General features: G+C 71.4%; 33 protein-coding genes and 4 pseudogenes. 28 read left to right on the top strand and 9 right to left on the bottom strand.

Translation table 11 applies throughout. From position 1 onward, the window contains the following. Nucleotides 1-441: 441 nt before the first annotated feature. The 7 genes and pseudogenes from AB0P35_RS29925 to AB0P35_RS29895 all read left to right on the top strand — a co-directional run. Nucleotides 442-564: pseudogene (locus tag AB0P35_RS29925) on the top strand (exodeoxyribonuclease III); the annotation flags it as partial. 141 nt (nucleotides 565-705) lie between these two features. After that, entirely contained in the window at nucleotides 706-3,123 is a 2,418-nt protein-coding gene (locus AB0P35_RS29920; RefSeq protein ID WP_363516875.1) for a SpoIIE family protein phosphatase, read from the top strand. 245 nt (nucleotides 3,124-3,368) lie between these two features. Continuing rightward, on the top strand, nucleotides 3,369-4,265 hold the full coding sequence (locus tag AB0P35_RS29915) for an expansin EXLX1 family cellulose-binding protein (protein WP_363516872.1): 897 nt from the start codon (nucleotides 3,369-3,371) through the stop codon (nucleotides 4,263-4,265). A 127-nt stretch (nucleotides 4,266-4,392) separates the two neighbouring features. Further along, nucleotides 4,393-4,922, top strand: a pseudogene (locus tag AB0P35_RS29910) (sigma-70 family RNA polymerase sigma factor). After that, complete coding sequence (locus tag AB0P35_RS29905; protein WP_363516870.1) at nucleotides 4,919-5,686, top strand: hypothetical protein; 768 nt, start codon at nucleotides 4,919-4,921, stop codon at nucleotides 5,684-5,686. Before AB0P35_RS29910 ends, AB0P35_RS29905 begins: the two are co-directional and overlap by 4 nt. 388 nt (nucleotides 5,687-6,074) lie before the next feature. Next, nucleotides 6,075-6,716 carry a non-reducing end alpha-L-arabinofuranosidase family hydrolase gene (locus AB0P35_RS29900; RefSeq protein ID WP_363516867.1) on the top strand — a complete coding sequence of 214 codons (642 nt, stop codon included), beginning with the start codon at nucleotides 6,075-6,077 and terminating at the stop codon, nucleotides 6,714-6,716. Further along, on the top strand, nucleotides 6,671-6,835 hold the full coding sequence (locus tag AB0P35_RS29895; protein ID WP_363516884.1) for a hypothetical protein: 165 nt from the start codon (nucleotides 6,671-6,673) through the stop codon (nucleotides 6,833-6,835). Before AB0P35_RS29900 ends, AB0P35_RS29895 begins: the two co-directional genes overlap by 46 nt. A 53-nt stretch (nucleotides 6,836-6,888) precedes the next feature. Here the strand turns inward: AB0P35_RS29895 and AB0P35_RS29890 are convergent, their stop codons facing one another. Next, the gene (locus AB0P35_RS29890) at nucleotides 6,889-9,312 is read right to left on the bottom strand and encodes a glycoside hydrolase family 95 protein (protein ID WP_363516864.1); all 2,424 of its coding nucleotides are present in this window, start codon (nucleotides 9,310-9,312) and stop codon (nucleotides 6,889-6,891) included. 190 nt (nucleotides 9,313-9,502) lie between these two features. On the opposite strand from AB0P35_RS29890, the gene AB0P35_RS29885 reads away from it, so the two are divergent. Both AB0P35_RS29885 and AB0P35_RS29880 read left to right on the top strand, forming a co-directional pair. Further along, nucleotides 9,503-10,261 (top strand): SDR family oxidoreductase, encoded by a 759-nt coding sequence (locus AB0P35_RS29885; protein WP_363516861.1) that lies wholly within the window; start codon nucleotides 9,503-9,505, stop codon nucleotides 10,259-10,261. 51 nt (nucleotides 10,262-10,312) lie between these two features. Further along, on the top strand, nucleotides 10,313-12,307 hold the full coding sequence (locus AB0P35_RS29880; protein ID WP_363516858.1) for an alpha-L-fucosidase: 1,995 nt from the start codon (nucleotides 10,313-10,315) through the stop codon (nucleotides 12,305-12,307). Between the two features lie 306 nt (nucleotides 12,308-12,613). Here AB0P35_RS29880 and AB0P35_RS29875 read toward each other — a convergent pair. The 5 genes and pseudogenes from AB0P35_RS29875 to AB0P35_RS29855 all read right to left on the bottom strand — a co-directional run. Further along, nucleotides 12,614-13,366, bottom strand: a pseudogene (locus AB0P35_RS29875) (aminoglycoside phosphotransferase family protein); the annotation flags it as partial. Between the two features lie 76 nt (nucleotides 13,367-13,442). Then, nucleotides 13,443-15,725: an alpha-xylosidase gene (gene yicI, locus AB0P35_RS29870; protein WP_363516855.1), complete on the bottom strand. Its 2,283-nt coding sequence runs from the start codon at nucleotides 15,723-15,725 to the stop codon at nucleotides 13,443-13,445. Continuing rightward, nucleotides 15,722-17,140: a GH1 family beta-glucosidase gene (locus AB0P35_RS29865; protein ID WP_363516852.1), complete on the bottom strand. Its 1,419-nt coding sequence runs from the start codon at nucleotides 17,138-17,140 to the stop codon at nucleotides 15,722-15,724. The genes yicI and AB0P35_RS29865 overlap by 4 nt, the downstream gene beginning before the upstream one ends. Further along, entirely contained in the window at nucleotides 17,137-18,120 is a 984-nt protein-coding gene (locus AB0P35_RS29860) for an acetylxylan esterase (protein WP_363516881.1), read from the bottom strand. The genes AB0P35_RS29865 and AB0P35_RS29860 overlap by 4 nt, the downstream gene beginning before the upstream one ends. A 198-nt stretch (nucleotides 18,121-18,318) precedes the next feature. Beyond that, the gene (locus tag AB0P35_RS29855; RefSeq protein WP_363516849.1) at nucleotides 18,319-21,171 is read right to left on the bottom strand and encodes a glycoside hydrolase family 3 C-terminal domain-containing protein; all 2,853 of its coding nucleotides are present in this window, start codon (nucleotides 21,169-21,171) and stop codon (nucleotides 18,319-18,321) included. Nucleotides 21,172-21,372: 201 nt separating this feature from the next. Between AB0P35_RS29855 and AB0P35_RS29850 the strand changes: the two genes are divergently transcribed. From AB0P35_RS29850 to AB0P35_RS29800, 11 genes are all read left to right on the top strand, one after another. Then, the gene (locus tag AB0P35_RS29850; protein WP_363516846.1) at nucleotides 21,373-23,055 is read left to right on the top strand and encodes a Tat pathway signal sequence domain protein; all 1,683 of its coding nucleotides are present in this window, start codon (nucleotides 21,373-21,375) and stop codon (nucleotides 23,053-23,055) included. After that, nucleotides 23,052-23,999 (top strand): ABC transporter permease subunit, encoded by a 948-nt coding sequence (locus tag AB0P35_RS29845; protein ID WP_363516843.1) that lies wholly within the window; start codon nucleotides 23,052-23,054, stop codon nucleotides 23,997-23,999. The genes AB0P35_RS29850 and AB0P35_RS29845 overlap by 4 nt, the downstream gene beginning before the upstream one ends. Beyond that, complete coding sequence (locus tag AB0P35_RS29840; RefSeq protein ID WP_363516840.1) at nucleotides 23,996-24,970, top strand: carbohydrate ABC transporter permease; 975 nt, start codon at nucleotides 23,996-23,998, stop codon at nucleotides 24,968-24,970. Before AB0P35_RS29845 ends, AB0P35_RS29840 begins: the two co-directional genes overlap by 4 nt. Before the next feature lie 32 nt (nucleotides 24,971-25,002). Beyond that, entirely contained in the window at nucleotides 25,003-26,031 is a 1,029-nt protein-coding gene (locus AB0P35_RS29835; protein WP_363516837.1) for a LacI family DNA-binding transcriptional regulator, read from the top strand. A 27-nt stretch (nucleotides 26,032-26,058) separates the two neighbouring features. After that, nucleotides 26,059-28,044 (top strand): beta-galactosidase, encoded by a 1,986-nt coding sequence (locus AB0P35_RS29830; RefSeq protein WP_363516834.1) that lies wholly within the window; start codon nucleotides 26,059-26,061, stop codon nucleotides 28,042-28,044. 38 nt (nucleotides 28,045-28,082) lie between these two features. Continuing rightward, nucleotides 28,083-30,224 (top strand): glycoside hydrolase family 36 protein, encoded by a 2,142-nt coding sequence (locus AB0P35_RS29825; RefSeq protein WP_363516831.1) that lies wholly within the window; start codon nucleotides 28,083-28,085, stop codon nucleotides 30,222-30,224. 168 nt (nucleotides 30,225-30,392) lie between these two features. After that, complete coding sequence (locus tag AB0P35_RS29820) at nucleotides 30,393-32,162, top strand: cellulose binding domain-containing protein (protein ID WP_363516828.1); 1,770 nt, start codon at nucleotides 30,393-30,395, stop codon at nucleotides 32,160-32,162. 72 nt (nucleotides 32,163-32,234) lie between these two features. Next, nucleotides 32,235-33,746 (top strand): glycoside hydrolase family 43 protein, encoded by a 1,512-nt coding sequence (locus AB0P35_RS29815; RefSeq protein ID WP_363516825.1) that lies wholly within the window; start codon nucleotides 32,235-32,237, stop codon nucleotides 33,744-33,746. Between the two features lie 48 nt (nucleotides 33,747-33,794). Next, a complete protein-coding gene (locus tag AB0P35_RS29810) occupies nucleotides 33,795-35,540 on the top strand; it encodes a cellulase family glycosylhydrolase (RefSeq protein WP_363516822.1) in 1,746 nt (581 codons plus the stop codon). Between the two features lie 32 nt (nucleotides 35,541-35,572). Continuing rightward, on the top strand, nucleotides 35,573-37,315 hold the full coding sequence (locus tag AB0P35_RS29805; RefSeq protein WP_363516819.1) for a cellulase family glycosylhydrolase: 1,743 nt from the start codon (nucleotides 35,573-35,575) through the stop codon (nucleotides 37,313-37,315). Between the two features lie 67 nt (nucleotides 37,316-37,382). Further along, nucleotides 37,383-39,500 (top strand): beta-galactosidase, encoded by a 2,118-nt coding sequence (locus AB0P35_RS29800; protein ID WP_363516816.1) that lies wholly within the window; start codon nucleotides 37,383-37,385, stop codon nucleotides 39,498-39,500. Nucleotides 39,501-39,592: 92 nt separating this feature from the next. On the opposite strand, the gene AB0P35_RS29795 is transcribed toward AB0P35_RS29800, so the two are convergent. Continuing rightward, nucleotides 39,593-40,639 (bottom strand): LacI family DNA-binding transcriptional regulator, encoded by a 1,047-nt coding sequence (locus AB0P35_RS29795; protein ID WP_363516878.1) that lies wholly within the window; start codon nucleotides 40,637-40,639, stop codon nucleotides 39,593-39,595. A 333-nt stretch (nucleotides 40,640-40,972) separates the two neighbouring features. Here AB0P35_RS29795 and AB0P35_RS29790 point away from each other — a divergent pair, with 333 nt between their 5' ends. The 6 genes from AB0P35_RS29790 to AB0P35_RS29765 all read left to right on the top strand — a co-directional run bounded on the left by AB0P35_RS29790 (nucleotide 40,973) and on the right by AB0P35_RS29765 (nucleotide 51,158). Next, nucleotides 40,973-42,229, top strand: a complete 1,257-nt coding sequence (locus tag AB0P35_RS29790) for an extracellular solute-binding protein (RefSeq protein ID WP_363516813.1) — start codon at nucleotides 40,973-40,975, stop codon at nucleotides 42,227-42,229. A gap of 32 nt (nucleotides 42,230-42,261) precedes the next feature. Then, nucleotides 42,262-43,254 (top strand): sugar ABC transporter permease, encoded by a 993-nt coding sequence (locus AB0P35_RS29785; protein ID WP_363516810.1) that lies wholly within the window; start codon nucleotides 42,262-42,264, stop codon nucleotides 43,252-43,254. Continuing rightward, nucleotides 43,251-44,072 carry a carbohydrate ABC transporter permease gene (locus tag AB0P35_RS29780; protein ID WP_363516807.1) on the top strand — a complete coding sequence of 274 codons (822 nt, stop codon included), beginning with the start codon at nucleotides 43,251-43,253 and terminating at the stop codon, nucleotides 44,070-44,072. The genes AB0P35_RS29785 and AB0P35_RS29780 overlap by 4 nt, the downstream gene beginning before the upstream one ends. A 110-nt stretch (nucleotides 44,073-44,182) precedes the next feature. Beyond that, nucleotides 44,183-45,934, top strand: a complete 1,752-nt coding sequence (locus AB0P35_RS29775; RefSeq protein WP_363516804.1) for a trehalase family glycosidase — start codon at nucleotides 44,183-44,185, stop codon at nucleotides 45,932-45,934. Between the two features lie 100 nt (nucleotides 45,935-46,034). Further along, nucleotides 46,035-49,229: an RICIN domain-containing protein gene (locus AB0P35_RS29770; RefSeq protein WP_363516801.1), complete on the top strand. Its 3,195-nt coding sequence runs from the start codon at nucleotides 46,035-46,037 to the stop codon at nucleotides 49,227-49,229. A 75-nt stretch (nucleotides 49,230-49,304) separates the two neighbouring features. Further along, nucleotides 49,305-51,158 carry an RICIN domain-containing protein gene (locus tag AB0P35_RS29765; RefSeq protein WP_363516798.1) on the top strand — a complete coding sequence of 618 codons (1,854 nt, stop codon included), beginning with the start codon at nucleotides 49,305-49,307 and terminating at the stop codon, nucleotides 51,156-51,158. Nucleotides 51,159-51,221: 63 nt separating this feature from the next. On the opposite strand, the gene AB0P35_RS29760 is transcribed toward AB0P35_RS29765, so the two are convergent. Then, nucleotides 51,222-51,710: a hypothetical protein gene (locus AB0P35_RS29760; protein WP_095877998.1), complete on the bottom strand. Its 489-nt coding sequence runs from the start codon at nucleotides 51,708-51,710 to the stop codon at nucleotides 51,222-51,224. A 156-nt stretch (nucleotides 51,711-51,866) separates the two neighbouring features. Beyond that, nucleotides 51,867-53,294, bottom strand: a complete 1,428-nt coding sequence (locus AB0P35_RS29755) for a non-reducing end alpha-L-arabinofuranosidase family hydrolase (RefSeq protein ID WP_363516795.1) — start codon at nucleotides 53,292-53,294, stop codon at nucleotides 51,867-51,869. 404 nt (nucleotides 53,295-53,698) lie between these two features. Here AB0P35_RS29755 and AB0P35_RS29750 point away from each other — a divergent pair, with 404 nt between their 5' ends. Together AB0P35_RS29750 and AB0P35_RS29745 are read left to right on the top strand one after the other, a co-directional pair. After that, nucleotides 53,699-55,846 (top strand): alpha-galactosidase, encoded by a 2,148-nt coding sequence (locus AB0P35_RS29750; RefSeq protein WP_363516792.1) that lies wholly within the window; start codon nucleotides 53,699-53,701, stop codon nucleotides 55,844-55,846. A 45-nt stretch (nucleotides 55,847-55,891) separates the two neighbouring features. Then, nucleotides 55,892-55,969 (top strand): annotated as a pseudogene (locus tag AB0P35_RS29745) (DNA-binding response regulator); the annotation flags it as partial. Between the last annotated feature and the right edge of the window lie 253 nt (nucleotides 55,970-56,222).

The raw sequence follows: 56,222 nt of genomic DNA, 5'->3' as shown, positions 1-56,222 counted from the left end.
TGAAGTGCACCATCAGGTAGCCGGGATCGGCGGCCGCGGCCCGCTGGGGGACGGCCGCGGCCAGGCCGGTGAAGAGCAGGCAGACGGCGAGCACTGTCGCCGACAGCCGTGCGCGAAGCGCGGACATGGACGTCTCCTGTAGTTGTGGGAATGCCACCAGGGTGAAGGGGGGGCGCAGTGCGACGGGGAAGCTCGATCTCGGTGGGGGCGGGACAGGGCGGACTACCGCACGAGGCAGAAAGGGGCGTGGCCGCAACGGTGTGCCTCCGCGCGTGGTGCATGTCGCCGTGGTGACAGCTGGGCCGTGCGCAGCCCGGTCCGGCGCGGTCGGTGGTGTCGTCGAGCGAGCCGACGTAGCCGCAGGCCAGCAGACCTACCCGACCCATCCCCGCCCGAAAGGGTGGACCTTTTGGAAGACGCGTCTGCCCGCTGGCGGATCGGTACCTGATGGCCGGTCAGGGACTCGCGGCCAGGTGCATCGAGGCCTACGCCGAGCAGCCCGCCTCGCACGCGGAACGCTGGTCCGATCACGCACCCGTCACGGCATTCTTCGACCGCGGATAACTAGGCCGGGAAAGCGAACGTCGTGCCGTGACGTCCTGTCCCCTCGCTGCCCGGAGCGCATGCACCGGGCGCCGGACCTAGGCTGGAGCCAGAGACCGGATTCCCGTTCCGGTATGCACGGCTGCCTGGACGGAGGCGCGCATGGAGACGGCCGGCGTGCGGGACGCACCCACTGCCGTTGTCGTGGTCGATCCGGACGGCTTGGTGAGCGGCTGGAGCGAGGGTGGGCTGCTGTTGCTGGGCTGGGCGGCGGAGGAGACCGTCGGCCGCCCCGTGACCGACCTGCTGGTCGATCCCCCGCCCGGCTTCCCCGACGACGCCGGCACCGACAGCACCGGCTTGATCGCCCTGCGCCACCGGAACGGTTGCACGGTGGACGCCGTGGTGACGGCTCATCCCCTGGGCGGGGGCAGCGGCCGGGCGCTGGGCCTCGTCCTGACCGTCCAGCGCTGGGGACGGCGCCCCGTGATCGCCGACCGGGCCTTCGAGCAGTGCCCCTTCGCCCTGGGGGTGTACGACCCTGACCTGCGGTTCCTGTGGGTGAACGCCGCCGCGTCCCGGGTGATGGCGCACTCGGAGGAGCAGGTGCTCGGCGAGAAGTACCGCGAGCTGTTCCCCGAACTGGACGATGCCGCGTATACCGACAAGCTCTCCGAGGTGGCCAGGACCGGCGAGCCCGCGCGTCTCATCACGATCTTCCGCCCGCTCGGCAGCGCCTACGCCAACGCCTGGGCCACCAGCATGTGGCCCGTCCGGGACGCCGAGGGCACGGTGTGCGCGGTCGCGAACTGGGGATTCGACATGAGCGCCGAGTACTGGGCCCGGCAGCGCCTGCTCATCCTCAACGAGGCCAGCAGCGGTATCGGTCGGACCCTCGACGTGATCAGCACCGCCCGGGAGCTGGCGACGACCCCGGTCCCGGGCTTCGTCGACCTCGCCACCGTCGACCTCTTCGACGAGGTGCTGCGCGGAGAGGAACCGCCCGTCCACGCTGCGGTCACCGCCGGCGGCACCATCACGCTCAGCCGCGCCGCCCAACACAGCGCGAAGGAGGATCCGGACCGGCCTCCCGGACCGGCGACGCCGGTCGGCTACGCCCCCGGCTCCATCGTCGCCCGCTGCATGGCCACCGGCAGGTCCACGGTGCAGCTCGCCGCCGAACCCAGCCAGGGCGGCGAATGGGCCTTCGGCCCAGGTCTCGCCGCCGACCCCGCCCACTGGCCGCCCGGCACCCCGCTGATCGACCCGTCCATCGCCGCGAAGGGGCTCACCGGCCGGATCACCGTGCCGCTGCTGGCGCGCGGCGCCGTGCTCGGCGTCGTCGCGTTCGCCCGCCGCGACCGACCCGAGGCCTTCACCGCCGACGACCTGATCCTGGCCGAGGAACTGGCCGCCAAGGCCGCCGTAGCCATCGACAACGCCCGCCGGTACACGCGCGAGCACACGACCGCGCTGACCCTGCAACGCAGCCTGCTGCCGCAGCGACTGCCGCGCCAGGAGGCGATCGAGGTGGCGTCCGGCTACCTGCCCGCCGGGGCCGGCGCCGGCGTGGGCGGCGACTGGTTCGACGTCATCCCGCTGTCAGGCGCCCGGGTCGCCCTCGTGGTCGGCGATGTCGTCGGTCACGGCCTGCACGCTTCGGCCAGCATGGGCCGGCTGCGCACGGCGGTCCGCACCCTGGCCGACGTGGACCTGCCGCCGGACGAGCTGCTGACCCACCTGGACGACCTGGTCCTCCACCTTCCCGACGACCTCCATCCCGAAAGCCGTTTCGAATCGACCGGCGAGTCCGGGGCCACCTGCATGTACGCCGTCTACGACCCGGTCTCCCGCCGCTGCGCCATGGCGAGCGCGGGCCATCCACTGCCGCTGATCATCGCGGCGGACGGCAGCAGGACCTCGCTGTCGGTACAGCCTGGACCGCCGCTCGGCATCGGTGGGCTGCCGTTCGAAGCGACCGAGGTCGAGGTGCCCGAGGGCAGCCTGCTCGCCCTCTACACCGACGGACTGGTGGAGAGCCGCGAACGCGACGCGGAGCAGGGGATCGCCGAACTGCTCCGGGTCCTGAGCGAGCCGGCCACCTCGCTGGAGGCCCTCTGCGACACGGCGATCACTGTCCTGCTCCCCGACCACCGCACCGACGACGCGGCCCTGCTCCTCGCCCGAACCCACGCGCTGACCGCCGACCGCGTCGCCGATTGGAACGTCGAGCCCGACGTCTCACAGGTGCCGCCCGCCCGGCAGTTCGCCGTCGAGCAACTGGCCACCTGGGGCCTGGAGGAGGAGGCGTTCGTCACCGAGTTGGTCGTCAGCGAGCTGGTAACCAACGCGATCAAGTACGGCGAGCCACCGATCAGGCTGCGGCTGATCCGTGACACCGCGCTGATCTGCGAGGTCTCCGACGCCAGCAAGACCACCCCGCACCTGCGCCGGGCCCGCGCCTTCGACGAGGGCGGCCGGGGCCTGATGCTCGTCGCCCAGCTCACCCAGGGCTGGGGCACCCGGCACACCACCAACGGCAAGACGATCTGGTGCGCGCAGACCATCGAGTCGAGGTAGCGAGCGTCGTACGGGGGCCACGGTCTCGCGCCGGCGGCGCTCGTCGCCGGCGGCTCCGACGTGCACTCCGCGGCCGTCTCAGAAAATTCTTCGAGGGGCGGCAACCTTTTCTCCACCGGCGACCACTGGGAGGTGAAACAGCGACCTGACCTACCGGACGGACGAGCATGAGCACAACGAAGCACGGCGCTCAGCGGGAGCGGCGCGCGCGAAACCGCGGACGAGCAGTCGGCATTCCGCTGGTGTTGACCGCAGTGGCAGCGGTGGCCTGCCTGGCCGTCGCGCTGTTCCCCGGGAGCGGCATCGGCCGGCCGGCCGGCGCGGCCGTGGCGGGGGCCCCGGCGGGCGACCCGACGAGTTCCGGCTCCGCTGAGCCGGCGACCGGCGCGCCGACCGACTCGGCGCAGCCGTCGGCCTCTGCTTCCGTCTCCGCCTCCGCCACCCCGTCCGCTTCGGCCTCGGCCCGGTCCTCCGCCTCGGCCTCGGCCTCGGGCAGCCCGCGGTCCGCGGCCGCGGCTCCCGCGGCGGGGCGGATCCGCCCCGGTGTCGGCTACCAGGGCGTGGCGACCGCGTACGAGGCCGCCGACGGCAACGGTGCCTGCCTGTTCGGCCCGTCCGGCGACATGATGATCGCGGCGATGAACCACACCGACTACGAGTCGTCCCGGGCGTGTGGCGCGTACGTCCTGGTCCGGGCCGCCAACGGGGCCACGATCACGGTGCGGATCGTCAACGAGTGCCCGCTGCCCTGCGCCCCTGGGCAGCTCGACCTCAGCCAGCAGGCGTTCGCCAAGCTCGCCGATCTGAAGGTCGGCCGGCTGCCGATCACCTGGAGCCTGCTGAGCCCCGCCGCCGCACCGGCCACGCTCTCCGTCCGGTACAAGACCGGGTCCAGCCGCTACTGGTGCGGCATCCAGGTGATCGGCCACCGGAATCCGGTCGCCGCCCTGGAGGTGCGGGCCGCCGGCGGCTGGCGACAGCTGCCGCGTACCGACTACAACTACTTCCTCGCCGCCGACGGCAACGGCTGTGGCTCCTCGATCAGGATCACGGACATCTACGGCGAGCACTTGACCGTGGACGGCCTCGCGGTGAGACCGGATGTCGCCCAACCCACTCGGGTCCAGTTCGCCCGGCACTGATCGTGGTGTCCATCCACCGCCACGGTCACGCCGCCGCAGGCGGCGACCGTTCGGTCGCGGTGACGGGCGCTGTCGGCCCGGGCCGATTGTCAACGCACACATCGCGGGGAGAGGGCGACCGGGGGAGGTGCGCTTCGAGGACGCGTCCGCGGAGTTCCACGACTTCTTCGAACGCCACCATGCCGAACTGGTCCGACTCGCCTATCTGCTGACCGGCGAGCCGGACGCGGCCGACGACATCGCCGCGGATGCCCTGGTGGCGCTGTGGCAGCACTGGGACCGCTTCCGGCGGCCCGCCACCCGCTCGCCGACGCCCGGGGCGTGGTGGCCGACCTGGTGCGCGAGCGCATCCGCAGCGCCGTCCGCGAGCGGCGCAGGATCGCGCTGCTCCGGTCTCGCGCTCCCCGGGGCGATCGACCTGCCGGACATGGCCGGCACCTTGGCCATCCGGGCGGCGCTCGCCCGGCTGCCGTTCCGCAAGCGGGCGTGCGTCGTGCTGCGCCATGCCTTCGACCTGCCGGAGCAGGACACCGCGATGGCACTGGGCATATCGGTCGTTACGTGAAGAGCCAGACTTCGAAGGCGGTGGCCGAGTTGGAGCGACTGCTCGGCGTACCGGCGGCCGGCGAGCCGGTGTTGGGAGGGAGGACCCGGTGAACGAAGAAATCGGTCGGCAGCTGCGCGAGGCCGCCGAGCACCACCACCCCGACCGCGCCAAGATCGTCGCGCTGGTCGAGCAGCGCGCGGCCGGCCCGACGCTCCGACACCGCGCGCCCTCGATCGCCCGGTCCGGGCGCAGGGTGGCCCTCGCCGCTCTCGCCACTGCCGGCATCCTGGCCACCGGCGGCCTCGCCGTCGCCGGTGTCGTCAGCGCCCCGCCACCGGCGCCCGCGGTGACAGCGCCCGCCGACCCGGCCCCCGTCGACAGCCCCACCCCGTCCGCGCCCTCCACGGCGACCGGTTCGGCGCCGAGCGGCACCGGCGGGTCGCGGCCGAGTCCAAGTCCGTCACTCCCGACCGGGCGGGTCCAGAACGGTCCGCTGTGGACCGAGGGTTCGGTGGACGGGCACAGCACGGTCTACTGGGGCCAGAGCAACCTCGTCCTCGGGACCTCCCAGCCGCTCACCTCGCTCACGGTGGAGCTGCGGGTCGCGCAGACCGGCGGGCTGCGCGACCCGGCTTCCTGGCGGACCCTGCCGGCCGACGACTTCACGGTCACCGTCCAGGAGTCCGGTGGCTCGCTGGTCTACCGCTGGGTCCTCAAGCCGGGCCGTACCGTGCCGGCCGGGCAGCACGAGTTCGCCGCGCAGTTCAACCACTCCACCGGCGTCCGCGCCACGGCCGGCGACAGCTACCGTGTCGACGCCAAGACCGCCGCCTCCTCCGTCACTCTCCGAGGAGGTTTCGCCCCGGCACACTGAGGGCTTCACCGCGGCGCGCCAGGCGTTTCCGTCCCTACCCGTCGGGCCGGCGGGCGACGGGATGGACGGACAGGTCCAAGGGGTCGGGGATGAGTGTGAGCTCTCACTGACCTTCCGTCAACTGACGGACGGCCTCCTTGGAATCCTCTGCTCGACTTGCGGTGGGTCCGTAAAGGCCATATTGACAGCTCCTCAGGGCCGTGCTTTTCGCCCTGGCGAACGCCGGATCTTCACCTTTCGAATTATTAACGCTAACAGTCCACTACTTGCCGGCGCCCCACCCCAGGGCCGACCCCTGCACGCCGCCCGTCCCTACCGCGCCGGATGACCCCGGATCCGCGCAGGACGGGGGCTCGGCCCTGCCCAACGGCCCGGAGGAGGGTGCAACATGGACACGCGCTGCAAGTCCCGACGGACCTTGCAGCGGCGAGGATGGCGGTCACGGCTGGCCGCTCTGCTCTCGGCGACCTTCCTGGCCGGATTCCTGGTAGCGGTGGACACCACCGGCGCCTCGGCCGCGACGGTCGACACGGCGAAGTGGTACGTGCTGGTCAACCGCAACAGTGGCAAGGCGCTGGAGGTCCAGGGCGCGTCCACCGCCGACGGCGGAAAGGCCGTCCAGTACGCGGACTGGGGCGGCGCCAACCAGCAGTGGCAGCTCGTCCCGGTCTCCGACAGCGGCAGCGGCGGCACCGGCTCGCTTCCGTCCACCTTCCGGTGGAGCTCCAGCGGCGCGCTGGCCGGCCCGAAGTCCGACTCGACGCACACCGTCGAGGGGATCAAGGACTACTCCGTCGTCCGCCACAACGACAAGTGGCTGGTCTATGCCACCACCGCCAGCAAGACCGCCGGCTGGGGCCTGGAGATGTTCTCCTTCTCGGACTGGTCCCAGGCGGCCTCGGCGACCCCGACCTACCTGGACAGAACGAGCCGTTCGCCGGCCGTAACAACGTCACCTTCCCGGGCACCGCATGGACCCAGGACATCAGCCACGGCGAGATGGTCCGGGCGGGCAACGACCAGACCCTGACCATCAACCCGTGCAAACTCCAGTACGTCTACCAGGGACTCGATCCCAACGCCGGCGGTGACTACATCGCACTCCCCTACCGGATGGGCCTGCTGACCCAGACCAACAGCGCCTGCTGAACCCCGCCGGTACGGGGCCCGGGCGTCTCCCCGCCCGGGCCCCGTCCTGCACTTCAGCGTCCGGACCGCCCGGCCGGAAAGGAGAGCCGGTAGTGCACGCCCGTCCGGAGTGCGAAACGCAGCTGTCGCCCGTCGTCGCAGACCCCGTCCGGCACGACCTCGCCCCCGGCCGGGCCCGTGACGACCGGTCGGCCGGAGCCGTCGGGAAGGCGGATGTCGACCGTGCCGTCCCGTGCGGTCCGCAGGTCCGCGCCGGTCAGCGAGCCCTGACGCCAGGTCAGGTCCACCACCGCGCCGCCCCGCGCGCGCAGTCCGCGGACCTCTCCGTCCGGCCAGGACGGCGGCAGGGCGGGCAGCAGCCGCAGGATGCCGTTGTGGCTCTGCAGCAGCATCTCGGCGATGGCGGCGGTGATGCCGAAGTTGCCGTCGATCTGGAAGAGCCGCGGCGGGTGCAGGTCGAAGAGGTTGGGCGCGACGGAGGTCGCGAGCAGGCGCTCGACGGCGTGCCCGGCGAGGGCGCCGTCGCCGAGCCGGGCGGCCAGCGCGGCGACCCACGCGAGGCTCCAGCCGGTGCCGCCGCCGCCGTGTTCCAGCCGGCGGTCCAGCGCGCGGCGGGCCGGGGCGAGCAGGGCGTCGTCGGTGAGCGGGTCGACGGCACTGCCCGGATAGAGGCCGTACAGGTGGGAGAGGTGGCGGTGGCCGGGGTCCTCCTCGGGCAGGTCCTCCGCCCACTCCAGCAGGCGCCCGTCGGCACCGAGCGCAGGAGGCCGCAGCCGGGCGCGGACACGGGCCGACTCCCGGGCGAGGTCGTGGTCGGTGTCCAGTTCCCTGGCGGCCGCGACGGTGTTGTCGAGCAGCTCGGCGGTCAGCCAGTAGTCCATCGTGCAGCCGGCGGTGACGGCGGACAGGGTGCCGTCGGCCAGCCTGAAGTGGTGCTCGGGCGAGGTGGACGGGCAGCTGACCAGGGTGCCGTCCGGGGCCTCGACCAGCAGGTGGGTGACGAAGCGGGCGGCCTCGCGCATCACTGGGTAGGCGCGCTCGGCTAGGAAGGCGCGGTCGCCGTGGAAGAGGTGGTGGTCCCACAGGTGGGCGGCCAGCCACGGCCCGGCCATCGGCCAGTTCGCCCAGACGGGGTCGCCGGAGACGGGGTTGGTGGCGCGCCACAGGTCGACGTTGTGGTGGCAGCACCAGCCGGGGGCGTCGTAATAGGTGCGCGCGGTGTTCCGCCCCGCCTCGGCGATGTCAGCGACCAGGTCGAACAGCGGCTCGTGGCACTCGGCGAGGCCGGTGGTCTCAGCCGGCCAGTAGTTCATCTGGACGTTGATGTTGGACGTCCAGTCGGAGTTCCAGGGCGGGACGACCTCGGCGTTCCAGATGCCCTGGAGGTTCGCCGGCTGGGTGCCGGGCCGCGAGGAGGCGATCAGCAGGTAGCGGCCGTAGGCGAAGAGCAGGGCGGCGAGGCCCGGGTCGGGGGCACCGGCGTTGGCGGCGGCGAGGCGTTCACCCGTCGGGCGGTCCGCTGCGGCCGCCGGGCCGTGGAGGCGGAGCGCGGCGGCGCGGAAGAGCCTGCGGTGGTCGGCCAGGTGCTCGGCGCGCAGCTTCTCGTAGTCCCGCCCCCCGGCGCCCGCCAGCCACCGGCGGGCCTCGGCCAGCGCGGCCTGCGGGCCGTCGGGCTGCTCGCGCCAACCCCGGTAGCCGGTGCCGACGGCGACCAGCAGCACCGCTTCGTCGGCGCCGCTGACGGCGAGTCCGTCCCCGTCGGCGCCGACCTGCCCGCCGACGGTGTGCACGCGCAGCGCGGCGGCGAACCCCGTACCCCGGTCGGGCCCGTAGTCCGCCGGGTGCTCCTGCCTGCGGGTGAGGTGGGACGGGGCGCGTCCGCGGACGGCGAGGACGCCGTCCGGTTCGACGGACGGCTGCGCGTCCGGGTGGGGCGTGGTGAAGCCCGCGCGGAAGGAGAGGGTTCCGGGGGCGTCGGCGGTGAGGCGGACGGCGAGCACCCCGGCCGGGGCGGAGACGAAGCTCTCCCGGCGGTACGCGACTCCGTCCGCCGTGTAGGACACCGTGTGCAGCGCCTGGTCGAGGTCGATCTCCCGCCGGTAGTCGGCGACTTGGTCCGCCTCGGTCGGCGGGAAGGCCAGCAGCAGGGTGGCCAGCGGCTGGTACGCCTCGGTGTCCGGGCCCTGTAGGTGGGCGGCGGCGAGCGCGTCGGCGCGGGCGTGGTCGCGGTCGCGCAGCACGGCCGCGCGGACGGCGGACAGGTGCTCGGCGGCGCCCGGCCGGTCGCGGGGGCCCGGGCCGCCCGACCACAGCGTGTCGGCGTTGAGGTCGATCCGCTCGGTGGCGATGCCTCCGTGGGTCATCGCGCCGAGCCGGCCGTTGCCGAGCGGGAGCGCGTCGAGGAAGTCGTCGGCGGGATGCCGGTACCAGAGCTGGTCGGCAGGGACGGGGGTGGGGACGTGGTCATGGAGAGACACATCGACAAGCCAACAGGACATCCTATGTATCGGGGAGGAATGGCGAACGACGAGCGACTGGATCCCTTGCCTGCTGCCGCCACAACTTTCCTTGAAACCTGGCACTTTGTGGCCTAGATTGCCGCACCCTCTGGACGGATCACGACCACGTCTTCTATAAATCCATCCTATGTATTGAGGAGGAGCAGCCATGGGTGAGCCCGACTTCGCGGGCCTGGCGGCCGTCGTCACCGGCGGCGCCTCGGGCATCGGGCTGGCCACGGCCCGCCTGCTGGCGGCCCGTGGCGCGCGGGTCGCCTGCCTCGACGTGCGACCGGAAGGCGTCCCGTCCACGCTGGTTCGGGCGTACGCCGATGTCGCGGACGAGCAGTCGGTCCGCGCCGGGGTGGCCTGGGCCGCCGAACTGCTGGGCGGCATCGACATCCTGGTCAACTGCGCCGGTGTCGGCGCCCGCGACGGTGTCGAGCTGGGCGGCGAGGAGGAGTGGCGCAGGATGTTCGAGGTCGGCGTCCTCGGGGTGATGCGCACGACCCGGGCCGCGCTGCCGTACCTGCGGCGCTCGCCGGCCCCGGCGATCGTCAACACCTGCTCGGTCGCTGCCGCCGAGGGGCTGCCCGCCCACGTGCTGTCCTCGGCGTCCAGGGGCGCGGTCCGCTCGATGACCCGCGCCATGGCAGCCGACCTGGCCGCCGACGGCATCCGGGTGACCTGCGTCGACCCGGGCTCCCTGACCGCGCCGGGTTCGGAGCCGCTGCCGGAGACCGGCCCCGGGCCGACCCCCGACCGGGCCTCCGCGGAGGCCCGCAGCCGCACCGGCCACCCGGTGACCGCCGAGCGGGTGGCCACCGCCATCGCCTACCTGGCCGGCCCGCACGCCGGTGCCACCACCGGCACCGATCTCGCCGTGGACGACGGCGTGCGCGGCCCGCGCCTCCTCCCCTGCGACTAGGCCGGCCGGCCCGCGGGCCCCGACTTCCGTTCCCGTACGCAAGGAGACACCGTGTCCCGCCCCACTCCGCCCGACCCGAGCCGGTTCCCGCGCCGCACGGTGCACCTGGACTTCCACACCGGGCCCGACATCCCGGACGTGGGCCGGGACTTCGACCCGGCGGCCTTCGCACAGACCTTCCAGGACGCCGCCGTCGACAGCGTCACCGTCTTTGCCAAGTGCCACCACGGCCACCTCTACCACGCCACCGACCGGCCCGAGCGGCACCCCGGCCTCGCCCCCGGCCTCGACCTGCTGGCCGAGCAGATCGACGAGCTGCACGCGGTGGGGATCCGCGCGCCGATCTACCTCTCCCTCCAGGTCGACGAGTACGCCGCCCGGGAACACCCCGAGTGGATCGGACACGGCGAGGACCTGAAACTCAACCGCTGGACCACCTCCGCCTTCGACGCCGGGTGGAACGTGCTCGACATGTCCAGCCCGTACGCCGACTACTTCGCCGACCAGTTGGACGAGGTGCTGCGGCGCTTCGCGCCGGTCGACGGGATCTTCATCGACATGTGCTGGGACCAGCCGAGCGCGAGCCGCTGGGCGGTCGACGGGATGCGCCGCGAGGGCCTGGACCCCGCGGATGCCGACCACCGGGCGCGCTACGCCACCCTGGTGGCCCACCGCTACATGGCGCGCTACTCCGCCATGGTGGAGAAGGCACTGCCGGCGGACGCCGCACAGGGCGTCTGGTTCAACAGCCGGCCCAAGTCCCGGCTGTCCGAGGAACGGCAGTTCGTGCGCCACGCCGAGATCGAGGGTCTGCCGACCGGCGGCTGGGGCTACACCTTCCTGCCGTACGTGGCCCGCTTCGTCCGGCCGATGGGGCTGCCGGCCCTCAGTCACACGGGCCGGTTCCACGAGAGCTGGGGGGACAACGCCGCCCTCAAGCCGCGGGCCGCCCTGCTCTACGAGTGCAGCCAGATGCTCAGCCACGGGCTGACCAGCGGCGTCGGCGACGTCCTGCACCCGCGCGGCACCCCGTCCGCGGCGGTGTACGAGCTGATCGGCTCGGTCTACCGGCACATCGAGCGGTGCGAGCCGTTCGTCGAGGGCGGCCGCGTGCTCAGCGAGGTCGCGCTGGTCTCCGGCCCCGCGCTCGGCGACGACCCCGGGGCGAGCATCATCGGCGCGGTGCGCGCCCTGCAGCAGCTGCGGGTGCAGTTCGACGTGGTCACCCCCGCCTCGGACCTGACCGGGTACCGGGCCGTGCTGGTACCGGAGACCACCCGGGTCGACGACGCCCTCGCCGCCCGGCTCCAGGAGTACCGCACGGGCGGCGGGGCGGTGCTGCTGATCGGGCCCGCGCTGCTGAACGGCACCGAACCGGCCCTCCCCGACCTGCCGGTCGAGGGGTTGGCACCCGCCCCGGGCGGCGAGTCCTTCCTGGCCTGCCAGGGCGTTCCCGGCGCGCCGGAGGACTTCCCGGTGATCAGCCACGGCGCCCGGCTGACCGCTCGGCCCCGGGCCGGCGCGGAGGTGCTGGCCCGCGTGGTGGAGCCGTACTTCCCCCGCAGCTGGGACCGGTTCTGCGGCCACTCGTACACGCCGCCGGCCGACCTCACGGACGAGGTCGCCGTGGCGGTGGCCGACGGGGTGGGCGCGGTGACGGTGCCACTGCTGGAGGCGTTCCACGAACACGGCCTGGAGACGTACCGGCAGCTGCTCGGCGCGGCGCTGGACCGGCTGCTGCCCGATCCGCTGGTGCGGGCCGGCGGGCCGGTCCACCTGGAGACCGGCGTGGTCCGCACGCCCACCGGCACGGTGGTGCACCTGATCAGCTTCGTGCCGGCCCGGGAGACCCCGGCGCTGGACCTGGTGCACGACCCGTTCCCGCTGGTGGACGTGCCGGTCTCGGTGCGCGTGACGGGCGAGCCGAGCGCGGTGCGGCTGCAGCCGGCCGGGCAGGAGCTCGACTGGCAGTACGACGGCGAGTACGTCCACGTGCCGGTGACCAGCCTGGACGGGCACGCGATGGTCGTGGTCGACCACGGCTGACGGTGAGCATGCCGACCACGGGGCGGGGAGCTGCGCGACCGGCCCCGTGGTCGGCGTCGCAGCTCCCCGCCCGGCGGCTACCCCAGGGCCCGGACGCGGTCGACCGCCTCGGCGAGCATTCCTCGGCAGAACGACACGTGCTCGCCCCGGTACCCGCGGGGGCCGCATTCGACGACCAGCAGCAGGGCCAGGTACAGCTGGTAGAGCGCGATGCGGTGCCGGAGGGCGGGGGGGGAAGTCGAGGCGTCCGCGCGCGCCGGTGTAGCCGGCCACCAGGTCGCTGTCAGGTCCGGTGTCGCCGCCGAAGGCCAGTGAGACCAGTTCGGCGGCCGGGTCGCCCCAGAAGGCCCTTTCGTGGTCGATCAGTCCGGTGACCCGGTGCGCCGCCGGCTCCACGAAGACGTTGCCCGGCCACAGGTCGAAGTGGACCAGCTTCGGCTCGGTGACCTCCGCGAGGGCCTGGCCGCCTTCGGCCACCAGGGTCCGCAGCTCGTCGGGCCGGACACCGAGCGGGGCCTGCCACCGGTCGGCGTCCCCGAGCAGCGCCTCCACCATCGCGGTGAACGCCGTCCGCCAGTCGCCGGCGGACAGGGCGGACTCGGCCGCGGGGTACCCGAAGCGGCCGTCCGCCGGGGCGAGGGTGTGCAGATGTGCGATGATCGCGCCGATCTCACGCCGAAGCCCCGCCTCCGCACCGGGGGTCAGCCGTTTCCCGGCCTTGTCCCACGGTGTCCCGTCCAGGACCGACAGGACCAGGAACTCCTCCCCCTCGTACAGCAGCCGGGGTGCCGGTACGGCACCGGCCGGCAGGGTGGCGAGCCGCCGGTAGACCACGGCCTCGGTGGCGAGGATGCCGCGCTCGTACCGGAGCACCGGCGCGTCGGGCGGCGGGGCGAGTTTGACCACGGCGGGCCGGCCGTCGTCCAGCCGGACGCGGTGGACGCTGTTGAACCAGCCGTCGGTCAGTTCGGCCTCCACCCGGCAGCCGAGGCCGGTGGAGGTGTGCAGCAGGGTGTCGAGTTCGTCGGCGGTCAGCCGGCGTTTGGTCAGGCTCTCCATGGCGGCTCTTCCGCATACGAGGACGGGAATGTGCAGGAGGCGGGGTTCCGCATCGGAACCCCGCCTTCGGTGCGGTTCAGGCCGGGTACGGGAGGTGGGCCTCCTGGGTGCCGGCCGGGTGGGTGTACAGGGGGCCGTACGGGCCGCCGATGCGCACGTGCCACGGGTGCGGGCTGTCGGTGGTGACGGTGAGCCGGTCGCCGGTGCGGCGCAGGTGGAAGCGGGCGGCGTCGCCGAGGCCGTCGCTGCGCGGGACGGCGACGGTGCGTTCGGTGGAGTCGGCGAAGGCGTGGACGCGCAGCTCGACGCCTTCGGCCCAGGCGGAGACCGGGCGCTGGTCGTCGGCGGCAAGCGGGATGACGGAGTCGGGGCGGGCGAGCAGCGGCAGGGTGTGGAAGCCGTGCTGCTCCTTGACCCAGCGCGGGCCCACGACCTGACGGCCGGTCAGGATGTTGGTCCAGGTGCCCTCGGGGACGTAGTACTCGACGGTGCCGTCGTCGGTGAAGACCGGGGCGACGAGCAGGTCGTCGCCGAGCAGGTACTGCCGGTCGAGGGTGGCGGCGGCGGGGTCGTCGGGGAACTCGAGCACCATGGCACGCATCACCGGGATGCCGGTGGCGTGCGCGTGCTGGGCGGCGCGCTGGAGGTAGGGCGCGAGGCGGTGCTTGAGCAGGGTGAACTCGCGGGTGACCTCCACCGCCTCCTCGCCGTAGTCCCAGGGCACCCGGTAGGACTTGCTGCCGTGCAGCCGGCTGTGCGAGGAGAGCAGGCCGAACTGCACCCAGCGCTTGAAGACGGTCGGGGTCGGGGTGCCCTCGAAGCCGCCGATGTCGTGGCTCCAGAATCCGAAGCCGGACAGGCCGAGGGAGAGCCCACCGCGCAGGGATTCGGCCATGGCGTTGAAGTGGGACTCGCAGTCGCCGCCCCAGTGCACCGGGTACTGCTGGCCGCCGGCGGTGGCGGAACGGGCGAACAGCAGCGCCTCGCCCTCGCCGCGTTCCTCGCGCAGCAGCTCGAAGACGGCCCGGTTGTAGAGGTGGGTGTAGTAGTTGTGCATCCGCTCGGGGTCGGAGCCGTCGTGCCAGACGACGTCGGTGGGGATGCGCTCGCCGAAGTCGGTCTTGATGCAGTCCACGCCTTGCGCGAGCAGGGTGCGCAGCTTGCCGGTGTACCAGTCGCGGGCGGCCGGGTCGGTGAAGTCGACCAGGGCCATGCCGGGCTGCCACAGGTCCCACTGCCACACGCTGCCGTCCGCCCGGCGCACCAGGTACCCCTCGCGCATCCCCTCCTCGAAGAGCGCGGACTTCTGCGCGATGTACGGGTTGATCCAGGCCGAGATCCGCAGGCCCTGCTGCTTGAGGCGGGCCAGCATGCCGGCCGGGTCGGGGAAGGTGTCGGCGTCCCAGTCGAAGTCGCACCACTGGTACTCGCGCATCCAGAAGCAGTCGAGGTGGAAGACGCTGAGCGGGATGCCGCGTTCGGCCATGCCGCCGACGAAGCGGTTGACGGTGGCCTCGTCGTAGTCGGTGGTGAAGGAGGTGGTCAGCCAGAGTCCGAGCGCCCAGGCTGGCGGCAGGGCGGGGCGGCCGGTGAGCGCGGTGTACCGCTCCAGGATCTCCTTGGGCGTGGGGCCGTGGACGACGAAGTACTCGAGCGATTGGTCCTCGACGCTGAACTGCACCTGTCCGACCGACTCGGATCCGACCTCGTAGGAGACCTTCCCGGGATGGTTGACGAAGACGCCGTAGCCCCGGTTGGTCAGGTGGAACGGGATGTTCTTGTAGGACTGTTCGCTGCTGGTGCCGCCGTCGGCCTGCCAGATGTCGACCACCTGGCCGTTGCGGACGAACGGGGTGAACCGCTCCCCGAGCCCGTAGACCAGTTCGCCGACGGCGAGCGCGAGCTGGCCCAGCATGTGGTGCCGGCCGTCGGCGTCGGTGACGAAGCCCGTGCCGCGTTCGCCGACACTGGTCAGTACCCGGCCGCCGGCGGTGAACTCCAGACGCCAGGGCTGCGAGGTGTCGATACGCAGTGTCAGTTCGCCGGCGCTGAGCTCCACCACCTCCCCGTCCCGGTGGACCTTTCCGCCGCCGTCCTGCGCGCCGGGCAGCGCGAACTCCGGTCCGCGCCGCACCTTTCCGGCGTGGTGGGTGGTGCGTACCCCGATCACGCCCTCGGACGGGGACCAGCATTCGACGGTCAGCAGCGGGCTGTTGAGCGTGTCGCCACGGCCGCGCACGTGCTTGACCGGTGCGTAGAGGGTGAGCCGGTGCTCCTCGGCCCGGACGTCGGCGACCTCGGCGGCGTAGCGGGCGGTGCAGCCCGGACGCATCAGCCAGTAGCCGTCGGTGAACTTCATCGGGAGGATTCCTCCGTCCGCGCGCGGTGCGCGGTGATCAGGCCCCGGTACCAGTGGTAGCTGTCCTTGGGCGTTCGGGTCAGGGTGTCGTAGTCGACGTGGACCAGGCCGAAGCGCTGGTTGTAGCCGCGGGCCCATTCGAAGTTGTCCAGCAGCGACCAGACGTAGTAGCCGCGAACGTCCACCCGGGCCGCGGCCGCGTCGGCGACGGCGGCCAGGTGCGCGGCGAGGTACCGGGTCCGCTCCGGGTCGTGGACACGCCCCTCCGGGCGGGCCACGTCCTCGAAGGCGGCGCCGTTCTCGGTGATCCAGACCGGTGGCAGCTGCGAGTAGCGGGCGTGCAGCTCGCACAGCAGCTCGGTGAGCGCGGCCGGGACGACCGGCCAACCCATGGTGGTGTGCCGGGTGCCGTACGGGTCCAGCTCGGTGACGCCGATGTCCACGGCGGTGCGTGCTTCGAGGTCGTCCGTGCGGTGCGGGGCGGCGGCGACGGTGATCGGGCGGTAGAAGTTGACGCCGAGGAAGTCCAGCGGCGCGCCGATCACCTCCAGGTCGCCGGGCTGCCGCCAGGGGCCGTCGGCGAGACCGGCCCAGGTCTCCGCCTCCTGCGCGGGGTAGCGTCCGGCGAGGAGCGGCTCGGTCCAGACGTCGTTGTGCAGCACCTCGGCGCGGCGCACGGCGGCGAGGTCCTCGGGGCGCTCGGAGGCGGCGTGGATGCGGTCGAGGTTGAGGGCGATGCCGATCTCCCGGGCGCCGGCGGCGCGCAGCTCCCGTACGGCCAGGCCGTGGGCGACCAGCAGGTGGTGTGCGGCGGCGAGCGCGCCGCGGCCCTCCTGGACGCCGGGGGCGTGCCGGCCTTCGGCGTAGCCGACGAACGCGGAGCAGTACGGCTCGTTGAGGGTGATCCAGCGCTCCACCCGGTCGCCGTAGCGTTCGGCGGCGAGGGCCGCGTACGACGCGAACGCCTCGGCGGTCTCCCGGACGCGCCAGCCGCCACGGTCCTCCAGGGCCTGCGGCAGGTCCCAGTGGTAGAGGGTGACGGCGGGTCGGATTCCGGAGGCGAACAGCTCGTCGATCAGGCGGTCGTAGAAGTCCAGGCCCTTCTGGTTCACCGGGCCGGTTCCCTGGGGCAGCAGGCGGGGCCAGGCGATCGAGAAGCGGTAGCTGTCGACGCCGAGCCCGCGCAGCAGGCCCACGTCCTCCCGGTAGCGGTGGTAGTGGTCGCAGGCGGTGTCGCCGGTGGCGCCGCCGAGGGTGTGTCCGGGTGTGTGGCTGAAGGTGTCCCAGATGGAGGGGGCCCGGCCGTCCAGGTCGTGGGCGCCCTCGATCTGGTACGCGGCGGTGGCGGCACCGAAGCGGAACCCGGCGGGCAGGGCGGGGAAGTCCGGCTCCTCCCAGGGTGTCACGGCGGTCACCGCCCCGGCCCGAGGCCGCGCTGGTGGAGCCAGGCCAGTTGGGTGGGCGGGTTGGAGCCGCATCCGCCGCCGTGGTCGGCGAACGGCCAGACCGTCATGGTGCGGTCCTCGCCGGCGTAGCGGTTGAAGGCGGCGTAGACCGTCCGCGGCGGGCAGACCGGGTCCATCAGGCCGACGCTGAACAGGGCCGGGGCGGTGGCCCGCGAGGCGAAGTGGACGCCGTCGAAGTACTCGAGGGTGGCGAAGGTCGGCTGTACGCGCTGCCGGCTGTGCCAGCGCAGGTACTTGACGAGCTCCTGGTACGGCCCGTCCAGGGAGGTCTGCGCGCCCTCACGGTAGTGGCAGAGGAACGGGACGTCCGGCATCACCGCGGCCACCTGGTGCCCGGTGAGCCCGGCGGCGGCGAGCGCCAGCCCACCGCCCTGGCTGCCGCCGGTCACCACGATCCGGTCCGGGTCGAGGCCGGGCAGCTGCTCGACGGCGTCGACGGCGCGCGCGCAGTCGGTCATCAGCCGCCGGAAGTAGTGGTTCTCCGGGGAGTCGATACCGCGGGTCATGAAACCCTCGGCCCACTGGGTGCCGTCGCCCATGCTTCGGTCCGGGGTGTCGTGGCCCTGGCCGCGGCTGTCCACGACGAGTTGGGCGTAGCCGGCGGCGGACCAGAACAGGTGCTCGGTGGGCAGGCCGCGGCCGCCGCTGTAGCCCTGGTAGCTGACGACGACGGGCAGCGGTCCCTCCACACCGCGCGGGCGCAGCAGCCAGGCGGCCACCGGCTCGCCGTTCCAGCCGGGGAACCGTACGTCGTCGACCTCGACAGTGCGCAGTCCGTAATGCGCGGTGACGCGTTCGGCCTTGACCGCCCCGCCGTGCGAGCGGGCCTCGGCGAGGGTGCGCTGCCAGAACTCGTCGAAATCCTGCGGGATGGTCGACTCGGGCTGGTAGCCGGCGAGTTCGTCGAGTCCGAAGTCGGTGAGCGGCACGGGGGATTCCTCCGGGTGTTGCGAGGACGAGGTGAGGTGGTGGGGCGTGAGCAGTGACATGGGGCCGCCTCCGGGCGGCGGGTGACGGGGTCGGAACGGATGCGGCAGCGGGCGGGTCTCCCGGCTCGCAGGCCTGGCAGGGACTGGAGGCGGTCCGCCCCCCTCATGGGCGGACCGCCGGTCTGTGGGGCGGGATCCTCAGCCGGCCGCGCCGAAGCGGTAGGCGGCGAGCCGGAAGTCGCCGTGCAGCGTCAGGCTCAGGTCGCGCACGCCGTGGAGCGGGGCGTCGAGTTCGGTGGTGGTGCTCGTCCAGGCTCGGCGGTCTCCGGTCACGGGCACGTCGATCTCGGCCAGCACCCGGCCGGCGGCGCGGACTTCGAGTCGGGCGCCGCCCGTGCCGCCGCCCTCGCGGGCGGTCTCGATGTCGATCGTGCAGGCGCCGGAAAGGTCGAGCTCGCGGAAGAGCAGCGGTGCCGGCTGTGCGGGATCGGCGGGCGTGACGGCGTCGCCGTCGGTGCGGGTGGCGTCGACGATGGCGGCACCCGCGCAATCGTCGAAGTCGACGGCCAGGACGCGGCGTCCGACCACCGCGCGCGGCCCGGGCGCCGTTCCGGTGACGGTGAGCGGCGCGGTGAGCACCGGGTGCTCGGCCGAGCGGGCGATGACGATCTCGTAGCCGCCGGGGTCGACGGTGAAGGCGCCGGTGGCGACGTCCCAGTGGGCGAACCGCTCGGCCGGCAGGTGGAAGGTCAGCTCGCGGCTCTCGCCCGGCTCCAGGCTGACCTTGGCGAAGTCCACCAGGCGCAGCCGGGGCGCATGGTAGCGGGCGTCCGGGGCGCGGACGTAGAGCTGGACCACCTCGCTGCCGGTCCGCTGTCCGGTGTTGGCCAGTGTCAGGGTGGCGTCGAGGGTGCCGTCCTGCTCGATCGACGCCTCGGACAGGCGCAGGTCGCGGTGGGCGAACTCGGTGTAGGAGAGCCCGTGGCCGAACGGGTAGAGCGGCACGGCCCGGTGGTACTGGTAGGTCCAGCCGGCTTTGATGATGTCGTAGTCCAGCGGCGCCGGCAGGGTGTCGTCGCCCCGGTACCAGGTCTGCGGGAGGCGGCCGGCCGGCTCGGCCTCGCCGAGCAGCACGGCGGCCAGCGCGTGGCCGGTCTCCTGGCCGCCGTGGGAGGTCCACAGCACGGCGGGCAGGTGGGCGTCGGCCCAGTCGACGGCGTACGGGTAGCTGCTCATCACCACCAGCGCGGTCTGCGGCCGTACGGCGGCGACGGCGCGCAGCAGTGCTTCCTGCCCGGCGGGCAGGGCGATGTCGACCCGGTCCTCGGTCTCGCGGCCGTTGACCAGCGGATGGTTGCCGAGCACCACGACGGCGACGTCGGCGCCCTCGGCCGCGGCGCGGGCCTCGGCGGTGCCGTCGCGCAGCAGGTCGCGATGCCAGCGCTCGGCGTCCTCGGCGCTGTCGGCGGTGACGGTGACCCGGCCGTCGGCCGGATCGACGGCGGCGTAGCGGCCGGTGAAGACGGAGCGCACCAGCACGGTGCCGTCCTCGGCCGGTTCCAGGTGGAAGGTCTCCTGGACGAACCAGCTCTTGATCACCTGTGTGTCGGCGACCAGGGTGGCGTCGTCCTTGAGGCAGAGGTAGCGGCCGGTGTCGGCGTCGCGCAGGGTCAGCCTGGAGCGTCCCCAGTCGGTCACGTCGAACGCGGCCCCGCCGAGGAGTTCGCCGGTGGTGCGCGAACGCAGCGCGATCCGGTCGCTGCCCTCCACCCGGACGACCTCGCCGCCGTGGGCGCCGAGTGCGGCGGTGAGGCCGTCGGCGACGGTGACCTGGTAGGGCAGGGTGCCGCTGTACCAGTCCTCGAACAGCACGTCGGAGAGCGGGCCGATCACGGCGACCCGCGAGGTGCGGGCGAGGCCCAGCGGGAGCAGGCCGTCGTTCTTGAGCAGCACCGTCGACTCGACGGCGGCGTGCCGGGCGAGCTCCCGGTGCTCGGGGCTGTTGACCACTTCCGGACCGATCCCGGCGTACGGGTCCAGCTCGGGGTCGAACTCGCCGAGGCGGAAGCGCAGTTCGAGCTGGCGGCGGACCGCGCTGTCGATGTCGTCCTGGGAGATCAGGCCGCGCTCGAGGGCTTCGCGCAGCCGGCCGACGACCGTCTCGCTGTCCTCGCCGTGGTCGGTGAAGCTGTCGATGCCGGCCTTGAGCGCGGCCGCGTGGCCCTCGGCGTGGTCGTCGAAGTAGTGCTCGGGGTCGACCAGGTTGGACGGGGCCTCCGCGTCGCTGACCACGAACAGCTCGCGCCCGGTGGGCCGAGCCCAGCGGCGCAGCTCCGCCTCGATCAGCGGACTGACGTGGCAGGGACGGCCGTTGACCAGGTTGTAGGCGGCCATCGCGCCGGTGGCCGCGCCGGAGGCGACCACCGGGCGGAAGGCGGCCAGGTCGTACTCCTGCAGCACCCGCGGGCGCAGGCCGGAGGAGGTGGTGCAGCGGTCGTCCTCGTTGTTGTAGGCGAGGAAGTGCTTGAGCACCGGCGCCGAGCGCAGGTAGGTCGGGTGGTCGCCGGCCAGGCCGCGGCAGTACGCCTCGCCGAGCCGGGCGGTGTGCACCGGGTCCTCGGAGTAGCCCTCCTCGTTGCGCCCCCAGCGGGGGTCGCGCAGCAGGTTGAGCACGGGGGCCCAGGCCTGGAGGCTGTTGGGGCCGCGGTCGGGGGCCACCGCCGGCGGCCGGTGGTGGTGGAAGGCGCGCAGCTCGACCGAGACCGCCTCGGCGACCCGGCGCAGGAGCTCTTCGTCCCAGCTGGCGCCGAGGCCGACGGCCTGCGGGAAGACGGTCGCCTCCCCCAGCCAGGAGACACCGTGCAGCGCCTCGCTGCCGGTGCGGAACGAGGCGATGCCCAGGCGCGGGACGGCCGGCGCGTACTGGTGCAGCATCGCGATCCGCTCCTCGGGCGTGAGCCGCCCCAGCAGGTCGTCGATGCGCTTGCGCAGCGGCAGCGCGGGATCGCGGAACGGGTGCAGCTCAGCTGCGGATATGGACGGGGAAGTCAACGGGAACCCTTCGGACAGGCAGGGCGCGATGGCCGTTCGTCGAAGCGCTTCGACGCTGACACGTTCCATTGTGCCTGTCAACTACCGTGCAGGTAAGGGATTTTGTATTTGTTCAGCCCCTTGCCCAATGAGAAACGCGTCGTTAGTGTCGCCGCAACATTCAAGCGCTTCGACGCTTCGACGCAGAGGGGTCACGCCACCATGAGATCCGGCTTCAACCGCAGGAGCTTCCTGACCACCGCCGCCACGGTCGCGGGAGCCGCCGCGATGGCGCCGCTGCTGTCCGCCTGCGGCAGCGGCTCGGCCAAGAAGGCCGGCGCGAACACCAAGGAGGGCCTGAAGGCGGCGCTGCCGGCCTACGTCCCGAACGGCAACGCGGTCAAGCCGGACATCGCCTCCGTGCGGGGCGGGCCCGACGCCGCGACCGACCCGGCCTACCTCTCCTACCCCGCCTCCCCGCCCTCCAGCGTCTCCGGTGTCCCGGGCAAGGGCGGCAGCTACACGGCGGTCACCCCGCTGTGGGGCACCAACCCGCCGGCCGGCAACTCCTTCTTCCAGGCGATGAACAAGGCGCTCGGGGTCGAGCTGACCGTCAAGCCCGCGGACGGGAACACCTACGACACCATCGTCCCGACGATGACCGCCGCCAAGAAGCTGCCGGACTGGATCAACCTGCCGGCCTGGTGGAACGCCAAGTTCAACACCGGAGCACTGGTCGGCAGTCAGCTCGCGGACCTGACCCCGTACCTGTCCGGCGACAACATCAAGAAGTACCCGAACCTGGCCGCCCTCCCCACCGGCGCCTGGCAGAACGGGGTCTGGGGCGACAAGCTCTACGGGATCCCGTGCTTCTCCACCAGCTTCGGCATCCCGGGAGCCACCTTCTACCGCCGGGACATCCTCGAAGGCCGGGGCATCACGGCCGAGCAGGTCAAGTCCGCCGACGACCTGATGAACATCGGCAAGGAACTGACCGACGCCAAGCGCGGTGTGTGGGCCTTCGACGACGTGTGGACCTACCTCCAGTTCAGCTGGGGCGTCCCCATGAACTGGAGGGTCGACAACGGCAAGCTGGTCCACCCGTTCGAGACCCAGGAGTTCCTGGAGGCCCTCAACTGGCACTACCGCCTGGCCACCGCGGGCTACATGCACCCGGACGCGCTCGCCGGTGACAACGCCAACGGCGCGACCCGCTTCTACAGCGGGAAGGTGCTCATCGCGGGCGGCGGACTGGGCGCCTGGAACCTGGCCGACCACCAGTCCGGCACCGCCGCGGACCCGAACTACCGGCGCGGCGCCCTCAACGCCGTCACTGCCGGCGGAACAGGCACGCCGGTGATCTACATGGGTGCCTCCGCCAGCATGATCAGCTATCTCAACGCCGGCCTGAAGCCCGCGCAGATCGAGGAACTCCTCTCCGTCGCGAACTACCTGGCCGCCCCCTACGGCACCGCCGAGTACACCCTGGTCAACTTCGGCGTCGAGGGCGTCCACCACACCCGGGTCAACGGCGTGCCGACCTTCACGGACGAGGGCAAGAAGGACGTCCAGGCGACGGCCTTCCCCTTCCTGGCCGCCTCCTCCTCCGTGATCAGCAACCCGGGCGGCGACCAGGTCACCAAGGACTACGCGACCTGGTCGGCCGCCAACGTCAAGTACCTCACCAAGCCGCCCTTCTGGGGCATGAACTTCACCATGCCCCAGGCGATCGCCTCGGCCGCGGCGGCGCAGAACGTCAACGACACCATCAAGGACTGCTACCACGGCAAGAAGAAGGTCTCCGAGGTGCAGGACGCCATCTCCAGCTGGCGGTCCGGCCCCGGCGAGAGGCTCAAGCAGTGGATGACCGACAACGTCCTCGACAAGTACGGCACCGGCCAGTGAGCAGCGCAGCACCGCAGCGACCGGCCGGCACCGAGCGGCTCGACTGGCGGATCAGACTGCGGCGCGACCGGTCGCTCCTGTTGATGACGGTGCCCGCGGTCGCCCTGCTCCTGGTGTTCAACTACGTCCCGCTGTTCGGCATCGTCACCGCCTTCCAGGAGTACGACCCGCTGGTCGGGGTCTGGCACAGCGAGTGGGTCGGCTTCGACCAGTTCCAGCAGCTGTTCGGCGACCCGGCGTTCTGGGCCTCGATGAGGAACACGCTGTACCTGAGCTTCGTGCAGCTGGTCCTGTTCTTCCCGGTCCCGATCGCGCTCGCCCTGCTGCTCAACTCGGTGATGAGCGAGCGGATCCGCAACCTGTTCCAGTCCGTGGTCTACCTGCCGCACTTCTTCTCGTGGGTGCTCGCGATCACCATCTTCCAGCAGATGCTGGGCGGCGCCGGCGTGCTCAACCAGTTCCTGCGCCAGCACGACATCGGCACCTGGGACATCATGACCAACCCGCACACCTTCGCCCTGTTGGTCACCTCCCAGGCGATCTGGAAGGAGGCCGGCTGGGGGATCATCGTCTTCCTCGCGGCGCTCAGCGCGATCAACAGCGAGCTGTACGAGGCCGCGGCGGCGGACGGCGCGGGACGGCTGAGGCGGATGTGGCACATCACGCTACCGGGCCTGCGCGGGGTGATCGTCCTGATGCTGGTCCTGCGCCTCGGCAACGCGCTGTCCGTCGGCTTCGAGCAGTTCCTGATCCAGCGCGACGCGGTCGGCCACGAGGCGGCGGACGTCCTGGACACCTTCTCCTTCTACTACGGCATCGCCACCGGCGGCTACAGCTACGGCGCGGCGGCCGGGCTCTTCAAGAGCGTGGTCTCGCTGCTGCTCATCTGGGGCGCCAACAAGCTGGCACACGCCTTCGGCGAGGACGGGCTGTACCGAAAATGACCAACGCACTCACCATCGGTTCCCGGCGCGAACGGCGCGGCCGGGAAGCACGCACCACCCGGCGCCGGGCCCGCTCCGCCCGCCCGCCCTGGGAGGAGCCGCCCACCGTCGTCGGCCGCACCGCCAAGGGGCTGACGCTCGGGACGACGCTCGCCGTCATCCTGGGCCCGCTCTGGATCATCGTGCTGACCAGCTTCTCCACGCCCGGTGCCGTCAACCGGGCCGGCGGTCTGGTGATCTGGCCGGACGGCCTGAGCACCGAGGCGTACCGTCAGATGCTCAGCGACCCGACGGTCGTCACCGCCCTGATGGTGAGCCTGGGCATCACGGTGGTCGGAACGGCGGTGTCCATGGCCGTCTCGGTCCTGTGCGCCTACGGCCTCTCCCGGTCGCGCTCCCTCGGGCACCGCTTAATCCTGATGCTGCTGATCGTCACGATGTTCGTCGGCGGTGGCCTGATCCCGAGCTTCCTGGTGGTCACCGGGCTGGGCGGCTATGGCCAGTGGTGGGCGCTGATCCTGCCGGGCGCGGTCTCCGTCTTCAACATCCTGGTGCTGCGCGCCTTCTACCAGGGCACCTCCTCCGAACTGATCGACGCCGCCCGGATGGACGGCGCCGGCGACTGGCGGATCCTGTGGTCCGTCGTCCTGCCCACCTCACGTGCCGTCACCGCGGTCACCGCGCTGTTCTACGCCGTGGGTTACTGGAACTCGTTCTTCAACGTCATGCTCTACATGCCGACGGACAGTCAGAAGTGGCCGCTTCAGTACGTGCTGCTCACGTACGTCAACCGGGGCAACGGCCTGCCCGGTTCCGTCAACTCCGGCTTCGGCAGCGCCCACGCCCAGACCGCACCGCTGTCACTCCAGATGGCGGTCGTGGTCCTCACCCTGGTGCCGCTGGTGATCGTGTACCCGTTCGTGCAGAAGCACCTGCGCACCGGTGTCCTGACCGGCGCGATCAAGGGCTGAGCCCCACCGGAACCCCTACGAAGGAAACAGCGATGGTGACACTCGCCGATGTGGCCAAACACGCCGGCGTCTCGTCGAGCACGGTCAGCTACGCCCTCAGCGGCAAGCGGCCGCTCGCGGACCGGACCAGGACCCGCATCGAGCAGGCCGTCACGGAACTCGGCTACCACCCCAACGCGGGCGCCCGGGCGCTGGCCGGCAGGCGCTCGCACGTCATCGCCCTGGTGGTGCCGCTCCACCCCGAGGTGCACGTGCCCACCATGATGGAGATCGCCATCGCGGTCACTGTGGCCGCCCGCGAACACGGCTACGACGTCCTGTTGCTCACCAACAACGAGGGGCCCGAAGGCGTCCGCCGGGTCGCCGCCACCGGACTCGCGGACGGCGTCATCCTCATGGACGTCCGACTGGACGACGACCGCGTCCCGGTCCTGCGCGCCGAGCAGATCCCGGCCGCCCTCATCGGTCTGCCCGACGATCCCACCGGCCTCTCCTGCGCCGATCACGACTTCGCCACCGCGGGCGCCCTGTGCGCCGACCACCTGGCCGACCTCGGCCACCGCGACATCGCCTTCATCGGCTACAGCAGCGGCGTCTACCGGCGGCACGCCGGCTACGCCGAACGCACCCTGAACGGCTTCCGTGCCCGCGCCGAGCGGCGCGGCCTGCGCTTCCTCCACCGACCGTGCGAAGGCAGCTACGAGAGCACCGCAGGCACCCTGGCACGCATCCTCGCGGACCGCCCGGAGACCACCGGGTTCGTGGTGCAGAACGAGGCCGCCATCGGCCCGCTGCTCACCCTGCTGCGCGCCAGTGGGCGGACCGTGCCGGAGGACGCCTCCGTCGTCGCCATCTGCCCCGACCCGATGGCCGAGCAGCACTCCCCCCGACTCACCTCTGTGACCGGCCCGCAGAAGGACCTCGGACAGGTCGCCGTCGAGCAGGTCATGGCGAGGATCGCCGCGACCGCCGCGGGTGACCGGCCCGAGGACCGACTCCTCCTGATGCCACCGGAACTGGTGGTCCGCGAAAGCACCGCCGCGGCCCCGCGCCGCACGTGACACCGCTCCCGGAAGGACGGTTCCCAGATGGACATCCGCCGGCTCACCGACCGACTCGGCGGCCTCGCCTTCGGCGGGGACTACAACCCCGAGCAGTGGGACGAGCAGGTCTGGAAGCAGGACGACGAACTGATGCGCCGGGCGCGGGTCAACCTCACCACCGTGGGCGTCTTCTCCTGGGCCCTGCTGGAGCCCGAGGAGGGACGGTACGACTTCGACTGGCTCGACGCCCACCTCGACCGCCTGCACGCCAACGGCGTCGCCGTCGACCTCGCCACCCCGACCGCTTCACCGCCGCCCTGGTTCACTCTCGCCCACCCCGACGCCCTGCCGGTCCGCCCGGACGGCACCCGCCTGACCCACGGCAGCCGGGACACCTACTGCCTCACCGCCCCTGCCTACCGCCGGGCCGCCCGCCGTATCGCCGGCGCCCTCGCCGAACGCTACGGGAACCACCCGGCGCTCGCCCTGTGGCACGTCCACAACGAATACGTGACCCTCTGCCTGTGCGACCACACCGCCGCCGCCTTCCGGGTCTGGCTGCGCGCCCGCCACGGATCCCTGGACGCCCTCAACGAGGCCTGGGGCACGGCCTTCTGGAGCCAGCACTACACCGTGTGGGAGCAGATCCTGCCGCCCCGCGCCACCCAGTGGCACAAGAACCCCGGCCAGGCCCTGGACTTCAGCCGCTTCTGGTCCGACGAGACCCTCGCCGCCTACCTCGAGCAGCGCGACGCCATCCGCGTCCGCAGCGACCGGCCGGTGACCACCAACCTCATGCTGCCCGGCTACCAGAACCTGGACCTGTGGGCCTTCGGCCGCGAGGTCGACCTGGTCGCCATCGACCACTACCCCGGCGCACCCGGCGTCGACGCCGCCGCCCATGCCGCCTTCGACGCCGACCGGGCCCGCTCGATCGCCGCCGGAGCTCCCTGGCTGCTGATGGAACAGGGCACCAGCACCGTCTACGCCGGCGGCCGCGTCCTCGCCAAGGAGCCGGGGGAGATCCTGCGCCACTCGCTCGCCCACATCGCCCGCGGCTCGGAGGGCGCCCTGTTCTTCCAGTGGCGGCAGTCCAGGGCCGGGGCCGAGCAGTGGCACTCGGCGATGGTCCCGCACGCCGGGCCGGACAGCCGCACCTTCCGCGAGGTCACCGCGACCGGGGAGGCCGTCGCCCGGCTCGGCGAACTCGCCGGCTCCACCGTCCGCGCCGAAGTGGCCGTCCTGCACGACTCAGACGCCTGGTGGGCCATGCGGGTCGACGGACTCCCGTCGTCCGAGCTCGACTACCTCGCCGCGCTGCGCCGCGCCCACCGGGCGGTCTGGGACGCCGGGCTGACCGCCGACTTCGCCCACCCCGAGCACGACCTGAGCCGCTACCGGCTGGTCCTCGCCCCCGCCCTGTTCCTGCTCACCGACACGGGCGCCGAGAACCTGCGACGCTACGTCGCCGCCGGTGGCACCCTGCTGGTGCAGTACTTCAGCGGCATGGTCGACGAGCGCCTGCACACCCGGCTCGGCGGCTACCCGGCCGCCCCGCTGCGCGAGGCGCTCGGCATCCGGGTCGAGGAGTACCGCCCGCTGCGCCAGGACGAGCAGCTCACGCTCTCCGACGGCTCGACGGCCGGCTCCTGGAGCGAGTCCCTGCGCACCGAGGGTGCCGAGACGCTCGCCGCCTACACCCACGGCATGCTCGCCGGCAGCCCCGCGCTCACCCGTCACGACTTCGGCTCCGGCTACGGCTGGTACCTCTCCACCCGCCTCGACGACACCGGCTACGCCGCCCTGGTCGGCCGGCTGCTCACCGAGGCCGGGGTCGCCCCGGAGCTGCCAGGCCTGCCGCCCGGCGTCGAGGCCGTCGCCCGGCACGCCCCCGACGGCCGGCGCTGGCTCCTGCTGCTCAACCACCGAGACGACGTGGTCCCGCTGCCCCGCCCGGGCCACGACCTCCTCACGGACGGGCCCCTGCGCGAACTGCCGCCCGGCGGCTGCGCCGTCCTGCGAGCGCACTGACTTCGCACCCGACGTCTCCCGCATCGAGGAAGGCCGCCATGACCGACCCGCTCGAGACTATCCGCTGGGGTCACGCCGCCCTGGAGCTGGAGATCGCCCTGGACGAGCCCGGCCCGCCGCGCCTGGTCCGCATCGGCGCACCCGGTGAGAAGACCGCCGCCCCACGCCCCGCCGCACCGCTGCCGCTGGTGGAGGTGACGACCGCCGGCCTCGGCCGCTACTGGTCGGGCCGCCACCTCGTCAACACCGTCCTCGGCTCGCGGCTGCGCCACCGCTCCCACCACGCGATTAGGGACGGCGACTGGCACGTACTCACCGTCGACCTCCACGAGCCCGAGACCGGCCTGATCGCCCAGGCGGTCTACCGGTCCCCGGACGGCCTGCCGGTGCTGCGCAGCGAAGTCCTGCTTCGCAACGAAGGGGATCGGACTCTCCACCTGGAGTCGGTCGGGTCGCTCGTCGCGGGCTGCCTCACCGGGGGCGACCCGGAGGCCCTGGACGGCGCGGAGCTGTTGTGGGCGGAGAACGAATGGTTCGCCGAATGCCGCTGGCAGCGCCGGCCGCTGCGGGTGTCCTCGCCCGAGCGGGGCGGCCGCTTCCACACCACAGCCGGCCGCAACACCCGCGTCGTCGCCGGTCAGGGCGTGTGGTCCAGCTGCGGCCGGCTGCCGATGGGCGGCCTGACGGAACGCGAGTCCGGCCGTACCTGGCTGTGGCAGATCGAGCACAACGGCGGCGGCTGGCGCTGGGAGTGCGGCGTGCGCGACAACACCGCGTACGCGGCACTGTACGGCCCGAACGCCGCCGACCACGGCTGGCGCCACCCGCTGGAGCCCGGCACCGAGTTCCGCACCGTGCCGGTGGCCCTGGCGCTGGCTGCGGAGGGCGGCCCCGACGGTGCCTTCGCCGCCCTCACCAGCTACCGCCGCGCCACCCGCCGACCGCACCCCGACCACCGCCGACTGCCGGTGATCTTCAACGACTACATGAACTGCCTGATGGGCGACCCCACCACGGCCAAGCTGCTGCCGCTGGTCGAAGCCGCCGCCGAGGCCGGCGCGGAGTACTTCGTCATCGACGCCGGCTGGTACGACGACGGCGACAACTGGTGGAGCTCCGTCGGGGCTTGGGAGCCGTCAGCCTCCCGGTTCCCCGGCCCGAACGGGATCCACGAGGTGCTGGACCGCATCCGGGAGCGGGGCATGGTCCCCGGCCTGTGGCTGGAGCCCGAGGCGGTCGGGACGAACAGTCCGGTGGCCGCCTCCCTGCCGGAGGAGGCGTTCTTCCGCCGCGACGATCGGCGCGTGGAGGAGGGCGGTGGCCGCTACCACCTCGACCTGCGCCACCCGGCCGCCCGGGCCCACCTGGACGGCGTGGTGGACCGCCTGGTCGGCGAGTGGGGCATCGGCTACCTCAAGCTCGACCACAACACCGACCCCGGGTCCGGCACCAGCAGCCACCCGGCCGAGGCCCCGGCGGCCGGCCTGCTCGGCCACAACCGGGCCCAGCTCGACTGGCTGGACGGCATCCTGGACCGGTACCCGGACCTGGTGCTCGAGAACTGCGCCTCCGGCGGCATGCGGATGGACTACGCCCTGCTCTCCCGGCTCCAGCTGCAGTCCACCAGCGACCAGCAGGACCTGCTGCGCTACGCCCCGATCGCGGCGGCGGCCCCCACCGCCGTCACCCCCGAGCAGGGCGCCGTCTGGGCGTACCCGCTGCCCGAGGACTCCCTCGACGAGGTCGCCTTCACCATGGCGAGCGCGCTCCTCGGCCGCATCCACCTCTCCGGCCGCCTCACCGAACTCTCCCCGGAAGCCCGGGACCTGGTCCACGAGGCGGTGGCCGTCCACAAGTCGATCCGCGCCGATCTCCGCGAGGCGGTGCCCGCCTGGCCGCTCGGGCTCCCCAACTGGGAGGACCCGTGGATCACCCTGGCGCTGCGCACCCCGGACACCACCTACGTCACCGCCTGGCGGCGCACCGGCGAGGAGACCGTCAGGGACCTCGACCTGCCCCACCTGGCCGGTGCGGACGTCCACGTCGAGGTGCTCTACCCGGCCTCCAGCCGGGCCGGCACTGTCTGGAGGCCGGATGCCGCCGAACTCGCTCTGACCCTCCCGGCGGCGCCGTCCGCCGTCCTGCTGCGCCTCACCAGGACCTCTCCCGAACGGAGTTGACCATGCGCTCGGCGAGCGCGCGCGCCCCACCGCGCCGGCCCGCATCCGCACCGACCACGCTTCTCGTCCGGGCCCGACCCCGTGCAACCGTGCCGGGCCCCACCGTCCAGAACGCAGGAGTTCGACCCCCAACCGAACTCCACGCACCCCACCCCCTGGAGGGACGCAATGAGAAGGTCAGTCCAGTCCTGTCATGGGCGCGCCATAGCCGTCGCGGCGGCCCTCGCGCTCGCCGCCACCGGCGCGATCGCCGCCGTCGCACCGCCCGCCGTCGCCGCGAACTCCGTGTCGGTGTCCGTCGACGCCGCCCTGCAGCTCGCCACCGTCCCCGCCACCGGCGTCGGCGTGAACATCCCGGTCTACGACGCCAACATGAACTCCGCCGCCACCCCCGGCCTGCTCAGCACGGCCGGCTTCAACACCGCCCGCTACCCCGGCGGCAGCCACTCCGACGTCTACCACTGGCAGACCGGCACCGCCGAGGCCGGTGCGTACGTCGCCCCGAACACCGGCTTCGACGCCTTCATGGGCACCGTGCGCGCCGCCGGAGCGCAGCCGATCATCACCGCCAACTACGGGTCCGGCACCCCCCAGGAGGCCGCCGACTGGGTCCGGTACGCCAACGTCACCAAGGGCTACGGCGTCAAGTACTGGGAGATCGGCAACGAGGTCTACGGCAACGGCGAGTACAGCAACGGCAACGGCTGGGAGTACGACACCCACAGCAGCAAGAGCGCCACGACCTACGCCAACAACCTGGTGCAGTACGTCTCGGCGATGAAGGCGGTCGACCCGGGCATCAAGATCGGCGCCGTGCTGACCACCCCCGGTTACTGGCCGGACGGCATCGTCGGCCCGGGCGACACCATGGACTGGAACCACACCGTCCTGTCGATCGCCGGCTCGAAGATCGACTTCGCCATCGTGCACGCCTACCCGACCAGCACCAGCCCGGCCGACCTGCTCACCAAGCCGCAGGCCCAGAACCCGGCCATCGCCGGCGCCGTGCGCTCGCTGATCAACCAGTACGCCGGGACCAACGCCCCCAACGTCGGCATCGCGGTGACCGAGGCGAACGCCCAGGCGTACCTGGACACCTCCCCGAACGGCCTGTTCGCGCCGGACAACTACCTCACCTGGATCGAGAACGGCGCGTTCAACGTCGACTGGTGGGACCTGCGCAACGGCACCGACTGCACCAAGGTGACCACCGTCGAGGGCGCCACCGACTACAACGACGGCGGCATGGTCTCCAGCGGCGCCGGCTGCGAGCCGACCGTCAACACGCCCTTCCCCGCCTACTACGGCACCCAGATGATCTCCAAGCTGGGCGCACCCGGGGACACGCTGGTCAAGGCCGCCAGCTCGTCCTCGCTGCTCTCCGCACACGCCGTGCGGAAGGCCGACGGCGACGTGAGCGTCATGCTGATCAACAAGGACCCGAACAACGCCGCCACGGTCAGCCTGTCGTACACCGGCTTCACCCCGTCCTCCGCCACCCCGACCGTCTACTCGTACCTGAAGAACGGTCACTCGATCGGCTCGGCCCAGTCCGGCAGCACCACCGTCCAGACCGTGCCGGCCTACGGGATCACCGTGGTGCAGATGCACCCGACCAGCGCGCCCTGCCGGGTCGTCTACAACAAGAACGAGTGGCCGGGCGGCATGGTCGGCACCGTCACCGTCGTCAACAACAGCCTCGGCCAGGTGAACGGCTGGAGCCTCGGCTTCACCTTCCCCGGCGACAACGCCATCACGAACACCTGGAGCGCCTCGGTGTCGCAGAGCGGCACGAGCGTCAACGCCGCGAACGTGTGGTACGACGCCGCCGTCCCGCAGGGCGGGAGCGTCCAGTGGGGCTTCAACGCCACCTGGTCCAGGAGCGACGCCAACCCCTCCGCCTTCTGGTTCAACGGCGCCTCCTGCGCGATCGGCTGAACCCGACCGGTGGTGCCCCGGACTCCCCGGGGCACCACCCCCGAACGCGAACCACCGAAAGGAACCGACCACGTGTCAGAGCAGATCCAGCCGTCCGGCACCGTCCCCAACCCGGTGATCCCCGGCTTCCACCCCGACCCCAGCGTCTGCCGCGTGGGCGACGACTACTACCTGGTGTGCTCCAGCTTCGAGTACTTCCCCGGCATCCCGGTCTTCCACAGCCGGGACCTGGTGAACTGGACGCAGATCGGCAACGCCCTCGACCGGCCGAGCCAGCTGCGCCTGCCGCGCGACATGCCGTCCTCCGGCGGCATCTACGCACCGACCCTGCGCCACCACGACGGCCGCTTCTGGCTGATCGTCACCAACGTCGGCGACGGCGGCAACATGCTGTTCACCGCCACCGACCCGGCCGGCCCGTGGTCCGACCCGGTCCGGCTGCCCGGGGTTCCCGGGATCGACCCCGACCTCGCCTGGGACGAGGACGGCACTTGCTGGTGCACCGTCGCCGGCGTCTCCCAGGTCCGCCTCGACCCGGTGACCGGCGAGACCCTCGGCGAGCCGTACCGGATCTGGTCCGGCACCCCCGGCTCCATGGCCCCCGAGGCCCCCCACCTGTACCGGATCGGCGACTACTGGTACCTGATGATCGCCGAGGGCGGCACCGAACGCGGCCACGGCGTCTCCATCGCCCGCGGCCTGACGCCCTCCGGCCCGTTCGAGCCGTGCCCGGCGAACCCGGTCCTGACCCACCGCGGCACCGCCAGTCCCATCCAGAACACCGGGCACGCCGACCTCGTCCAGGCGCCCGACGGCTCCTGGTGGATGGTGCTGCTCGCGGTCCGGCCGCGCGGCGGCACTCCCGGCTGGTACGTCCTCGGCCGGGAGACCTTCCTCGCCCCCGTCGAGTGGGTGGACGGTTGGCCGGTCGTCGGCGAGGTCACCGCCGAACTGCCCACGCCCGCCTGGCCGCTGCACTCCGCCCCCGCCGTGCCGGCCCGGGACGACTTCGACCAGGCCGAGCTGCACCCCCGGTGGATCTCGGTGCGCGAGCGCCCGGAGGGCTCGTGCACCACGAAGGAACGATCCGGCTGGCTCACCCTGCGCGCCGCCGGCGCCTCCCTGGACGAGACCGACACGGTGTTCGTGGGCCGCCGCCAGCAGCACCTCGCCTGCCGCGCGAGCACCCTGATCGATCCCGCCGACGGCCGCGGCGGCCTGGCCGTCCGCCTGGACGAGGAGCACCACTACGAGATCGAGGCGGCTGACGGCGTAGTGAAGGTGTTCGCCCGGATCGGCCCGCTGCGCACCGAGGTCGCCACCCGGCCGGTGCCCGCCGGAGCGGTGGTGCTCGGCGTCGAGATCCTCCCGCGGCCGACGCGCGGCCCGCGCACCGGACCTGACGACGTCATCTTCGGCATCGAGGAGCCCGACGGCACCTTCACCGTGCTCGCCGGCCTCGACGGCCGCTACCTGTCCACCGAGGTGGCCGGCGGTTTCACCGGCCGGGTCATCGGCGTGTACGCCGCGGCCGGCACCGTCCACTTCGACCGGTTCGACTACGAGCCGCTCCCGCTCCCCTGACCGGCCGTCAGAGGGCCCCGCACTCTGTCCACACGAAAGGGACATCCCGTGAACGACGCACAGCAGACCGCCCGCCCGCACAGCCGCCGGCTCCACCGGACGGCCGCCCTCGTGGTGGCGCTCGCCACCACCGGCAGCCTCGCCTACGGCACCGCCGTCGCCACACCGGCCGACCAGGCCCGGACCCGGGGCCGGGCGGTCATCGTCCCGCAGGACCCGATGGCCGCCGTGGCCGCGATGCAGCCGAGCTGGAACCTCGGCAACACCCTGGACGCCATCCCCGACGAGACCTCCTGGGGCAACCCGCTCACCACCAAGGCCACGTTCGACGGCCTCCGGGCCCAGGGCTTCCGCAGCGTCCGGATCCCCGTCACCTGGTACCCCCACCAGTCCGCCACCGCCCCGTACACCATCGACCCGGCGTACCTGAAGCGGGTCAAGCAGGTGGTGGACTGGGCCCTGGCGGACGGCCTCTACGTCGAGATCAACGTCCACCACGACTCCTGGCAGTGGATCGCGAACATGTCCACCGAGCACGACAACGTCGTGGCCCGGTTCAACGCGACCTGGCAGCAGATCGCCACCGCCTTCAAGGACGAGCCGCGCGCGCTGCTGATGGAGAGCATCAACGAGCCGCAGTTCAACAACGCGACCGACGCCCAGAAGACCCAGTACCTGCGGGAGCTCAACACCTCGTTCCACCGGATCGTCCGCAACAGCGGCGGGGGGAACAGGGACCGCCTGCTCGTCCTGCCGTCGGAGGAGACCAACAACGCCCAGCACTGGCTCGACGACCTGTCGACGACGATCAACTCGCTGCACGACCGCAACCTGGTGGCGACCGTCCACTACTACAGCTGGTACCCGTTCAGCGTGAACATCGCCAACGGCCCGAGCTACGACGCCACGGCGCAGAAGGACCTCACCGAGGGCTTCCGCCGGGTGCACGACACCCTCGTCGCCAAGGGCGTCCCCGTCTACCTCGGCGAGTACGGCCTGCTCACCTCGCCCTACTCGGGCGTCGTCGAGCGCGGCGAGATGCTCAAGTACTTCGAGCACGTCAACTACGAGGCCCGGGCCAACGGCATGACCACCGCGCTCTGGGACGCCGCCAACGACTTCCTGAACCGCAGCACCATGCAGTGGCAGGTCCTCGAGATGGAGGCCCTGATCAAGTCGGGCTGGCGGACACGCTCGGGCACCGCCTCCAGCGACAACGTCTTCGTGCCGGGCTCCGGCCCCATCACGGCGCAGACCATCACGCTGAACCCCAACGGGCTATGGTTCACCGGGCTCTGGCAGGGCGACGTCCCGCTGATGCCGACGCGCGACTACACCCTCAACGGCGACCAGCTCACGCTGACCGCCGAGGCCCTCACCCGGCTCGCCGGCAACCGGGCCCTCGGGCTCAACGCGACCCTCCAGGTCCGGTACTCCGACGGAGTCCCCTGGAAGCTCTTCGTGCGCTCGTACGACAAGCCGGTCCTCTCCGGCGCCACCGGAACGGCCGACGGGCTCACCATCCCGACCCGGTTCAACGGCGATCTGATGGCCAACGTGGAGTCCACCTACGCCGACGGCACCGCCGCCGGCCCGGCCTCCTGGACCACCTTCCAGTCGTTCGACAACTACCGCGCCGACTACGGCGCCGGCACCACCACCGTCAAGGCCGACTTCCTCAAGTCGCTGAAGGACGACGCCCCGGTGACGCTCACCTTCCGCTTCTGGACCGGCGCCACCGTCACCTACCACCTGACCAAGTCCGGCAACACCGTCACCGGCACCGCCGGCTGACCCCGCCCGTCCACACGGAAGGAACAGCCCTCGTGAACAACGCGCAGCAGACCTTACGCCGGCGCAGCCGCCGCCTCCAGCGGACGGCCGGGCTCGTGGTGGCGCTGGTCACCACCGGTGCGCTGAGCGCCGTCCCCGCCTTCGCGGCGCCGACCTCCCCGGACGCCGCGCAGTCCACCGGCATGTCCGTCCCCAAGGACCCGATGGCCGCGGTCGCCGCGATGCAGCCCAGTTGGAACCTCGGCAACACGCTGGACGCCATCCCCGACGAGACCTCCTGGGGCAACCCGCTCACCACCAAGGCACTGTTCGACCGCATCAAGGCAGAGGGCTTCCGCAGCGTCCGGATCCCCGTCACCTGGTCCGGCCACCAGTCCGCCACCGCCCCTTACACCATCGACCCGGTGTGGATGGCGCGGGTCAGGCAGGTGGTCGACCTGGCCCTGGCGGACGGCCTCTACGTCGAGATCAACGTCCACCACGACTCGTGGCAGTGGATCAACAAGATGTCCACCGACCACGGCAACGTCGTGGCCCGGTTCAACGCGACCTGGCAGCAGATCGCCACCGCCTTCAAGGACGAGCCGCGCAAGCTGCTCATGGAGAGCATCAACGAGCCGCAGTTCGCCGACGCGACCGACGCCCAGAAGACCCAGTACCTGCGGGAACTCAACACCTCCTTCCACAGCATCGTCCGGGGCAGCGGCGGGGTGAACAAGGACCGCCTGCTCGTGCTGCCCTCGGAGGAGACCAACAACGCCCAGCACTGGCTCGACGACCTGTCGACCACGATGAGTTCGCTGCACGACCACAACCTGGTGGCGACCGTCCACTACTACAGCTTCTGGCCGTTCAGCGTGAACGTCGCCAACGGCACGACGTACGACGCCAGGACCCAGGCGGACCTGACCGAGGGCTTCGCCCGGGTGCACGACACCTTCGTCGCCAAGGGCATCCCCGTCTACCTCGGCGAGTACGGCCTGCTCAGCGAGCCCAACTCCGGCATCGTCGAGCGCGGGGAGATGCTGAAGTACTACGAGCACGTCAACTACGTCGCCCGGGCCAACGGCATCACCACCGCACTCTGGGACGACGCCAACTACCTGAACCGCGCCACCATGCAGTGGCGGGACCCCGCCCTCATGGCCCTGATCAAGTCGTCCTGGAGGACCCGCTCCGGCACCGCCTCCTCCGACAACCTCTTCCTGCCGAAGTCCGGCCCCATCACGGCGCAGACCGTCACCCTGAACCCCAACGGACTCTGGTTCGCGGGGCTGTGGCAGGGCGACCGCCCGCTGATCCCGTTCCTCGACTACACCCTCGACGGCGACCGGCTCACGCTGACCGCGGACGCCCTCACCCGGCTCGCCGGCGACCGCGCCCACGGGGTCAACGCGACCCTCCAGGTCCGCTACTCCGACGGAGTCCCCTGGAAGCTCAACGTGCGCACCGCCGGGCAACCGGTGCTGTCCGACGCCACCGGAACCGCCGACGGGCTCGCCGTCCCGACCCGGTTCAACGGCGACCTGCTGGCCAACGTGGAGTCCACGTACGCCGACGGCAGCGCCGCCGGCCCGTACGGCTGGACCACGTACCAGGAGTTCAACAACTACGCCGCCGACTATGACGCCAACACCACCGCCGTCAAGGCCGGCTTCATCCAGTCGCTGAAGGACGACGCCCCGGTGACGCTCACCTTCCGCTTCTGGAGCGGCGCGACCGTCACGTACCACGTGACCAAGTCCGGCACCACGGTGACCGGCACCGCCTCCTGACCCGGACCCGTCCCCGCCCCGGCCGTCGCTCCCGGCGGCCGGGGCCTCGCCCTGCCGAGGTTTGCGCATGTTCCCACTGTCCCCGCGCGTCCTGTTCGGCGCCGCCTACTACCCCGAGTACCAGCCGTACGACCGGTTGAAGGAAGACCTCGACCTGATGGCGGCGGCGAAGTTCACCGTCGTCCGGGTCGGCGAGTCGGTCTGGTCCACCTGGGAGCCCGAGAGCGGCCGGTTCGAACTGGACTGGCTGCAGCCGGTGCTCGACGGCGCCCACGAGCGCGGCATCGCGGTCGTGCTCGGTACGCCCACCTACGCCGTGCCGCCGTGGCTGAGCCGGCAGTACCCGGAGATCGCCGTCGAGCACGCCACCGGGCGCCCCATGGGCTGGGGCGCCCGCCAGGAGGCCGACTTCAGCCACCCCGCCTTCCGCTTCCACGCCGAGCGCGTCAGCCGCGCCATCCTCGCCCGCTACGCCGCACACCCCGCCGTGATCGGCTTCCAGGTGGACAACGAGCCCGGCCTGCGGCTGCCGCACAACCACGGCGTCTTCCAGCGCTTCGTCGACCACCTGCGGCAGACGTACGGCGACGTGGAGACCCTCAACCGCGCGTGGGGGCTGGTCTACTGGTCGCACCGGCTGTCCACCTGGGCCGACCTGTGGAAGCCCGACGGCAACCAGCAGCCGCAGTACGACGTGGCCTGGCGGGCCTTCCAGGCGCGGCAGACCACCGAGTTCGTCGCCTGGCAGGCCGCCATCGCCCGCGAGTACGCCCGCCCCGAGCAGTTCGTCACCACCTGCCTCGCCTACGAGCACCCGGCGATGGAGGACGACGAGGTGACCGACGCCCTGGACGTCACGGCGGCCAACCCGTACTACGAGATGCAGGACGCCCTCGCCCTGCCCGACCCCACGCCCGACGACCACGAGCAGCAGTGGATGACCACCGGCGTCTGGGCGCTCTACCGGAGCGCGGACCGGATCTTCTCCTCCCGGCAGGAGCCGTTCCTGGTCACCGAGACCAACGCCCAGGCGATCAGCGGCACCTCGGACAACCGGCCGGCCTTCGACGGCCAGTGGCGGCAGGCCGCCTGGGCGCTGGTCTCCCGCGGCGCCCGGATGATCGAGTACTGGCACTGGCACACCCTGCACTTCGGCACCGAGACCTACTGGGGCGGCATCCTCCCGCACAGCGGCCGGCCGGGCCGGGTGTACGCCGAACTCGCCCGTGTCGGCGCGGAGTTCGAGACGGCGGGCGAGCTGGTCGCCGGGATCGAGCCGGACGCCGACATCGCCATGGTGTACTCCGTGCCCAGCAAGTGGCTGATGCAGAAGTACCCGCCGCTGGCGACCCCCGACGGCAGCCCCGACTCCGCCTCCTACCACCGCATCTTCGACCCGTTCTACCGCGGCGCCTTCGAGTCCGGCCGCCAGGTGCGGATCCTGCACGCCCGCCAGCTGCACGACGCCCGGGGAGAGCGCGAAGGCGTGGCGCCGGAGGAGGCGGCGCGGCGCCACCCGGTGCTGGTCGCCCCGGCCCTCTACCTGGCCGAGGACTCCCTGCTCGACTGGCTCGCCGCGTACGCCCACGCCGGCGGGCACCTGGTCCTCGGCCCGCGCACGGGCTACGCCGACCACGAGGCCAGGGCACGCCACGAGCCGGCCCCCGCACGGCTCGTGACGGCCGCCGGCGCCTGGTACGACGAGCTCAGCAACCTCTCCGCCGACCTGCCGGTCCGCGCCGCGGCCGGCAGCCCGCTGACGCTGCCCGCCGGCGCCACCGCGACCCGGTGGGTGGAGGGCCTGACCGCCGTCGACGCCACCGCGCTGGTGGAGTACGACCACCCGCACTTCGGCCGCTGGCCCGCCGTCACCACCCGCCGCCACGGCGCCGGCCGGGTGACCTGCGTGGGCACCGTGCCCGGCCGCGACCTCGCCCGCGAGCTCGCCGCCTGGCTGGCCCCGGTCGCCGTCGGCGGCTGGCACGGCCTGCCCGAGTCCGTCACCGCGACCACCGGCACGGCCGCCGACGGGCGCCGGGTCCACGTGGTGCACAACTGGAGCTGGCAGCCCGCCGAGGTCCGGACACCCGCAGGCCTGACCGACGTCCTGGACGGCAGCGCGCTCGACCCGGGCGCCCGAGTCCGGCTCGGCGCCTGGGACGTACGGGTCCTCACCTCAGACTGACCTGGTCACGGCGGGTGCCGGCGGGCCGCCCGGGCACTGCGGCCGGCCGCGCCACCTCGCCTTCGTCAGCCGCCGACGGATCTCCGGCGACACTAGGAAGGCATACGCCGCACGGCCTCGTCCGGTTGGGCGGATCGCACGGGGCCTGTGCTGCCGCGCAGGGACACCGGCGGAGCCAGCAGGATGTTGCGGAGGGGGGTCGCGGGGTCAACCATGCGTTCGAGCAGCAGGTCCATGGCCTGGGTACCGATGTCATCGGCCGGAACATCCGCGGCGGTCAGCGGGGGGCGGAACTCCTCGGCCCAGGTGCGGCCGACGACGCCGGTGATGGAGAAGTCCCTGGGCACGGCGAGGCCGGCCTCCTCGAGGCCGCGCTGGATGCCGGGCAGCGCGGCTTCGTTGATGGTCGCGACCGCGGTGACGTCGGGGTGGTCTTGCAGGAGCCGGGTGACGCACTCCAGGCCGGCGGCGGCGTCGTCCCCGCACTCCAGGTCGACGCCCTCGATGCCTCGCTGGGCGAGAGCGGCGACGAACCCGTCACGGGCCCGGTGTCCGGGCCCGTAACCGGCTGCCATCAGTTCGACGGAGCGGTTGACCAGCGCGATCCGGGTGTGGCCCAGGTCCGCGAGGTGGTGAACGCACCGGTTGATCACGGTGGTGTAGTCGACGTCGATCCAGCACATCTCGTGGGCGCGGGCCGTGTGCCCGATGCCGACGAACGGCAGCTTGGCGTTCTGCAGCCTGCGAACCCGGGAGTCCTCGAGGCGGATCTCCATCAGAATGACTCCGTCGACGCGCCCTCCGGAGAGGAGGCGCTCGAACGATCGGTCGTGGTCGCCCCCGGAGGGGGACAGCAGGACGTCCAGGTCGGCACGGGCCGCGGCTTCGACCACGCTGGCCACAAAACCCAACTGCATGTGGGTCAGACGCCTGCTGGCGGGAGGGATCACCAGGCCGATGGTCCGGGTCCGGCCTTCCTTGAGGGCGCGGGCAGCGGCATTGGGCCGGTACCCGAGCTCGTCGATGACCTCCTGGATGCGCTTTCGCGTGGCATCCGAGACCGGGCGCTTGCCGCTGAGCGTGTAGGAGACTGTGCTCCGCGAGACGCCCGCCCGTCTGGCGATCTCCCCGATGTTCATCGCTGTCCTCATGGAAATGGGGTGGCCTTGATTCGCTGGTGGCGCGCACGTGTCGCGCCGATGGTCGAACCGATTCGGTAGACGGTAGTGCGCTTCTCCGCGCGCCGCAAGCGCACGACACGTGCCTCCTCCGCCAGGCGGTGAGTGACTCGACCGCGGCCGCCCTGCGACGAAGTTCACCCGATCTATTGACGCCCCCAGATGCCAGTCCTATGTTCCTGTCGAACCGATTCGCGGAATCGATTCGACACCGGGCTGTGACGCAGGGATGGCGTCCTCGCCGCCCGGTCCCCACCTCTCAGCGCCTTCCGCAAGACCGAAGGGTTCGGTGCCATGAACAGATCCACCGGCCGGCGGCTCGCCGCCGCCTCGCTCGCCGCCGTCGTCCTCGCCTCCGCCGGCACCGCGTGCTCCTCCTCGGCGGGGACGTCCGCCGCCGACGGGGGAAGCGCCTCCGCCGGCGGGGCCTACACCGTCTGGGACCCGTACCCGCAGTTCGACGGCGCCTCGGCCTGGGCCAAGCTGTTGGACACCTGCGGCGCCCAGGCCGGCGTGCAGATCAAGCGGACCGCCTTCGACACCAGCGACCTCACCAACAAGGCGCTCCTCGCGGCGCAGCAGGGCAACTCCCCGGACGTGCTGATCGTCGACAATCCGGTGGTGTCCACGCTTGCCCAGGCCGGTGTGCTGACGTCGACGAAGGAGAACAAGGTGGACACCTCGGCGGTGTCGCCCAACCTGCTCGCGGCCGGTCAGAGCGGCGGCGAGACGTTCGGCACCCCGATCGGCGCGAACACGCTGGCGCTGTACTACAACAAGGCGGTCCTGACGTCCGCCGGCGTGGACGTCGCCTCGATCAAGGACTGGGCGTCGCTGACCGCCGCCCTGGCGAAGGTCAAGGCCTCGGGCAAGAAGGGCATCACCTTCTCCGCGATCGGCACCGAGGAGGGGAGCTTCCAGTTCCTCCCGTGGTTCTGGGGGTCGGGTGCGCAGCTCACTCACCTGGACTCCGCCCAGGCCGCTTCCGCGCTGTCGCTGTGGACGGACTGGGTCAAGCAGGGCCTGGCTCCCAACTCGGTCATCAACAACACGCAGACCACCAGCTGGCAGGAGTTCGCCACGGGTGAGTTCGCCTTCGCCGAGAACGGCACCTGGCAGCTGGCCAACGCGAAGAAGGCCGGCTTCGAGTACGGGGTCGTCCCGGTCCCCGGTATGACCGGTGGCACCGCCCCGGCGCCGACCGGTGGCGAGTTCGTCACCGTCCCGGTCCAGAAGAAGACCGGCCGCTACGGCGTCTCGGACAAGCTGGTGTCCTGCCTGACCAGCGCGGACAACTCCCTCGCCACCGACACCACGCTGTCCTACATCGCCCCCACCCCGGCCGTGCAGGACAAGCAAGCCGCCGCCGACCCCGGTCTGAAGCCGTGGATCGACGCGGTCAAGGCCGCCAAGGGCCGCACCAGCGACGACCTGGGCACCAAGTACCCCAAGATCTCCGAGCAGTTGTGGACCTCGCTCCAGGCCGCGCTGACCGGTTCCAAGTCGCCGCAGGCCGCCCTGTCCGCGGCGCAGTCGGCCGCCGCCCGCTAGCGCCACCAGCCGCGAGGACGACAGGACCTCTGATGAACGACACAGCACAGATTCCGGAGAGCCGCTCTGTGCACGACGGAGACGGGGCGGCCGCCACCGCCCCGTCCCTCGGACGCACCGGCAGCGAACGCACCAGGTCCCGCCCCCGCTCCCCGCAGTGGGCGGCCTGGGGATTCCTGACACCGGTGGTGATCTACCTCGGCGTGTTCTACGCCTATCCCCTCTACCGCAACATCGACCTGAGCCTGCGCAACTACACGGTGCGCTCGTTCGTGAACGGCGATGCCCCCTTCACCGGACTGGCGAACTACCGCGTGGTCCTGGACGACCCCACATTCGTGCCCGCGCTGCTCCACACCGTGGTGTTCACCGCCGCCAGCCTTCTGCTGCAGTACGGGATCGGCCTGGCCCTCGCGGTCTTCTTCACCCATCACTTCCGCCTGGCGGCCACGCTTCGCGCCCTGTTCCTGGTGCCCTGGCTGCTGCCGCTGATCGTGTCCGCCTCCACCTGGTCGTGGATGCTCAACAGCGACTCCGGCGTCGTCAACTCCGTCCTGCACGCGATGGGCATCGGCCCGGTCAACTGGCTCACCTCCCCGAGCTGGTCCCTGGCGTCGGTGGTGATCGCGAACATCTGGATCGGGATCCCGTTCAACCTGGTGGTCCTGTACAGCGGTCTGCAGAGCATTCCGGCATCCCTCTACGAAGCCGCCGCCCTGGACGGCGCGAACGCCTGGCAGCGCTTCCGCCACGTCACCTTCCCGCTGCTGCGGCCGGTGTCGGCGATCACCCTGCTGCTGGGCCTGATCTACACCCTCAAGGTCTTCGACATCATCTGGATCATGACCAGGGGCGGCCCGGTCGACTCCTCGACCACGCTGGCGACCTGGTCCTACCGGCTCGGCTTCGGGAACGCGCTGCCGGCCTTCGGGCACGGCGCTGCCGTCGGAAACCTGCTGGTCCTGATCGCCCTGTTCTTCGGCATGGTCTACATCCGCGTCCAGCGAAAGCAGCAGGCGTCATGACCATACGACACCCCTCCTGGTGGAAGACCGCGACCGGCGTCGTGCTGACCGCGCTGATGCTGTTCCCGGTCTACTGGATGCTGAACGTCTCCTTCACCCGCGACCAGGACATGCGCAAGTCCCCACCGGACTGGTTCCCGGTCCACGGCACGCTGGAGGGCTACCGGGCCGTCCTGGACCAGCAACTCCCCTATCTGGGCACCAGCCTGGTCATCGCCCTCGGCACCGTCGCCCTCACCGTGGCCCTCGCCGCACCCGCCGGCTATGCGCTGGCGAAGCTGCGTCCGCGAGGCGGTGGAGCCGTCGGCTTCGTGCTGCTGGTCGCGCAGATGGTCCCCGGCATCATCATGGCGATGGGCTTCTACACCATCTACCTCAAGCTCGGGATGCTGCAGTCCGTGCCGGGCCTGATCGTCGCCGATTCCACGATCGCCGTCCCGTTCGCCGTGCTGATCTTCACCGCGTTCATGGACGGCATCCCCGGCGAACTGCTGCAGGCCGCCAGGACCGACGGCGCGGGCAACCTGCGGACCTTCTGGTCGATCGTCCTGCCGATGAGCCGCAACGCGATCGTCACCGTCTCGCTGTTCGCGTTCCTCTGGTCCTGGTCCGACTTCGTCTTCGCCAGCACCCTGGACGGCGGCGGCGCCCACGAGCCGATCACGCTGGGGATCTACCACTACATCGGCAACAACAACCAGCAGTGGAACGCCATCATGGCCACCGCCGTGGTCGCCTCGATCCCCACCGCGCTGATCCTGGTCCTGGCCCAGCGCTACGTCGCCGCCGGCGTCACCGCCGGATCCGTCAAGGACTGACACCCACCAGCACCTCCCGCCCCGGAAGCCTCTGCCCGTAGGCCGACCGCGTACCGCGGCCGCCACGAGGTCGGCAGAGCACGCCCCGCACCAGAAACGAGCGCCCTGCGATGACCGACGCCCCGACCGGCCCGGCCTTCAACATCCGCGAGATTCCGTTCAGCGGCCACGGCTCCTGGTTCAACATCTCACCCGTGACCTCCGAGCACGTCCGCGCCCAGGACCTGCACCTGGTCTCCCACCAGGGCGGCATGCACCCCGTGCTCCGCCTGGTCCCCGTCCGGGGGGCGGGCGGCGAACGGGTCGAGACGCACTGGAACGCCACACCGGGGCGGCTGACCTGGGCCGGGCAGAGCGGGCAGATCGAACTGACCTACCAGTGCGCCGACACCCTGCGGCTGCGCGGTACCGGCCTGAGCCTGCGGATCTGCGCCGCGGCCGAACGGCTCACGCCGTTCAGCGGCACGTACTTCATCCACGACCCGCTCGACGGCTCCTACCTGTTCACCTCCTACGAGACCGGCAGGCGCTACCGCATCAGCGTGCTGGCCGGGCAGGATGCGGACGTCCGTGGTGTGGAATCGCTCGGCGCCGCCGACCGCGGGCTGACCCTGATCGGCGACGACACCGGCTGGTGGGAAGCGGCCGTCGAGGAGCTCGACAGCGCCCGGCCACCCTACGCACCGTCAGACACCCACGAGAAGACGGCGGACCGGGCCGACCGGACGTTCACCGAGTTCGCCGACGCGGTCACCCCCTGGCGCACTCCGGATACCCCGGCCGCCGAACTGGCCGCCTACGTGCTGTGGTCCGCGACGGTGGGACCGTCCGGGTTCCTCGAGCGCCCTGCCGTACTGATGTCCAAGCACTGGATGGACAAGGTCTGGAGCTGGGACCACTGCTTCAACGCTCTCGCCCTGGCCCCCGGAGCCCCGGAGTTGGCCTGGGACCAGTTTCAGATCATGTTCGACCACCAGGACGGGAGCGGCGCACTGCCCGACTCCGTGACCCACTCCGAAATCCTCTACAACTTCGTCAAGCCCCCCATCCACGGCTGGGCCCTGCGCCACCTGCGCCGGCGCCTGCCGCGCCCGCTGAGCCGGACCGAACTCACCGAGTCGTACCACCGCCTGGAACGGTGGAGCAGGTTCTGGCTCGACTCCAGGCGCGCCCCCGGACAGACGCTTCCGCACTACCAGCACGGCAACGACAGCGGCTGGGACAACTCCACCGCCTTCGACCCCGGGCGCGTGCGGATCACCGCCGATCTCTCCGCCTTCCTGATCCTGCAACTGCGCGAACTCGCCGATCTGGCCACCGAGCTCGACCGCGCCGACGAAGCCACCGCTTGGGCGCACTCGGCCGAAACCCTCCAGGCCGCCGTGATCCGGGAACTGTGGACGGGCGAATGCTTCCAGGCCCGGTCCCCCCACACCGGCGCGGGCACCACCAGCCTGAGCCTGCTGGACCTGATGCCCATCGCCCTCGGCGAGCACCTGCCCACCGAGATCAGCACCAGGCTGGCCGCCCGCATCGAGACCCACCTGACCGCCCACGGGCTGGCCACCGAGCGCCCCGACTCGCCCCACTACCAGGCCGACGGCTACTGGCGCGGACCCATCTGGGCACCCGCCACCGTCCTCGTCGAGGACGGCCTGCGCCGCGCCGGGCACGTGGACCTGGCCGACGAGATCAGCGCCCGCTTCCGCGCCCTGTGCGAGAAGTCCGGCTTCGCCGAGAACTTCGACGCCCTCACCGGCGAAGGCCTGCGTGACCGCGCCTACACCTGGACCGCCAGCAGCTACCTCCTCCTCGCCGAGGCACACATCAGGCGCATCCACCCCGGAACGACGACCACCTGAGCGCACTGCACCGCTGAACCGTGAACAACAACCCACCCACGCGTCCGGCACGGGGCCGGCGCACCAGCAACGAGTCCTACCCCTGAAGGGACGCCAGGACATGCCAAGAATCGGGCAAAGACTCTCGACCGCGAGACGCCTCCTCCACGGCGTCACCACGACGCTGCTCCCCCTGACCCTCGTCGCCGGTATCACCACCGCGACGGCGACTCCGGCCTCCGCAGCCACCCCCACCCTCACCGTCGGCCTGGGCAACAGCACCGGAGGCGTCCACGGCGGTGCCTCCGGCGCCCTGTACGGCCTGTACGGCCAGGACGTGCCGACGAACAACCTCATCGAGGGGATGGGACTCCGGACCACCAACACCAAGGCACAGGACGGACAACAGCACCCGGGTTCGGACGCGCTGGAGGTCGCCAAGCCGTTCCTGGACAGCGGCGGCGAGGACGTCATGATCTACATGACGGACGTGTACCGCACGTTCAAATACGAGCGGACCAGCTACGCCGCCTACCAGGCGGCCATGAAGACCCAGATCGACCAGATCCTGGCGAGCCCCTCCAAGGACCACATCGTCCTGGTCCCCTACAACGAGCCCGACGGCATGTGGTTCCCAGGCGCGCGCAGCCAGTCGACGCCGCTGGCCGCCTTCGAGTCCGAGTGGCTCCAGACGTACAACTACATCAAGGGCCTCTGGCCCCAGGCCCGGATCGCCGGCCCCAACTTCTCCAGCTACACCGAGTTCGCCTACAAGGGCTTCCTCACCTACTGCAAGTCCAACAACTGCCTGCCGGACATCGCGACCTGGCACACCCTGGGCAGCCCTGCGGCCGTACGCACCACCGTCGACAACTTCCGCGCGGCCGAGACCTCGGTGGGTCTCACCTCGCACCTGCCGATCAACCTCAACGAGTACGCCTTCCGCTACCACCTGACCGACCCCGGCCAGATGGTGCAGTGGATCGCGGCCATGGAGGACGAGAAGGTCGACGGCAACCTGCCGTACTGGAACATCAACGGCAACCTCGGCGACTCCGCCGCCGCCCAGAACACCCCCAACGCCCAGTGGTGGCTGTACAACTGGTACAGCTCCATGAGCGGCAACACCGTCAAGGTCGCCAGCACCGGGGCCAATGCCGCCTACACGCTCCAGGGCCTGGCGAGTCTGGACACGGCCAAGAAGCAGGCCCGCGTGATCCTCGCCGGCGGTGGCACCAGCGGTGAATCCAGCACGGTCATCAAGAACATCGACCCCGCGGTCTTCGGCAGCACCGTGCACGTCAGCGTGTTCCAGGACCGCTACAGCGGCTACATCGGGGCGGCGGCCACCCCGACCCGGCTCTCCGACGCCGACGTCGCCGTGGGCTCCGACGGCTCGATCACCGTCCCCATCACCCTCGACGCGATGTCCGCGTACCAGGTGATCGTCTCCCCGGGCGGCACCGGCAGCACCACCGCCTCGGACAGCACCTGGCGGGCCTCGTACGAGGCCGAGAACGCCACGCTCAGCGGCAGCGGCTACAACATCAACACCGAGGGCACCCCCAGTAGGCTCGACAAGTTCGCCACCTCCGGCACCAAGGACGTCGGCGGCCTGCGCACCGGCTCGACCACGGTGATCTCCTTCAACGTCTCCGTGCCCACCACCGGCGACTACAACCTCTCGGTGTTCGGCAACAGCTACGCCAAGGATTCCGACGTCAAGGGCTCGACCAACATCTACGCGCGGGTCGACGGCGGTGCCTCCACCAGGATCGACATCCCGGTGGGCTTCCAGTGGGTGGTGTGGGGACACGATGACGCCACCGTGCACCTCACCGCGGGCAGCCACACCATCACCCTGGCCACCACCGGCGACAACGGCGCGACGACCGTCGGCGACGCCATCGTCGACAAGATCGACCTCCAGTACGAGGACCCCGCGGTCCAGGGCACCACGCTCTACGAGGCCGAGCAGGCGAACCTCTCCGACAGCGCCACCGCCACCTACACCGCCCAGGGCCAGTCCGGCGCGGGCGCGGTGAACCTCACCTCCGGCCAGTCCGCCACGTTCTGGGTCTACTCGGCGCGGGACGGCTACGCCGACCTGACCGCCCGCTTCCGCAACACCGGCCAGGCCGACCTCACCGTCAACGGCAGGACCGTCAACGACCAGACCCTCTCCGGCGCGACCACCAACGCCTGGTACACCTCCACCAACCGGATCTACCTGAGCGGCGGCATCAACAAGGTGAAGGTGACCGGCACCGGCGGCACCCTCGCCCTGGACGACCTGGCGGTGACCCCGTTCAGCGCCACCGACCCGGTCACCATCGGCAACGTCGTCACCTACCAGGCCGAGAACGGCACCCTCACCGGCACCGCGGCCGTCGACAACACCTACAGCCAGGCCAACGGCGGCGTCGTCACCGGCATCGGCAACGGAACCGCCAACTCCCTGACCCTCGACGTCAACGCGCCCACGGCCGGAACCTACGCCATGACCATGCGCTACGCCAACAACGAGGAACTGCCCTCCAACCACTACAACCCCGACCTGTACGCCGAGCACGCCGACGTCAGCGTCAACGGCGGCACCGCCACCCGCGTCAACTTCGCCAGCACCCTGCACTGGAACCAGCTCCAGAACTACACCGTCCCCATCACGCTCACCAAGGGCGCCAACACCGTCAAGTTCACCGCCTCACAGCTCTACAACTGGGACGGCACCACCATCGGCGTCGTCCACTCCGGCGGTGGCAGCGACATCGGACAGCCCATGCGCTCCAGCTCCGCGCCCCACCTCGACCAGATCTCCATCGCACCCGCGACCCCGCACATCGGCGCATCGTCCGGCTTCTCCTCCACGGCCGTCGCCCAGCACAGCCAGCTCTGCCTCGAAGACCCCGGCCGGTCCACCGCCAACGGCACCCAGTACCGGCAGAACACCTGCACGAGCGGCCAGGAGCAGACCTTCGACTTCCACCCCGTCGCCGGCACCGCCGACACCTACACCGTCGTCAACCACGCCAGCGGCAAGTGCCTGGACGTCTCGGCCCTGTCCACGGCCGACGGCGCCGCCGTCCAGCAGTGGACCTGCCTCAACGGCACCAACCAGCGCTTCACGCTCAGGGCGGTGACCGCGCTCGGCAACAACCACGACTACCAGCTGGTCGCCGTCCACAGCGGCAAGTGCGTCGACGTCAGCACCATCTCCACCGCACCCGGCGCCCTCGTCCACCAGTGGGCCTGCGACCCGGCAAGCGCCCTGACCACCAAGAAGAACCAGATCTGGCGCCTGACCGGCAAGGCATGACCGGCCGCCTCCGCAGCTCCGGGACCGCTCCGGTCCCGGCACCTTCACCGCACTCCCACCCAGAGGAGCCGCACCATGAAGTCACCCACCGCACGTCCCCGGCCGACGACCCGCACCGGACGACGAGCGGCCTCGAGCGTCGCCGTCCTGCTGGCCGCCCTGGCCGCGAACCTGGTGTCCGCCGCGCCGTCACCGGCCGCCGACACCTCGGTCGCCGTCGACTTCTCCACCGCCGGAGGCGCCCCCACCTACCGCGCCTCGGGCATGATCTACGGGCTGACTCCCAACGGGTCGCTGCCGCCGGACCACTTCTTCAAGGACATCAAGTGGCACTTCGAGCGGGCCGGCGGCGCTCAGCTCAACGGTGGCGGCTACGCCACCAGCCTCGCCGACTACCAGACCCGCTGGAACGCCACCCTCGCCCAGTACCGGCGCACCGTCGCCCTCGGCGGCACGTTCGTCATCCTGCCGCACGACCTGTGGGGCGCCGACGGCACCACCAGCCAGGGCTTCCCCGGCGACAACGGCAACTGGACGCTGTTCGACAACTTCGTCAACCAGCTGATCTCCGACGTCAAGGCCAACAACATGACGGTGGAGTGGGACCTGTGGAACGAGCCTGACCTCAACGGCTTCTGGAGCCGGTCCCAGAGCCAGTACCTGCAGATGTGGTCGCGGTTCCACGCCGCGGTGCGCGCCAAGCTGCCGGGGCAGCTCATCGTCGGCCCCAGCACGGCGAACCCGCCCGGTGCGTCCAACACCTGGTGGACCACCTATCTGAACCACGTGAAGTCCACCAACTCCGCCCCCGACATCTACAGTTGGCACGCCATCCCGCACGACCCCGTCACGGCCGTCGGCAGCGCCAACTCGACCATCGCCGCCGCGGGCCTGAGCAACACCCGCCCGTACCAGATCAACGAGTACGCCGGGGTCGAGCAGCAGAACCCCGGTGGCGGCGGCTGGTTCATCAGCCGCCTGGAGCGGGCCGGCGCCGACGGCCTGCGCTCCAACTGGGGAGGCGGCCCCGGCCTGCACGACTACGCGGCCAACCTGCTCACCAAGAACAGCTCCGGTCAGTACCTGCCGAAGGGCGAGTGGTTCCTCTACCGGTACTACGGCTCCCAGACCGGAAACATCGTGAACCTCACGCCCGGTGCCAACACCGACGGGCTGGCGACCAAGGACAACACCGCGCGCAACGCGAAGATCCTGCTGGGCAGCAACGGCAACACCGGCAACGTCACCGTCAACCTGGGCCGCCTCGACACCACCTCGGTGCCGGAGAACGGCCGGGTGCGGGCGATCGTCCAGCGCATACCGAACAACGGCGGCGGCGCGGTGACGGGGCCGGTGACGGTCTCCGACCAGACCCTGGCCGTGAACAACAACTCGGCCTCGGTGAACGTGCCGTGGACGGACGCCGCGGACGGCTACACCGTCACCCTGCTGCCGCCGTCCAACACCACCGTCTCCACCACCGCGGTGGTGCAGCACAGCGGTCAGTGCCTGGACGACACCAACCTCAGCGCCGCCGACGGCACCCAGTACCAGCAGTACCTCTGCGAGGGCGGCTACCAGCAGATGCTCGACCTCAAGCCGGTCGCCGGCCGGGCGAACACCTACACGGTGGTCAACGAGTACAGCGGCAAGTGCCTCGACGTCTCCGGCGCCTCCACGGCCGACGGCGCCGCCGTCATCCAGTGGACCTGCAGCGGCGGCACCAACCAGATGTTCACCTTCCAGCCCGTCACCGCACTCGGCAACAGCCAGGACTACCAGCTCGTGGCCGTCCACAGCGGCAAGTGCGTCGACGTCTCCGGCGTCTCGACCACCCCGGGCGCCCTCGTCCACCAGTGGACCTGCGACCCGGCGAGCAACCTGCCCAACAAGAGGAACCAGATCTGGCGCCTGACCGGCAAGGGCTGACCTACCGTCCCCGATACTTCCGGGTCGCCTGACGGTGCCACCGTGTGGGCGTGAAATCCGGCATCAAGGAGACAAGTTCTGGGCCCGGGCGGCGAGGCTCGCCCGGGCCGCCGTCATGAAGGCGGTTTTGTGCTCCTCCACGTGCTCGTTGACCTCCTTGTCGCCGATCTCCCGCCACACCGCCTGGTTGAGCGAGCGCCCATAGTCGTGAACGGGGGTGTGAAGGATCGAGTCGCAGAGCAACACCAAGTGCCGTTCGGCGACCCAGAGCCGGGTCATGGCTTCGCCGGCGGCCTTGTTCCAGCCGTCATCATCACCCCAAGATTCCGGTCGGTTGTAGGCGATCCGCTCAGCGTCCTGGGCACAGGCGATGAACTCCTTGATCGCCTGCAACTGTTCGGCGCGGCGTGCCTCGGCGGTTGCCGCACTCTGCCGCCGTTCGTAGGCCCGGTCGGCGGCACGATGGCCGGCACGCTGGGTGAGCGCGGTCAGTCCGCCGCCCAGCACAACACCACCGAGCGAGAAGGCAGATGCCCACAGTTCCAGTGCCACTCCGGCGCCCCCTACGACAAGTCCTTGCGCATGATCGTGGACATCGTCTCGCACCTACGGATCGAGGCGCCGGGCGCCTTGGCTCCTGGGCGCGCGCGGGCCCGGCTCTCACGAGGTCGTGAGAGCCGGGCCCGGCTCATGCCTTCAGGAATGCGGTCAGCGCTGCAGGGTGAGCAGGCCCGGTCGGTACGGCAGCTGGATGTACGAGGTGCCCGACGGGACGTTGGGGGACAGGCCCTGGTAGAGCATCTGCAGGTTGCAGGGGTCGACCGTCATGGTCTGGTCGGGGTTGTTGCGGACCAGGTCACCGTGGCTGATGTCGTTGGTCCAGGTGGCGCCGCTGTTGGCCTTGCCGGCGAAGGGGTTGGCCTCGGTGGCGGCCTGCGCGGTCCACGGACCGTTCAGGCTGGTGGCGGTGAAGGAGCGGAAGTAGCGGTTCTCGGCCGCGCCGCGCGCCTCGACGATCATGAGGTACTGGTTCTGGCCCTGGACCTTGTAGACCTGCGGCGCCTCGAACAGGTTCTTCACCGTGTCGCTCATGACCGTGGTGTACGAGGAGCCGAAGCTGCCGGGGAAGTTCCCGATCGGCATGGTCGACTTGTAGATGCTGCCGTTGTCACCGGCGAAGAACAGGTACATGTTCTGGTCGTCGGCGATCAGGGTCGGGTCGATCGGGCCGCCGGTGGGGAGGCTACCGGTGAACAGTGCCTGCGGCGCGGACCAGCCGTTGGGGTTGGTCGGGTCGCTGGACGTGCGGTAGGTGAAGGGCCAGGCGGTACCCCAGCCCAGCGAGGCGAGCACCCAGGTGTTCTTGGGCGCGAAGTAGAACAGCTGGGGCGCCACCGCGGACGAGGGCATGGCGATCTGAGCGGCCGAGCCCATGTCCGACCAGTTCGTGAAGGGCGAGAAGCCCATCGACTTCCAGTTCGTTCCGTCGGAGAAGGTCGCGTAGACCAGGTGCTTGCCGTTGTAGACGGTGTCGGTGAAGTCCTTCAGCGAGGCCCAGCCGTTGGCCGGCTGCGCCAGCGCGCCGGTCGAGCTCCACCGGTACGTCGACGGCAGGGCACACGTGGTGCCCGTCCCGGACAGACCGGTCCACTGCTGGTTGCTGGCGCCGGTGCAGTTCCAGAGCTGCACCGCCGTGCCGTTGGCCGTGCCGCCGCCCGAGACGTCCAGGCACAGCCCGGACTCCACACCGACCACCGAGCCGTCGGCGTTCACCCGCCACTGCTGGTTCGCAGCGCCGGTGCAGGACCAGATCTCCACCTTCGTCCCGGCCGCGGTGGCGTGGCCCGGAACGTCCAGGCACTTGTTGCCGTACACGGTCAGCTGGTTGGAGGCCGTCAGCGTCCACTGCTGGTTCGTCCCGCCCCAGCAGTCGTAGATCTGCAGGAACGTGCCGTCGGTCTGGCTGGCGTTCGGGACGTCGAGACACCGGCCGGAACCCGTACCGCGCAGGGCGCCGGTGGTGGCGGCGTGCGCCGCCGGGTTGGCGACGACCACCGCCGCCATCGCCACCACGGCCGAGACCACGGAGGTGAGTACCACGGACAGTGGCCTGCGATGGGAACTTTGCCTGTGCATTGATATCTCCTACGGGAAGCTGTCACCCGGTGATGCCGGTGGGGCGGGTGACGTCGAGGCGGGCCTCGACGGCGTCGGGCGGGGCGCCGTCGAGCGGCTACGTGGCACGCCCGGAAAAAATGTTAGCGTTAACAATTCCGGTCGAGAGTGAACGCTTCTGGTTCCGGGTGTGAGCGGAGTCAATACCCGCCCAGCCAGGCACGTCAAGATGGCTGCAGCGACTTTTCCCGGTGAGCGGGCACCCGGCCAAGTCACCCGTGGAACGGGGCAGCTGAACCCTGCTCAGAGTGGCGCCTGTTGAGGAGCTTCGCAGATCCGGGCCGGTCCCGGCCATCCGATGTCCAGCGCGAGGGCGGAGATGCTATCTCTAGGAGTTCGCTCTGCGGTGACCTAACGAGGACGAAATGACTGAGGCGAACCTCGTCGTGCTGTCGGCCGGTGACGCGGCCCTCGCGCTCGACACCACCGGACCCGAACTGCCCCGGGTGCTGCACTGGGGCGTCGATCCCGGCTTCCGCGCCGGCGACGCCGCACAGGTGCTCGACGCCATGGGCCGAACCTCGCGCCACCAGGCCGGGAGCCTGATGCCCTCCCAGGGGCGGGGCTGGGGCTGGTTCGGACGCCCGGCTCTGGCCGGGCACCGCGAAGGCCGGGTCCGCCCCCCGCGCTTCGAGCTCGCCGAACCGGTCGCCGTAGACGCCGAGGACGGCCGGGGCGGCACCGTCCGCGTGCGGGCGTCGGACCCTGGTGCGGGGCTCGCGCTGTACACCGAGTTGGAGATGACGGAGCAGAGCGTGGTACGGCTGCGCCACACCCTGACCAACACGGCGACCGACACCTACACCCTGGACGTGCTGACGTGCATGCTGCCGGTCCCCGCCCACGCCGCGGAACTACTGGACTTCGCCGGCCGCTGGGCCCGTGAACGCTCCCCGCAGCGCTCGCCGCTGCGGCAGGGCATCCGGTCGAGGGAGAGCCGCCGCGGCCGGACCGGCTTCGACGCCGGGCTGCTGCTCGCCGGCACCGAAGGCTTCGGCTTCCGGCACGGCGAGGTCTGGGCCGTCCATCCCGCCTGGAGCGGCAATCACGTCCAGTACGCGGAGCGGCTGGCCGACGGGACGACGGTCCTCGGCGGCGGCGAACTGCTGGACGCGGGTGAGATCCGGCTGAAGGAGGGCGAGTCCTACCGAACCCCGTGGGTGTACTTCGCGGCATCCGGCACGGGTCTGGACGGGGTCAGCCGAGGATTCCACGACATGCTCCGGGCCCGGCCGCAGCACCCGACCACGGCCCGGCCGGTCACCCTGAACATCTGGGAGGCGGTCTACTTCGACCACGACCCCGAACGGTTGAGCGCCTTCGCCCGGACCGCGGCGGAGGTCGGCGTGGAACGGTTCGTCGTGGACGACGGCTGGTTCCGGCACCGCCGCCACGACCGGGCCGGCCTGGGTGACTGGTACGTCGACGAGACGGTGTGGCCGGACGGACTCCGCCCGTTCGCCGACCACGTCCACGGGCTGGGCATGCAGTTCGGCCTCTGGTTCGAGCCCGAGATGGTCAACCCCGACTCCGACCTGGCCCGCGCCCACCCGGGCTGGTTCCTCGCCGACCCCGAACGCCTCCCGTTCGAGCAGCGCAGCCAGCACGTCCTGGACGTCGCGCACCCCGACGCCTACGCCTACCTGCTGGACCGGATCAGCACCCTGGTCGGGGACGTGGGCATCGACTACATCAAGTGGGACCACAACCGCGACCTCGCCGACGCCGTCCACGACGGCCGGCCCGGCGTGCACGCGCAGACGACGGCGGTCTACCGGCTCCTGGACGAACTGCGCGCCCGCCATCCCGGTCTGGAGATCGAGTCCTGCTCCTCCGGCGGCGCCCGCGCCGACCTCGGCATCCTCGAGCGCACCGACCGGATCTGGGGATCGGACAACATCGACCCGATCGAACGCCAGGCCATCCAGCGCTGGACCGGCCTGCTCCTGCCGCTCGAGCTGATCGGCTCCCACGTCGGCTCCGCCCCCGCCCACATCAGCCACCGCGACACCGCACTCGCCTTCCGCTGCGCCACCGCCCTGTTCGGGCACGCCGGTATCGAATCGGACATCTCGACCTGGTCGAAGGACGACCTGAACGCGCTCACCTCGTGGGTCGGCGCCTACAAGCACCTGCGGCCGCTGCTCCACGGCGGCGACGTCGTCCGCACCGACCACCCCGACCCGGCCGCCTGGGTCCACGGCGTCGTATCCCGGGACCGCTCCCACGCCGTCTTCGCCTACGTTCAGCTGGGCACCTCCGTCACCGCGAACGGCGCTCCCGTACGCCTCCCGGGGCTCGAGCCCGACACCCGCTACTCCCTGCGGGTGCGCCCCGAGCTCTCCTCCCCCGAGCACACCTGGCCCGCCTGGGCGAAGCGGGCGACCGCCCTCACCGTGACCGGCCGGTACCTGGCCCAGGTCGGCCTGGCCGCACCGGACACGGCCAACCGCCCCGGCCACGCGCTGGTGGTCGAAGCCCAGGCGCAACCCCCGGCCGCTCGAACGTCGTGAACCTCCGCAGGGCGCCCCACACCCGTGCCTGCCCCTACACCCCTCGACTCCGACCAGTTCTTCTCCGCGCTGGAACGCGTCGCGGCCGGCGGGACCGCCATGGACCCGGCAGTCATCGCCAAAATCCAACCAGGCCATCGGCCGCCGCCTCTTCCGTGTCCACCCGACAGTGACACCAGCCCAGCTGTGCTGGGCCGCAGGGCGTTGTCCCCCTGCGCGCAGCGCCGGGTTGTCGACGGTGAGGGCGCGATCGAGCTCGGCGGCCAGGTCGGCCGGGGTGGAGGCGAGCCGGGGGGGGGGGGGGGGGGGGCCCCCCCCCCCCCCGGGCGCGGTGGGGGGGGGGTGCAGCGGGGGGGCGCGGGGGGGCAGCGGGCCG

Source organism: Kitasatospora sp. NPDC085879 (genome assembly GCF_040686255.1).
Taxonomy (GTDB): Bacteria; Actinomycetota; Actinomycetes; order Streptomycetales; family Streptomycetaceae; genus Kitasatospora.
Note: the sequence above shows the minus strand (reverse complement) of the source record. Positions and strands in the feature narration are given on the sequence as shown.

Bases quoted from the DNA above. Each gene is read 5' to 3' on its own strand.
- AB0P35_RS29920 (WP_363516875.1), top strand. From the start codon at position 706: ATGGAGACGGCCGGCGTGCGGGACGCACCCACTGCCGTTGTCGTGGTC.
- AB0P35_RS29900 (WP_363516867.1), top strand. From the start codon at position 6,075: ATGGACACGCGCTGCAAGTCCCGACGGACCTTGCAGCGGCGAGGATGG.
- AB0P35_RS29885 (WP_363516861.1), top strand. From the start codon at position 9,503: ATGGGTGAGCCCGACTTCGCGGGCCTGGCGGCCGTCGTCACCGGCGGC.
- yicI (WP_363516855.1), bottom strand. From the start codon at position 15,725: ATGAAGTTCACCGACGGCTACTGGCTGATGCGTCCGGGCTGCACCGCC.
- AB0P35_RS29850 (WP_363516846.1), top strand. From the start codon at position 21,373: ATGAGATCCGGCTTCAACCGCAGGAGCTTCCTGACCACCGCCGCCACG.
- AB0P35_RS29840 (WP_363516840.1), top strand. From the start codon at position 23,996: ATGACCAACGCACTCACCATCGGTTCCCGGCGCGAACGGCGCGGCCGG.
- AB0P35_RS29835 (WP_363516837.1), top strand. From the start codon at position 25,003: ATGGTGACACTCGCCGATGTGGCCAAACACGCCGGCGTCTCGTCGAGC.
- AB0P35_RS29830 (WP_363516834.1), top strand. From the start codon at position 26,059: ATGGACATCCGCCGGCTCACCGACCGACTCGGCGGCCTCGCCTTCGGC.
- AB0P35_RS29825 (WP_363516831.1), top strand. From the start codon at position 28,083: ATGACCGACCCGCTCGAGACTATCCGCTGGGGTCACGCCGCCCTGGAG.
- AB0P35_RS29820 (WP_363516828.1), top strand. From the start codon at position 30,393: ATGAGAAGGTCAGTCCAGTCCTGTCATGGGCGCGCCATAGCCGTCGCG.
- AB0P35_RS29800 (WP_363516816.1), top strand. From the start codon at position 37,383: ATGTTCCCACTGTCCCCGCGCGTCCTGTTCGGCGCCGCCTACTACCCC.
- AB0P35_RS29795 (WP_363516878.1), bottom strand. From the start codon at position 40,639: ATGAACATCGGGGAGATCGCCAGACGGGCGGGCGTCTCGCGGAGCACA.
- AB0P35_RS29790 (WP_363516813.1), top strand. From the start codon at position 40,973: ATGAACAGATCCACCGGCCGGCGGCTCGCCGCCGCCTCGCTCGCCGCC.
- AB0P35_RS29785 (WP_363516810.1), top strand. From the start codon at position 42,262: ATGAACGACACAGCACAGATTCCGGAGAGCCGCTCTGTGCACGACGGA.
- AB0P35_RS29780 (WP_363516807.1), top strand. From the start codon at position 43,251: ATGACCATACGACACCCCTCCTGGTGGAAGACCGCGACCGGCGTCGTG.
- AB0P35_RS29775 (WP_363516804.1), top strand. From the start codon at position 44,183: ATGACCGACGCCCCGACCGGCCCGGCCTTCAACATCCGCGAGATTCCG.
- AB0P35_RS29770 (WP_363516801.1), top strand. From the start codon at position 46,035: ATGCCAAGAATCGGGCAAAGACTCTCGACCGCGAGACGCCTCCTCCAC.
- AB0P35_RS29765 (WP_363516798.1), top strand. From the start codon at position 49,305: ATGAAGTCACCCACCGCACGTCCCCGGCCGACGACCCGCACCGGACGA.
- AB0P35_RS29755 (WP_363516795.1), bottom strand. From the start codon at position 53,294: ATGCACAGGCAAAGTTCCCATCGCAGGCCACTGTCCGTGGTACTCACC.
- AB0P35_RS29750 (WP_363516792.1), top strand. From the start codon at position 53,699: ATGACTGAGGCGAACCTCGTCGTGCTGTCGGCCGGTGACGCGGCCCTC.